This window comes from Ruegeria sp. CL5 (assembly GCF_056536485.1).
In genome coordinates, this window is the sequence record NZ_JBQFPS010000011.1 from 114,852 (window position 1) to 171,572 (window position 56,721).

A 56,721-nucleotide genomic window follows, 5' to 3' on the forward strand; every position below is an offset into this window, starting at 1 on the left:
ATTTACAGATTTGGTATTCGGTCAGACAACAACACCTTTTTCGGGCGCACTAAGTGATATGACCGCGACAACAGCGGCACCGTTCACCCAGTAGAACAGGGCGTCAATGCCGGAAAATCCAAGCAGGCTGGGCGCCATCAGAAAGGTAATACCGACAAGAAGATCTACAGCGAGGTGGAACTTGTAGGACAGCACCCTCCAGATTCCGAGATGATGATCTGTCAGAACGGTCAATACGAAGGCGGCCACGCCTGTAACCACGGACAGCCAGAGCGCCAAGGGGTTGGACTGACCAAGCCCTAGAACAAAGGGCAACACCATCAGCGCAATCGCAACCGGGTAGTCGAGATACGCATGGACAGAGCGGGTGACAAAACGCAGGGACATTTCAACTTCCTTTCCTTAATCAGTGATGGCTAAAGGATAGGAGCAGCGATCCGAACGGAGTATACTTGGTCGTTTGATAAACTTTGCAGATCGTTCGAAATTCAAGAACGATCAGTGCAGTGCCCGATAGGCGGCGGGAGATACGCCAACCTGCTTCTTGAACACGCGCGAAAACGCGGCCTCAGAGGCATATCCCACCTCGGCAGCCGCATCCGCAACATTCCAGCGGTTTTCGGTCAACCCATGACAGGCGATCTGCATCCGCCAATCTGTCAGATACTGTATCGGGGTTGTTCCCATCTTCTGGGCAAAAAGCTGGGCAAACGCGGTGCGCGACATCGCTGCCTCGCGCGCGAGTGAGGCAACACTCCACTCCTGTGCGGGGGACTGATGAAACGCCGCGAGCGCCCGCGAGATGCGCGGGTCGGCAAATCCAGCCAGCGCGGCATCATCCGGGCTTTGGTGTTCCAGATAGGCCCGAATTGCTTGCGCAAACAGCACTTCAGACAGTTTCAACGCAATTAAATCGCCGCCAATGCGTGCGCCGGACACTTCTGATCCGATCATGCGCAGGGTCGCCTCAATCCAGGTGCCAGCGTCCTCCCCGTAATTCTCGATCAAAATATAAGGCGGCAGCCGATCGATCAGCATATGCCCATTCCCATTCCGACCGGCGGGTCCCGTAAACGAGAAATGACCGCAGATCAGCTGCGTATCGCGTTCTTCTTCCGCCCCGCCATAGACCAGCACCCCGTCGCCTGTGTAGCCGGACTGATCCAACACCTGCTCAAGTGGCAGAGCGTCATAGGGTTTGACCTCGTTGCACAGCAGCGCGTGTGACGCGCCATGTGGGATCAAGATCAGGTCGCCCTGCCGCAACCGCAGCGTCTCGCCAGTTGCAGACAGGTAAACCTTAAGCTCACCGCGCTGAACAAAGTGAAAGCGGGCCACGTTCTCGTAGCTCGGCACCTGTATCCCGAACGGAGGGGTAAAGGATGTGCGAAAGTAAAACGTGCCACGAAGAGACAGGCGGGTGAGAATATCGCTGAGAAGATCCAACATAGATCAAGAATACGGTCTTACACGCAGGCGTCCATATCTCGGGACGATCTGCACAAAAATTTGCACGGCTTGCAATCAGAACCCCCGCCCGAGCGGGGGTTCAAAGCGGTATTAACTTACGCGCGGACCAGCTTTTCGTAGTCTTCGGCGATTTCGCGGGTCAGATCGCCTACTTCAAACGTATAGTCACCGATTTGCCCGACCGGCGTGACTTCGGCTGCTGTACCTGTCAGCCAGCACTGTTCGAAATCTGCCATTTCTTCGGGTCTGATGCGGCGTTCGTGGACAGTGACGCCCTTGTCTTTCAGCATCTGGATCACCGTCTGACGGGTGATGCCGTTCAGGAAGCAATCGGCCAGCGGGGTGTGCACTTCTCCGTCTTTCACGAAGAAGACGTTGGCACCCGTCGCTTCTGCCACGTTGCCGTTGTAATCCATGAACAAAGCGTCCGAGCAGCCTTTGGCCTCGGCCTTATGCTTTGAAATGGTGCAGATCATGTAAAGACCCGCTGCCTTGGCATGTACCGGAATGGTTTCCGGGCTGGGTCGTTTCCACTCGGCGATGTCCAGCTTGGCACCTTGCATCTTGGCATCACCGTAATACGCACCCCAGGGCCAAACAGCGATGGCCATCCGAACGGGGTTCTTGGCGGAAGCGACACCCATATCCTCACCAGAGCCACGCCAGACCAGAGCTCGGATATAAGCATCCTGAAGACCGCTGGCTTTCAGCGCCTCTTCCTTTGCCGCCTCGATCTCATCAACCGAGTAAGGCATTGGCATATCCAGAGCCTCGGCCGAGGCGATCAGGCGTTCCGAATGTTCGCGGCTTTTGAAGATCTTGCCGTTATAGGCGCGCTCACCCTCAAACACGGAGGACGCATAGTGCATCGCGTGGGACAGAATGTGCACATTCGCTTCGCGCCAGGGCACAAGTTCGCCATCCATCCAGATGACACCGTCGCGATCGTCATATCCCGCCATGCGAAACCTCCTGAGCCGGGCTAGATTTCCGAATGTTGCGCCGTTTAGGTCCGCATCGGACATAATGTTGCGCAAAAACTGCGATTCGATACCTGTGCGCACTTGGAATGTCAATAAGGCTGACATAAAGTCAGATCATATTGCGAATGAGGTCCAACATGTCCGACATCCGTCCCGCCCCGGTATTTGGCGGAGAAAGCCTGTTGTTTCTGACAGATGAGCAACTGAGGCAGGGTATCGAGGCCATGTTCTTTGCTTATCGCGGTTTTACCGCAGATCCTGACCGCATCCTGACTGAACTGGCCTATGGTCGGGCGCATCATCGGGCCATCCACTTCATCAACCGCGCGCCGGGGACAACGGTCAACAATCTGCTGGCCATATTGGGTGTTACCAAACAATCGCTGAACCGCGTTCTGCGTAGCCTCATCGAAGATGGTCTGGTCGAAAGCCGGGTCGGAACAGTGGACAAACGTGAACGCCACCTATTTCTGACGGATAAGGGGAAGGCGTTAGAGGCCAAACTCTCCGACGCCCAGCGCGCCCGGATGCGCGCGGCCTACAAGGATGCGGGCCCCGAAGCAGTGGCCGGGTTTCGCAAAGTGCTTGAAGCGATGATGGATGCTGATATGCGTCGTGCATATACAAAACTGCGGGATACGACTTCATGAGCGAAATGGACGCCCATCTTCTTATCGTCGATGATGACGAGCGCATTCGTGACCTGCTCAAGAAATTCCTGATGCGCAGCGGGTTCTTGGTGACTTCTGCGCGCGACGCGGCCCATGCGCGGCGGGTGATGTCAGGGTTGGATTTTGATATGATTGTGCTGGATGTCATGATGCCCGGTGAGGATGGCGTCAGCCTGACACGGGCCTTGCGCGAAACGCATTCCACCCCGATCCTGTTGCTGACGGCAAAGGGCGAAACCGAGCATCGGATTGCTGGTTTGGAAGCCGGAGCCGATGACTACTTGGCCAAGCCGTTCGAACCCAAAGAGTTGCTGCTTAGGATCAATGCCATTCTGCGCCGGATGCCGGAAACGCCCGCGCAGGACGCGGTGGCCAAGATTCTGCATCTTGGACCAATTCGCTACGATATCGAGCGGGGTGAGATGTGGCAGGGCGAAAATCCGGTGCGCCTGACTGCAACGGAAAGCCAGTTGATGAAGATATTCTCGGCCCAGCCCGGCGAACCGATTAGCCGTGCCAAGCTGGTCGAGGACCTGGGGCGCGACAAGGGACAGGCGCAGGAACGTGCGGTGGACGTGCAGATCACCCGCTTGCGTCGGAAGCTGGAGCAGGATCCGAAACAGCCTCGGTATCTGCAAACTGTGCGCGGTGCGGGCTATATGCTGGCGCCGGACTGATGAGCCGCTGCACGGCGTTTTTAGGCCTTGGGCGAGGATATTTTTAGCCAGATGAAGATGGAAGCCTGATGAAAACCGCTTTGCTGACCCACGCAGATTGCCTGAACCATGTGACACCGGAGGGGCATCCAGAGCGGGTGGCGCGGTTGGAACATATCCTTCATGCGCTTGAGGATTTGGATTTGCAGCGTGTGACAGCGCCGTTGGCAGCGGATGATGATTTGCTACGAGTTCATCCGCAGAACCATATCAGTGATATTCTTGACCAAATGCCCTCGGATGGGTTCAAGCAGATTGATGGGGATACATTCATGTCTCCAGGATCTGTTGATGCGGCTTATCGCGCGGCAGGTGCGGTGGTGCGAGCCGTCGATCTGGTACTGGGCGGTGAAGCACCGAATGCGTTCTGTGCGATACGACCGCCAGGCCACCATGCCGAGACGGAAACGGCCATGGGGTTCTGTCTGTTTGGCAATGCCGCGTTGGCTGCAAAGCATGCACTGGATCATCACGGGTTGAACCGCGTGGCAGTGGTGGATTTTGATGTTCATCATGGCAATGGCACGCAGGATTTGCTGTGGGACGAAAAGCGCGCGCTGGTGATCACCAGTCAGCAGATGCCGTTATGGCCCGGCTCTGGCCGTACTGACGAAACCGGCGCTTATGAGACGGTTTTGAATATTCCTTTGGCACCGGGCACAGGCGGAGCGGAGATGCGAGCCGCTTATGAGGCGCAAGCTTTTCCACGACTGCGCGCATTCAAGCCGGAACTAATTATTGTCTCCGCCGGGTTTGATGCCCATCAGGATGATCCGTTGGCAAATCTTAACTGGTCCACGGGTGATTTCGCCTGGATCACGGCGGAGCTGTGCAAGATTGCTGATGAAGTGTGTGATGGGCGTATCGTCTCGACTCTGGAAGGCGGGTATGATCTGAACGCATTGGCCGAGGCGACACGCGCCCATGTGGAAGAATTGATGAAGGCAGCACAATGACCGATACCCCAGTCGAACAGATGACCTTTGAACAGGCGATGAAAGAGCTTGAGGCCGTGGTGGGCCAGCTGGAACGCGGGGATGTGGCGCTGGATCAGTCGATCGCTTTGTATGAGCGGGGTGCGGCGTTGAAGAAACGCTGTGAGGATGAGCTGAAACGCGCCGAGGAAAAGGTGGCCGCGATCACTTTGGACGCAGATGGCCAGCCAACCGGGACGACGCCTGTCGAAGGTCAGTAAATGTTTCGTGAAAAGCTGGCACAGGATGCCGCGCTGATTCAAGACCATTTCGATCTGGTTCTGGGGACGTTGGACGATCTGGATGTGACACAGGCGATGGCCTATGCCACCGCGGGCGGCAAGCGTCTGCGAGGGTTTCTGGTACTGGAAAGCGCGCGGTTACTTGGCGTCGATGCGGCTCGGGCGATCTGGCCGGCGACAGGGATCGAAGCGCTGCATGCATACTCTCTGGTACATGACGACCTGCCCTGCATGGATGATGATGACCTGCGGCGAGGACGCCCCACAGTCCATGTGAAATGGGATGAAGGGACAGCCGTTCTGGCTGGGGATGCGCTGCAGACACTTGCGTTTGAGCTTTGCGTGCGGCCAGAGGTCGGAAATGCTGAAATGCGCGCCGAACTGGCTCTAACACTGGCAAAAGCGAGCGGCGCGCAGGGTATGGTTCTGGGTCAGGCGCTGGATATTGCGGCGGAGACGGCAGCAGAGCCACTGACACTGGATGAGATTACGCAACTGCAATTGGGCAAGACTGGCGCGTTGATCGAATGGTCCGCCTGTGCAGGCGCGCGGTTGGCGCAGGCCGATCCTGCCCCCTTGCGCCAATATGCCCAGGCGCTTGGGCTTGCCTTTCAGATCGCGGATGACATCATGGATGTTGAAGGAGATGCCGAAAAGGCAGGAAAGCGCTTGCAGAAGGATGCAGAGGCGGGCAAGGCGACCTTTGTCTCGCTTCTTGGTCTGGATGCGGCCAAATCCCGTGCCGCTGAGCTTGCGGATCAGGCTTGTGCTGCGTTGGATGAATATGGCCCCGCGGCAGAAACCTTGAAGCAGGCTGCCCGCTTCGTTATTGCCCGGGACAGCTAAGCCAGGAACGCCAAATGTCTGACCGCCCGAATACGCCCTTGTTGGACCTTGTGAGCCGCCCAGCGGATCTGAAGCAGTATTCAGATGCGCAACTGCATCAGGTCGCACATGAATTGCGGACCGAAACGATCTCTGCAGTATCGGTTACCGGAGGGCATCTGGGCGCGGGTCTGGGCGTGGTTGAGCTGACCACTGCGCTTCACGCAGTGTTCGATACACCCCGCGACAAGATCATCTGGGACGTCGGTCACCAGTGTTATCCACACAAGATTCTGACCGAGCGCCGCGATCGGATTCGTACCTTGCGTATGAAAGATGGCCTGAGCGGATTCACCAAACGCAGCGAAAGCCCTTATGACCCGTTTGGCGCGGCCCATTCCAGCACTTCGATCAGCGCCGCGCTGGGATTTGCCGTGGCCCGTGATCTGGGCGGTGTGACGCCCGAAGGTCTAGGCGATGCGATTGCCGTGATCGGCGATGGCTCGATGTCTGCGGGCATGGCATTTGAGGCGATGAACAATGCAGGGCATCTGAAGAAACGCCTGATCGTGATCCTGAACGACAACGAGATGAGCATTGCGCCACCCGTGGGTGCTCTGTCCAACTACCTATCGCGCATTTATGCGGAAGAGCCGTTTCACGGTCTGAAAGCGGCCGCCAAAGGCGCGGTGTCGTTGCTACCGGAACCCTTCCGTGAAGGGGCCAAGCGCGCCAAGGACATGTTGAAGGGCATGGCCATGGGCGGGACGCTATTTGAGGAATTAGGCTTTTCTTATCTCGGCCCCATCGACGGCCATGATCTGGACCAGTTGTTGCCGGTCTTGCGTGCGGTCAAGGCCAAAGCGACAGGACCGATCCTGATCCACGTATTGACCAAAAAGGGCAAGGGTTATGCCCCTGCCGAACAGGCGCGCGACAAGGGTCATGCAACCGCGAAGTTCGACGTAGTGACGGGTGAGCAGAAAAAGGCACCATCCAACGCGCCATCTTACACCTCGGTCTTTGGCAAGACACTGGTCGAGGAAGCGGCGCGGGATGACAAGATCGTCGCGGTCACCGCTGCAATGCCGGATGGGACTGGGCTGAACCTGTTTGCTGAGCGCTACCCTTCGCGGTGTTTTGATGTGGCGATTGCCGAACAGCATGGTGTGACATTCTCGGCTGCGCTGGCCGCCGGCGGGATGAAGCCGTTCTGTGCAATGTATTCCACTTTCCTGCAGCGTGGCTACGATCAGGTGGTACATGACGTAGCCATCCAACGCTTGCCGGTGCGCTTTGCAGTCGACCGTGCTGGTTTGGTCGGAGCCGACGGCGCGACCCATGCGGGATCGTTTGATATTGCTTACTTGGCCAACCTTCCGGGCATGGTTGTCATGGCCGCCGCGGATGAGGCTGAGTTGATGCACATGGTTGCCACTGCCGTCGCTTATGATGATGGTCCGATCGCCTTCCGCTATCCTCGCGGCGAAGGGGTGGGCGTTGACCTGCCTGAACGTGGCGAGGTGTTGGAGATCGGTAAAGGCCGCATGATCCAGAAAGGTGCCCGCGTCGCGCTGTTGTCCTTCGGGACGCGACTGGCCGAGGTGCAGAAGGCAGCCGAGGCGCTGTCAGCGCGCGGGATCACCCCCACCATCGCCGATGCGCGCTTTGCCAAGCCTCTGGATCGGGATTTGATCCTTGATCTGGCCGCGAACCACGAGGCGCTGATCACGATCGAGGAAGGCGCAGTTGGCGGTTTCGGCAGTCATGTTGCGCAGCTTTTGGCCGATGAGGGCGTGTTCGACGAAGGGTTGAAGTATCGCTCGATGGTGTTGCCGGATATTTTCATCGATCAGGCAAACCCAGCGGATATGTACGCGGTCGCTGGTATGGATGCAGAGCAGATCGAGGCTAAAGTACTGTCGATTCTGGGCGTCACGACGATTGGTGAAAAACGCGCCTGAATCGGCGAATTCGTTTGGCGCAAACGCGTGGTCGTGATTTAAGTTTCATAGACACATCTGAAATTGTGCATTTTTTGCACATGTTTTTTGCCTCTGCGGGGAAATAACAGCTTTGAAAATGACATAGGTCAATATCCTGATGTTCGGGTTACACTAGAACCCGACTCGGGGTGAGGCTGCTCCTTGCCCTTTATGCATAAGGTCGCAAGCGAATGAACAAGCTAGCCAGCCGCCGTGCGTTTCTTAAGGGAAAAGTGCTGCGCAATGATCAAAACTCCATTCGCCCGCCTGGGGCAGATGCAGCCGAGTTTCTTGAGCTGTGCACGCAATGCGACGAATGCCGCGAGGCATGTCCCGAAGACATAATCAAGTTCGACACACAAGGCTTCCCCGTCGTCCAACTGGATGCAAGCCCCTGCACATTTTGCGGCGATTGCGCCAATGCCTGCCCAACCGGAGCATTGAACCCTGAACACGTGGCTGATTGGCCCTGGCGCGCTGCGTTGTCGGCATCGTGCTTGTCGATGAACGGTGTCAGCTGTCGGGTCTGTCAGGATGTCTGCGACCACAACGCGATTCGTTTCAAACTGCAGCTTGGCGGTCGCGCTGAACCCCAACTCGACACTGATATTTGCACCGGCTGCGGCGCCTGCGCCAGCGCCTGCCCCGCCGGTTCCGTCAGCTTTGAACGCCACACCCCGCCCACGCAGGAGGTCGCCTTATGAACATCTGTGGATGCCTCGTCCATGTAACCCCTGAAACCACGCAGAGTGCACAAGCCACGATTGCAGGTACAAACGGGGCAGAGGTTCACGCGGCATCCGAGGATGGCCGCATTGTTGTTGTTGTCGAGGATACGCCGGAAAAACTGGCGTCCGAGACGATCATGGATCTGCATCAGATCCCGGGTGTGATCTCTCTGACCCTGACTTATCACCATTTCGAAGACCTCGCGGAGACCCGTCCGCACCTTAACGCTTCTCGCCAGATCTAAAGCCGGAGACCCATGTCATGACCATCTCTGAATCCCGCCGGACCTTTTTGAAATCAACCGCCGCCGCTGCGACAGCCTCGGCAGCGGGTCTGCCGCTTGCAACCGGACAAGCCAACGCTCAGGCCGGAAACCCTGATATTCGCTGGGACAAAGCCGCCTGCCGGTTCTGTGGCACCGGATGCTCAGTCTTGGTCGGCACCAAAGACGGGCGCGTGGTTGCCACGCAGGGCGACCCGGACGCGCCGGTGAACCGCGGCCTGAACTGCATCAAGGGCTATTTCCTGTCCAAGATCATGTACGGCAAAGACCGACTGACCACGCCGATGCTGCGTAAAACCAACGGCGAATACGACAAGAACGGTGAATTCGAGCCCGTCAGCTGGGACGAAGCCTTCGACGTCATGGCCGCCAAGTGGAAAGAGGCCCTTGCCAAGAAAGGGCCAACCAGCGTTGGCATGTTCGGCTCGGGCCAGTGGACCGTTTGGGAAGGTTATGCCGCTGCCAAAATGATGAAAGCCGGTTTCCGGTCCAACAACATCGATCCCAACGCGCGCCACTGCATGGCCTCTGCGGTTGTCGGCTTTATGCGGACATTTGGCATTGACGAGCCGATGGGCTGTTATGACGATTTTGAACATGCCGATACGTTCGTGCTCTGGGGCTCGAACATGGCCGAGATGCACCCGATCCTGTGGTCACGCCTGACCGATACGCGCCTGACCAAGCCGGGATCCGAAGTGCATGTGCTGTCGACTTATGAACACCGCTCGTTCGAGCTGGCCGATAACGGCATGGTCTTCGCGCCACAAACCGATCTGGCGATCCTGAACTACATCGCCAATTACATCATCCAGAACGGCGCTGTGAACGAAGACTTCGTCAAGAACCATGTGAAAATCACCAAGACCGCCACCGATATCGGCTATGGCCTGCGTGACAACAACCCGCTGCAGCAAGAGGCTGAAAACCCGAACTCGGGAAAATTGGAACCGATCAGCTTCGAAGAATATGCCGAGGCGGTTTCGGAATACACGCTGGAATACACATCGGAACTTTCCGGGGTTCCTGCCTCTCAGCTCGAGCGCCTAGCCCAGCAATATGCAGATCCAAACCGCAAGGTGATGAGCCTGTGGACCATGGGCTTCAACCAGCACACCCGCGGATCGTGGGTGAACTCACTGATGTACAACGTGCACCTACTGGTGGGTAAGATTTCCGAGCCCGGCAACTCACCCTTCTCGCTGACCGGTCAGCCCTCGGCCTGTGGTACGGCACGTGAGGTTGGGACCTTCGCGCACCGTCTGCCCGCCGATATGGTTGTGGCAAACGACAAGCACCGCGAGATCTGCGAGACTGCGTGGAAAATCCCTGCGGGCACCATCCCGCCCAAACCCGGGTTCCACGCCGTACTGCAGCACCGCAAACTGAAGGACGGTGATCTGAACGCCTATTGGGTGCAGTGCACTAACAACATGCAGGCCGCGCCCAATATCAACGAAGAAGGCTATCCCGGTTATCGCAACCCAGAAAACTTCATTGCCGTATCAGACCCTTATCCGACCGTAACGGCTCTGTCCGCTGACCTGATCTTGCCCACCGCCATGTGGGTCGAGAAGGAAGGTGCCTATGGCAACGCCGAGCGTCGCACGCAATTCTGGCGGCAACAGGTCAAGGCTCCGGGTGAGGCGAAATCGGACCTCTGGCAGCTGATGGAGTTCTCCAAGCGCTTCACCGTCGAAGAGGTTTGGGGCGAGGAACTGCTGGCCACCATGCCCGAACATCGCGGCAAGACCATGTATGAGGTGCTGTTCGCAAATGGCACGATCGACCAGTTCCCGCTGTCTGAAACCGCCGAAGGGTTCGACAACGACGAGTCCGAGCACTTTGGTTACTACGTCCAGAAGGGCTTGTTCGAGGAATATGCCAATTTCGGTCGCGGACATGCGCACGATCTGGCACCGTTCGAAACTTACCATCAGGCCCGCGGCCTTCGCTGGCCGGTTGTGGACGGCAAAGAGACGCTTTATCGCTTCCGTGAAGGCTATGATCCTTACGTGCCCGAAGGTGCGGATGTGAAGTTCTATGGCCATAAGGATGGCAAGGCCAAGATCATCTTTGCCCCATACGAACCCGCCCCTGAGGAACCGGATGAGGAATTCAACCTGTGGCTCTGCACGGGCCGTGTGCTGGAACATTGGCATTCGGGTTCTATGACCCGCCGCGTGCCAGAACTGCACCGCGCCTATCCCGCCGCTGTGGTCTACATGCACCCCGACGACGCGCGCGAGCGTGGTCTGCGGCGCGGGCAGGAGATCGTTCTGTCTACCCGCCGCGGCGAGGTTAACAGCCGGGTCGAAACCCGAGGCCGGAACAAAGTGCCGCGTGGTCTGGTGTTCATGCCGTGGTTCGACGAAGGCCAGCTGACAAACAAGCTGACCCTGGACGCGACCTGCCCGCTGTCGAAAGAGACCGACTTCAAAAAATGCGCCTGTAAGGTCGAGCGCGCGTAAAAGGCTGGCAAGGCAAAGGTCGTCCCCATGTCTCGTGTTGGCACACCCCTTTCGCCGCAGCGGCGCCGGTTCCTGCAGGACTCGGCGCGCGCAGCGGGCGGCTGCGTGGCAGCCGGGTCCCTGTTGGCCTGGCTGGCGCGGGACGCAAAGGCGTTGCCAGCCGAGGCCTTGCGTCCCCCCGGTGCCTTGCCGGAAAAAGACTTTCTGTCGGCCTGTATTCGCTGTGGATTGTGCGTGCGGGAATGTCCCTATGACACGCTGAAACTGGCTGAATTGGGTGTCGACGCGGTGGCCACCGGCACGCCGTATTTCACCGCCCGCGATGTTCCCTGCGAGATGTGCGACGACATCCCCTGCGTCGCGGCCTGCCCGACCGGTGCACTGGACCCTGGATTGGACAACATAGACGACGCCAAGATGGGTGTGGCCGTTCTGGTCGATCAGGAAAACTGCCTGAACTTCCTCGGCCTGCGTTGCGATGTCTGCTATCGGGTGTGTCCCGTGATTGACGACGCCATCACTCTGGAAACCGAACACAACGCCCGCTCAGGCAGTCATGCGATCTTCATTCCAACCGTTCATGCCGATCATTGCACCGGATGTGGCGTGTGCGAGAAAAGCTGCGTTCTGCCCGAAGCTGCGATCAAAGTTCTTCCCGCCCGATTGGCCCGTGGCAGCAGCGCTGATCATTACCTTAAGGGCTGGGAAGAGAAAGAAGCCAAAGGCGCCCCCGTCGTCGAAGGCATCATCGATTTGCCTGACCGCCTGCCGGGGCCGGGCACCGATAACCTTGTCGCACCGGGCGGATTTGAGCCCTCATTCAAGCTGCCGGAGGTCACCCAATGACCGCCCGCACACATATGCCACTGGGGCAGGAAGCCATCGCCGCCAAAGGCTGGCTGGGTGCCCATAAATACCTGCTGCTGCGCCGGGCAAGTCAGCTGTTCTTTCTGGTGTTGTTCCTGCTGGGCCCGTGGTTCGGGATCTGGATCGTGCAGGGCACTCTGGCCGGGTCGCTGACGCTTGGCGTGCTGCCCCTGACCGATCCGTTTGTTTTTCTTCAAAGCCTGATCGCCGGGCACTGGCCCGAGCTGACTGCCGCCATCGGTGCCGCCATCGTTCTGGTTGCTTACGCATTGATCGGAGGTCGCGTCTATTGCTCGTGGGTCTGCCCGATCAACCCCGTAACCGACGGCGCGCATTGGCTGCACCGCAAGCTGGGCCTGCAAAAAGGCTGGCAACCCAAACGTGGCACTCGGCTGTGGATTATGGCCACTGTGCTTATCGTCTCAGGCCTGACCGGAGCCATCGCGTGGGAGCTGGTCAACCCGATCACCATGCTGCATCGCGGGTTGGTCTTTGGCATGGGCTTCGTCTGGGCGATGGTCGCCGCGATCTTCCTGTTCGACTTGTTTGTCTCGCGCCACGGATGGTGCGGCCATGTCTGCCCGGTGGGCGCGTTCTATGGATTGATCGGCACCAAAGCAATGCTGCGGGTCAGCGCCGCCAACCGCTCCGCCTGCGATGACTGCATGGACTGCTACGCGGTCTGCCCGGAAAACCACGTGATCTCTCCGGCGCTGAAAGGCAAAGATACCCCGCTGATCCTGTCGCCCGACTGCACCAATTGCGGGCGCTGCATCGATATCTGTGCCGAAGACGTTTTCAAATTCACCCATCGGTTCGACGCCCTGACCGTCGCGCCACCGGAACCAACCGCCGCGCCTCAGCCGCGCGCCTCAAGACCTTTTTGAAGGAGTGAGAAGATGAAAAAGCCGATCCTAGTGGGCCTTGCCCTGATCCCGCCGCTGCTCCTCGGTGGCCTGGCCCTTGCACAATCTGCCGGGGTCAACAGCCTGCGCGGTGCCGAGGTAGATGAACCTGCCGTTCTGGATCAGGTGCATCGCACGGTCGAAGGCCGCATGCAGCGCAACTATCGCCAGCAGCCGCCGCTGATCCCGCACTCGATCGAACAGTACCAGATCGACCTGCGCACCAACCAGTGCCTGTCGTGCCACGACTGGACCAAAGCCGGTGAGCGCAATGCGCCAACGCTGTCGATGACCCACTATCTGGACCGCGAAGGCCGTGAGTTAGATCAGATCGCAGGCACTCGGTATTTCTGCAACCAGTGCCACGTGCCGCAGGCCGATGCGCTGCCGCTGGTCGACAACACTTTTGAACCTTCCTCCGGAAACTAAACTCAGGTCGAAAAGGAGAGCGCGAAATGTCCGACTCCCAAGAAAAACAAGGGCTCATCCGGCGCCTCTGGACCTGGTTCTGGAGCCCGATCGCCGTCCTCAGCGTTGGTTTCACCCTGCTTGCCGGATTTCTGGCAGGCATCCTGTTCTGGGGTGGGTTCCACTGGACGCTGGAACTGACGAATACAGAAGAGTTCTGCACCTCGTGTCACACGATGGAGGTCAATCTCGGCGAATACCGCGAGACCATCCACTATAACAACCATTCGGGCGTGCGGGCGATCTGTTCGGACTGCCACGTCCCGGACGAATGGAACCACAAGATCAAGGCCAAGATCATGGCCGTGAAGGATGTCTACCACGAACTGGCAGGCACGATCAGCACGCCCGAGAAGTATGAGGATCATCGTCTCGCTATGGCGACGGCCGTTTGGAAGAAGATGAAAGCATCCGACAGCCGGGAATGCCGTAACTGTCACAACTTCGACTATATGGATTTCACGATTCAGGAAACCCGGGCCGCCAATGAACACCAGCGCGCGATCGATAACGGCATGACCTGTATCGACTGCCATCAGGGTATCGCGCACAGCCTCCCACCCAACTATCTGGAAACGTATGAAAAGATTGCGAAAGAGATAGACGGAGAGGTTCTGCAGGAACACGCAGCCGCTTCAGGAGACGACATCCGCGCGTTCCTGAACAAAAGCTCGGATTAAGGTGGGACAGAGATGTTAGAAATACTTGGAACCATCGGCGGCAACGTATTGGGCCTACCCGGCATTCTGGGTCTGGCACTGGGCATGATGACCCGCCAATATTGGTTGGGGGCCCTATTGGGCGGTCTGGTAGGCCTGATCGCACCACTGCTTTTTGCCGGGTGGCAATTTTCCCATGTCGGAGCCATGGCGCTAATCATCGCGATCATCGTTGGCGTCTGTGCCGGTACCCTTGGCACCGCCATTCGCCGCAAGGGCGCGACAGTCTGAACAGGTCAACCCGGCAGCAATGTCGGGTTACCGACCCCAGTTTTCCGCCGGATCACTTTCGGCATAATCCCGCAGCAATGCTATATCCGATATCACAGCGTGGTTGCGGTTGATCTTTACCCCCACCGCCTTAAGCCTTGAAAACGCCCGGCTCAGGCTTTCGGGTTTCATACCCAGACGACCCGCGATCAGCATCTTGTCATATGGCAGCGATACTTCGCACTCACCCGCATCAGTGTCACAGAGGTTCAGCAAAAACTCGGCCACGCGCTGTGCACCGGTCTGCGCCTTGAGCTGTTCCAGCTGCGCCACCAGCGAGTGCAGATGGGTGAAGGTCGCGGCCAGGATCGAGATCCCGATCTCGGGGTCTTCCTTCATCAGCGAAATCAGGATTGGGCTAGGAATGTGCATGACATCACAGGCCGAAACGGCCTCGGCCGAGACCGGATAGGGCACGTTGCGCAGCGCCACGGCTTCACCAAAACTGTCGCCACGGGTAAAGACGCTGACTACCGCTTCGGCACCGGTTGGGGTCATGCGGAACAGCTTGACCCAACCCTCCAATACGACGTGTATGGCCTGCGCCGTTTCCTCCTGCAGGAATATCGTCTCACCACGGTCATACTGACGCCAGATCGCGTGGCTCAGCAGCGTTTCCACATGCTGTTCCGGTAAACTGCGCAGCAGCAGCGACTGACGTGCGATCGCTTTTTGTGCTTCGTGAGACAAGAGAATACCCCTGTTACTTCCTGCCGGCGCGCGCGCTCGGTTGGTCCATCCCTGTCCCACGCTATGCCAGAGCCGGCAGTTGTGCACCATAGTTTTATGTTGTGTAAACTTGACTATTGTCATGTTGCGGGTTGGTTCGCTGCCCTATTCTCGGCCCAAAGCCAGTATTCCGGGGAGCAAGTAACATGGACTACGAGCGTTATTTCAGTCAAAGCCTCAATGACCTTCGGGAAGAAGGGAATTATCGTGTTTTCATAGACTTGCAACGTCGTTGTGGTTCTTTTCCGAACGCACGCCAGACGGATGGCTCGGTCCAGCGGAATGTGCGGATCTGGTGCTCGAACGACTATCTCGGCATGGGTCAGCACCCCTCGGTGATCGGCGCGATGCATGACGCATTGGATCGCTGCGGCGCGGGGGCAGGCGGCACGCGGAACATATCAGGCACCACGCATGATCACGTGCTGCTTGAGGCCGAACTGGCGGATTTGCACGGAAAGGAATCCGCGCTTCTGTTTACTTCCGGGTATGTTTCGAATTGGGCAGCTCTTGGCACCCTCGCCGCAAAAATCCCCGACCTGATCGTGTTCTCTGATGCCCTGAACCACGCCTCGATGATCGAAGGCATCCGCCACTCGCGAGCGCAGAAGGTGATCTGGAAACACAACGATCTGGAAGACCTTGAGGCCAAGCTGGCCGCCGCTGATCCAGATGCACCCAAGATGATCGCCTTCGAGTCAGTCTATTCGATGGACGGCGACATCGCCCCCATCAAAGAGATCTGCGATCTGGCCGACAAATACGGCGCGATGACCTATCTGGATGAGGTTCACGCCGTCGGTCTTTATGGCCCGCGCGGCGGTGGCATTGCTGAACGCGAAGGTCTGATGGATCGTCTGACGGTGATCGAAGGCACGCTTGGCAAGGCGTTCGGTGTGGTGGGCGGATATATCGCTGCCTCAGCCGCGCTGTGCGATTTCGTACGCAGTTTTGCAAGCGGGTTCATCTTTACTACCGCGCTGCCGCCTTCGATTGCAGCCGGAGCTGCGGCCTCGATCCGGCATCTGAAACAATCAAATACTGAACGCGACCTGCAGAAAGCCCGTGTGGCGCAGGTTCGGGCCCGTTTGGATGCGGAAGGTATCCCTCATATCCCCAACCCCAGCCACATCATCCCGGTGATGGTGGGCGATCCGGTGAAGTGCAAATTCATCTCGGACACGCTGCTGGAAGAGTTCGGCATCTATATCCAGCCGATCAACTATCCCACGGTTCCAAAAGGGACAGAGCGTCTGCGGATCACGCCCTCGCCCGTACACACGGATGAAGATATCGACCATCTTGTCGGCGCGCTGTCTGCCCTCTGGCAACGCTGTCAGATCGCCCGGATGCCGATGGCGGCCCAGTAACAACGAAGCGCCCCCTAGCGTGACACTTCGCCGTCTCTTCGGAGGCGGCGTTTTTTGGTTAGATCAGGTAGAGGGCGAAGATGATGATGGCAAATCCTGTAGTCACCATGGTGAACCCCCGCAGCCAGGCCGGGCTGTTTGCGAGATCAAGATATCGAGCCAGTATGACGCGGCATTTCGCCAGTGCGAGGATCAGCATGCCGCCGGCCAGGACGGCAGGCGGGATGGGCAGCACAGTCAGCAAAGCAGATGCAACGCTGAGCGCCAGAAGGCTGAGCCATGCGCGTGTGAGCGCATTCGGGAGTCGCCGGCGGGCGTATTTAGGAAAAGATGAAGCTGCGGGCATCCGTATTATCCCAGCAGGTAGATCACGGGGAAAAGCAGGATCCAGACCAGATCGACCATGTGCCAGAGCTGCGCACCTGCCTCGATGTTGCGGGGATCATCGCGCCAAGCGACTAGCAGCAAGATGCCGACGCCTGCCAACACATGAGCGGCGTGGAAGCCGGTTAGCAGGTAGTAGAACAGGAAGAACGGGTGCGTCTCGTAGGTGATCCCTTGTGCGGCTTTGCCTGCGTATTCCACGCCTTTGATGATCAGAAACACGACGCCCAGCGCGGCGGCGGCGATCAGTGCCAGACGGGCGTCGAGCCGACGCGCGATCTGCCGCCAGCGCAGGGCCTGTGCGGCCAGATAGCCCGAGGTGACCAACACCGCTGTATTGAGCGCCGCTCCGGTACGATAAAGATGCGATTGTGCTTCGGCGAACCCGGCCGGATCGGTCAGCCGAACGCCCATGAAGGCAATCAGGCCAGCGCCGAATACCAGCAGTTCCGAGATGATCAGAACCCACATCAACAACTCGCCCGGAAGCTCGTCGATCAAAGAGGTATCACTCATGCGCCGACCAGTTGGCGGTAGATTTGCGGCAGGGCCATAGTCAGGCGGTGCGGATCGGGGATGACTGCAAATCCGCCTTGGCCGAACATGCGCGGGAACCAGCTTTTACCGGTTTTGTCGATGGTAACACCAAAGACCGATTGCCCGGCGCGGCGTGCCTCGCGGATGGCTTGGCGTGTGTCTTCGATACCGTGACGGCCTTCGTAATGGTCCAGATCGTTGGGTTTGCCATCGGTGATCACCAGTAGCAACCTGCGTTTGCGCGATTGACTGGCCAGATCAGCCGAGCAATGGCGGATCGCCGCACCCAGCCTTGTATAGTGGCCCGGACGCAGGGACGCGATGCGCTGTGCTACCAATCTACCCATCGGCTCATCGAACCGTTTGCAGCGCTGCACGTAGACGCGTTGGCGTTTCAGCGAGCTGAAAGCGTGAATGGCAAAATCGTCACCGCAGGCGTTCAGACCCCAGGCCAGCGCGGCCAGTGCCTCGCGTTCGATGTCGATCACGGCACGGCCTGTCACGGCGCTTTCGGTGGAGCGGCTGACATCCAGTAGGATCGAAACGGCCAAATCGCGGGCTTCGGGACGGGATTGCATCCAGACGCGTTCATTGCCTTCACCGCTGGCGTGGCGATCGGTTTCGGCACGCACGGCGGCCTCGATATCCAGTTGATCGCCGTCCAGATGGCCGCGGGTCATGACGCGGCCCGGGCGCAGCGCCTCGAACTGGCGTTTTACGGCACGAATGCGGCGGGCGGTGGCCGGGTCTTTGCCGAATTCAGCCGAGTCTTCGCGGATATCGGCATCCGACAGCAAGACGTTGACGTGATCCGGCAGGTACTGCCCCGTGCGCACGTCCCATTCAGGATAGAGGATGCGGCCTGAAAGACGCTCGCGATTCACGTCCTCGGGCGCGAGGTCCAGATGCAGTTTCAACTTGGTCGGCGGGGCTTTGGAAATCTGGCCCAGGCCGATCTCTTCCTGATCGTCGGCGGCTTTTTTGGCGTTATCGGGATCGTCGTCGTCGATGCGCCGGTTGATGTTCAGGAACTCGGCCCAGCTGAGGATCGCCTCGAACTTGTGCAGGATGAAACTGTCACTGCGGTTGGCCTGATCCGATTTACGGCGGCGGGCGCGGTGGGTTTTCTCCCCTGATTCCTCAGGTGGACCTTCAGTATCGGGGTTTTCGACCTCGTTGTGTTCGGAAAATCCGACGGCGCGCAGTTCGGGCCACAGCGGAACAGGGCGGAAATGCTGATATCCACGTGAGGCGGTCAGATCATCATCCAAGGTTAGAAGCTGCTCGGCCCGCTCTGACAGGGGTGCGGGATCGCCCAACATGTAACGGACCAATTCCTCGACCGCTGCCTCCACAGGAGGCAGGCCGGGGATGTCGCGGTGATGCAGCACACCCTTGCAAAGCTCGGCGTAAAGTGGGCGCAGGCCGGGGGCGTCGTCCAACGTTGCCTCGACCATGTTCTGCGCGGCGATCAACGCGCGCAGGTCAGCGCGCAGAGGGTCATCTTCATCAATCCGGGTTCCGGCATGGGCGGCAGCAGCGGCCAGCCAGACAAAAAGCGCGCCATTGGCTTCGCGCGCGGGGAAAACGGCCAGCCGGTCCGGCAGGCGCAGAACTTCGCCATCGAACGAGGCGCGCGGCATTAGCTCGGCCTCGGTTGCCAGCTTGCGGCGCCAGCTTAGACGGTGACGTGAAACCTCGGGTGAGACCGGGCGCAATTCAACGCCCGGACTACCCCCAAGCCCTCGGAAGAGGACGGCCAGCCGCCCTGCGACCTCAGAGAGGTCGACCGCGGCTCCATCATGCACCTCAGGTGCATCAAGGCGGCTGGCAAGGGTGTGCCACAGTTTCCCGATCGTTTCTTCGGGTTCCCATGGCTCAAAATCGATCCTGACCATCGGCCGGCCTCACCCAAAGACAGCCGTGACAAGATCGAGGAGCCCGCGTTTGATGTCCTCGTCATCAGTCAGAGGTTCAATCATAGCGGCAAGGATGGCGCGGTCGGTTGACATGCCCTGTGCGATTAGCGTCGCGGCATAGACAACCAGACGGGTGGAGACGCCTTCCTCAAGGTCCTGACCCTTGAGCCCGCGCAGCTTGTTCGCCAGCCGGATCAGGGGCTTGCAGCGTTCCAGCGCCAGCCCGCTTTCCTGCGCGACGACTTCGGCTTCCATCTCAGGCGATGGAAAGTCGAATTCCAGCGAGATGAACCGCTGCCTGGTCGAGGGTTTCAGGGTTTTCAGGATATTCTGGTATCCGGGGTTGTACGAGGCCACCAGCATGAAGCCGGGCGCGGCCTCAAGCTCTTCGCCGGTGCGGTCGATCGGCAGGATGCGCCGGTCATCGGTCAGCGGGTGCAGCACAACGGTGACGTCCTTGCGGGCTTCGACCACCTCATCAAGGTAGCAGATCGCGCCTTCGCGCACCGCACGAGTCAGAGGGCCATCAACCCAGACGGTTTCGCCGCCCTTCAACAGGTAGCGACCGATCAGGTCGGCGGCGGCGAGGTCATCGTGGCAGGCCACGGTGTAAAGCGGGCGGCCAAGCTTGGCAGCCATATGGGCCACAAAGCGGGTCTTGCCGCAACCTGTTGGGCCTTTCAGCAAGACCGGCAGGTCGTTGTTGTAGGCGGCGGTGAACACATCGCATTCATCGCTTTGGGCGAGGTAGAAGGGGGCGTTCGCCGCCCCCTCATTCAGTTTCATGGAGCCATCCATATCCATTACTCCGCAGGGGTTTCAGAGGCACCCGGTTCAATCACCTCTTTCCGGGGCACCCAGATCGAGTAGATGAACAGCAGCGCACCAAGGACCACGACCACACCAGAGCCAAGACGCATCCAGTAGAAGATCGCAATCTGGTCCTGCACCTCCATGAAGTAGTCACCGACCACACGTTGCATGTGAGTCTGCACGGTACCACCGAAGGTCAGGACGAAGGTCATGAAGACCATGCCGCTGGTCATAAGCCAGAACGAGCCCATGTTCAGAACCTGATTGTAGGGATCACGGTTCTTCAAGATCGGCATCGCATAGCTGAAGATCGCCAGGTTGAGGCAGACATAAGCACCGTAGAAAGCCAGGTGACCGTGGGCTGCGGTGATCTGCGTGCCATGGGTATAGTAGTTCACCCCGTGCAGCGTGTGCAGGAAGCCCCAGACACCGGCACCGAAGAAGGCAAGCGTTGCACAGCCCAGTGACCACAGCAGAGCAGCCTTGTTAGGGTGGTCACGACGGCCCTTCCAGACCATGACGAAGGCAAAGGCCATCATCGCGAAGAACGGGATCACCTCGAGGCTTGAGAAGATCGAACCGATCCACTGCCAATAGCCGGGTGTACCGATCCAATAGTAGTGGTGACCTGTCCCAAGGATGCCCGAGAACAGCGCGGCGGCGACGATGACATAGAGCCATTTCTCGACCACCTCACGGTCAACGCCCGTAAGCTTCAGCATCAGGTAGGCCAGGATCGAGGCCATGATCAGCTCCCATACGCCTTCGACCCATAGGTGGACGACATACCACCAGTATTGCTTGTCCAAGGACAGGTTGCCCGGGTTGTAGAAAGCAAACAGGAACAGCAGCGCCAGACCCCACAGACCCAACAACAGGATGTTGGTGATGGCAGTCTTCTTGCCCTTCAGAACGGTCATCGACACATTGTAAAGGAAGATCAACGCGGCCACGACAATACCCATCTTGACCCATTTGGGTTGCTCAAGGAACTCGCGCCCCTCTTTGCCCAGCAGCCAGTTGCCTTCGAACAGGTTGAAGACATAGGTCACAACCACGCCTAGCGTGCCGACCACAAGAATGATCAGCTGAAGATAAGCCAGCTTGGGTGAATGGATTTCACGTTCCGCCTCTTCCGGGATCAGGAAGTAGGCCGCTCCAAAGAAGCCAAGGATCAGCCAGACGATCAAAGAGTTGGTGTGAAGCATCCGCACGATGTTGAACGGCAGAAGCTCACTCAGGAAGTTCGGGAATACATAGATGAAACCGGCCAGAAGGCCGCCGATCACCTGTATCGCGAACAAGGCCATAGCTACCGCAAAGTAGGCATAGGCTATTTTTTGGGATTCGTATTTCATTGCTCCGTTCCCTTTCTCAGCCTGCCTCGTTGGGCGGCCAGCCCTGAGCGTCGATATTGTCGGTCCAGATCAGGAAGTTCGCCAGATCACGGATCTCTTCGTCGCTGAGGTTGAAATTGGGCATCTGTCGACGACCGGGAATGCCGGTCGGTTGTGCTTCCATCCAGCCCTTAAGTGCTTCAAAGGCTGATTCCGGGTCGTCCAGCACACCCCAACGGGTCATCACATTCGCGACTTCCGGCGCATAGTAGGCACCTTCACCCATGATAGTATGACAGTTGATGCAGGCGTGTTTTTCCCAGACATGCTTGCCCCGGACCACACTTTCATCAAGCTTTGCCGAATTCTCGGAGTTGACGATATACAAGTGCGAATGGGCCGACAGGGCCAGAAAGATGAGGATGAAGAACAGTGACCCGCCATAGAATATGTTGCGAGCCATGCTCTTTGTCATGACTTCTCGCATTGCGCTCTCCTTTGCGCAGATTAGCTAGTATGGAGACAATGCCGCGTGGGTAGTGGAGCTGCCTTAACGAAAGTCAAGACTGCAGAGGATGAGCGTTCCCCATTCCAAATCTTTGGTCATCAGAGGCCAACAACGATCTATCTTGACCAAACAACGGCAGAATCCCCTCATTAAACCGAAATTTTTAATCGAATAATAACCTTGAAAACTGCATTTAGGGTGGTCAGTCTCTTGCAGAATTCTTTGTCGGTCGGGGTTTTCCCTTCGGCCTGCGGTCCACTCAAGCCAGGCGGATAATATCAATGCCAATTAATATCTACGGTGCCTTTCGTACTGACACGACGATGACAGACAACACAGCGACCTTTGCGACGCTTGGGGCCACGTTTCAGATATCCCAATATAGCCAAATCACGATTGACGATGGTGCGGATGGGTCGGTTATTGAAGGCGACAATATCGTCAATGAATCCCCGAACGACGCGACCCAGACCTATTTGGGAGAGGTGTTTATCTGGGACTACACGATCGAAGTAAATGATGGCGTCAACACCTATCAGATCGGTGTTATGGACTGGGATGAAAACGGCGATGGGGATTTCGATTTTCCAACGGCTGAACAAGGTTATTTCATTGGCTTTATCGGTGATATTCCCCCGCTCAACACCACCCTGACTGTTGGCTCGGTTGTCGACAACGGCGCGAATATTGACGTAGATACCGTTGTTCCCTGCTTCTGCGCTGGCACGCTGATAGATACTCCGACCGGACCTCGCGCGATCGAAACACTATCCACTGGTGACAAAGTCGTCACCTTGGATCACGGTCCCCAAGTTATTCGTTGGATTGGATCGCGAACGCTTGATGCGTCTCAACTGGCTCGCAAACCCAGATTACGCCCTATCCGGATCGCCGCCGGTAGTCTGGGCAGCGGCCTGCCACGTCGCGATCTTTTAGTCTCACCCCAGCACCGCATGCTGATCCGTTCGAACATCGCGATTCGCATGTTCGACAGCGAGGAAGTCCTGGTCCCAGCCCACAAGCTTGTTGGCATCCCGGGAATTACTGTCGAGGAGGACGCTCAGAATGTCGTCTACCATCACATGCTCTTCGACCGGCATGAGATCGTGTTGGCCGAAGGTGCGCCATCCGAAAGCCTATTCACCGGGCAACAGGCGCTAAAGGCTATACATCCGGAAGCACTGGCTGAAATTGTTGCGCTTTTCCCTGAACTGGCCTCGCAGCAGCATCAACCTGTGGCTGCGCGCCAGATTCCCAGGCAGGGAAGAAAAATCCACTCATTGCTGCGACGTCACAAAAAAAACGACAGGGCCTTGATCCGACCGTCTTGATACGGATTCGTCGGCGCGCCTACAGTTAGGAAGCAATACGTGGCCCCGTCAAAGCAGGCCACATCGTGATCAAGTAAAGAACGATAGCGCTGATCCACAGACCGTCAGAAACCAACATCATGACCAGATACCCCTGGTCGGTCACTGAACCAACCCAGCGCAAAATAGCGGACGAAGCCATAAGACCGTAGGCGACTGCCATAGGTGGCGGGGCAACAAGTGCGCGGCCGCTATGGCCCAAAGCAGCCCGACTCATCACGGCTAGGGTCATGCCTCCGACACAACCGATTCCCAGAACGTGCAACGCGCCGATTTCGCTGCCGATACCCAGAACCGCCACCCCCCACAAAACCAGCCCCAGTGCCAGCATTCCCAGACCCAGATGCAGGGCAACCAACATCGGTTGACGTATGGCCCAGCGCGCGCGCCACCGTGACATGCGCAGGATTTGGGTTATGCCAAGCGCTACGGCCATGCCACCCGCTATCTTACCCAATCCGAAGAGAAAAACGCTGAGCGGTAGTAGCAGCGCCAATCCCATGCTGGCTTTGTCTAATGCAGCTACCGATACCGGCCACGCGGCTTCCGGCTCGCCCGCGCGCTTCATCGCATTCCGGGTGAAAGCTGGCGTTATACGTCCACCAAGTATCGCGATCATGCTGCACAGCGTCAGCAATCCTACACGCAATCCTATGTCCAGTGTACCGCCGGTAATGCCCATCCAATCAAGATGGGTCAACAGATTGGCAATCCAGAAATAGCTGAGCAACAACAGAAAGATCATGTTCTGCGGCTTGGGGCGTCGGATCAGTTGGCTTGCTATCTTTGCCGCCAGAATCGGTACAAAGGCCAGATCGAAGACAGCGACCAGACCCGGCGGCAGAGCCCCGGAGAACCACATCGCGATCCGTCCGGCCAACCAGATACCCGCGGCAATAACAATAAACTGTACCCTTGCTTCCGGCGTACCCGTCCAGTTTGGCACCGCTGTCAGTAGAAATCCTCCAAGGGCAGCCGTGGCATATCCAAATATCATCTCATGCGCATGCCACATGGGTGGGCTCATGGCATAGGTCGGATTTTCGTAACCGACCAACCCGGTCTGAGTGGTGAGCCACACACCCCAAGCACCACCCGCGAATAGACCGAATAGCCCCGCTGACAGAAAAAAGACGCGAAATCCTTCACCCAGTACCCGCGCGATCATTGCCGGCATGCCTGCTCTCCTCGGCCTTAGTGGCTGTTGGATCCGGTCTAACAAATCCGACTCGTTTGGGACTTAACCGAAATCAAGCATCCGGAAAAACATGACCCTAAAACATAGGTTTTTAACATGATTTTAAAGGCTAATCAGGACCTTCATTTTCCAGTTTGCGACCCTTCCGTTGACTTTCGTCAAGGAGTGATCGGCGCCAATGTTTCAGGCTGCAACCTGCCTCACCACGCAAATGGAGAGTGATCATGTCACTTGGAATCAGCTACGATAAGACCGGCCGCGCCTTTGGGGTCGGTTTGGCAATGCTGCTGGGCTCTGTCGCCGCGCCAGCATTTGCCGAAGAGCCAACGTTGAGCGACGAAGCATTTGAGTCGTCCAAGCAGCTCTATTTTGAACAATGCGCAGGTTGTCACGGCGTTCTGCGCAAAGGTGCGACCGGTAAGAACCTGGAACCACACTGGAAAAAAACTGCAGCAGACGGCACCGTCACAGAAGGTGGTACGCTTCAGCTGGGTCAGGAGCGCCTTGAAAAGATCATCGCCTGGGGAACCGAAGGCGGGATGAACAACTTCTCGGACATTATGACCGAGCAGGAAATCAAGGATATGGCGACATACATCATGATGGAGGCCCCCAAGCCGCCGGAAATGTCACTGGAGCAGATGAAAGAGACCCGCAAGGTCTATGTGGAAGAGGCCGACTATCCGACCGAGCCGCTGCATGGCCGCAACTGGGAAAACTTCTTCGTCGTCATCGAACGTGACGTGGGCAAAGTGGCTGTTATCGACGGCGACACCAAAGAAGTGCTGACTCACATCCCGACCGGTTATGCCGTACACGTTCTGAAAGCGTCTGAGCACCACTCGATCACCGAGCCGGAGCATCCAGGCCGCTTCTGGTACACGATGGGCCGCGACGGCAAGATGACCAAGATCGACCTCTGGCAGAAGCCAGAGAACATGTTGGTTTCCGAGGTCAAAATCGCCTATGACGCACGTGACGTTGCCGTATCCGGCGACGGTAAATACGTCATCGGTGGTGGTTACTGGCCGCCGCACTTCGCGATCGTTGACGCGCAGACCATGGAACCGGTCAAGGTCGTTTCGACACGCGGCACCAACGTAGACGGCGAGTATGTGGAAGAAGCCCGCGTAGCCGCGATCTACACCACGCCGAACGAACCCACCTGGATCGTTGCCGTGAAAGAGCTCGGCCAGTTGTGGCAGGTCGATTATACCGACCTGGACAACCTGCGGATCGACAAGATCAACTCGGCCAAGTTCCTGCATGACGGTTTCTTCGACCCGACAGGTCGGTACTTCCAGATCGCCGCGAACGCGTCGAACAAGATGGTCGTCGTCGACACCGAGACCCACAAGCTGGAAGCGATGATCGACACTGCAGCCCTGCCGCACCCGGGACCGGGCGCCAACTGGGTCGACCCGAACTGTGGTCCGGTGGCTGGTACAACCCACCTTGGTGTTGGTACCGTAACGGTCTGGGGTAACGACCCCGAAGGTCATCCGGATCAGGCCTGGAAAACCTGCTACGAAGTGGAAACAGACGGCCCCGGCCTGTTTGTCCGTACCCACCCGAACTCGGACTACATCTGGGCCGACCAGACCAAACACCCCGAGCCGGAAATTCAGCAGTCTGTTCAGGTCATCTCGAAAGAGACCGGTGAGATCGTGAAAACCATCCAGATCACCGAAGACGAAGGCAGCGCTGCTGTTCACTTCGAATTCAACGCGGATGGGACCGAGGTCTGGGTTTCCAAATGGAACCTGTCGGATTCGAAAGAACCCAATGGTCAGATCGTAATCTTCGACGCCAAGACGCTTGAAGAAATTGGTCGCATCGAAGGGCTTTATGCTCCGACCGGTAAGTTCAACGTCTACAACCGTTCGAACCACGTCACCTGACGGTTTGAGAACCAACACCGGAAAGGGCGGGCCCCTCGCCCGCCCTTTCCTCGTTTGACCCATCAGCCAAACTCACCGGCCTGCCATCAAAGGCCAGATAAGAAAGCCAAAACGGAGCCCGGATATGACCTCCGAACCGGATAAGAAAAAACCGATCTGGCGCCGGTATTTCCTGTGGGGAATGCCCGTGGCCGGTATTGCCGCAGCCTTTGTCGGCGGCATCATCTTCTGGGGCGGGTTCAACACCGCCATGGAAGCCACCAACACCAAGGATTTCTGTATCTCGTGCCACGAGATGCGCGATTTCGTCTATGAGGAATATACGGGCACGATCCATGACGTGAACCGTTCAGGCGTAGGCGCTGTCTGTTCCGACTGCCACGTGCCCAAGGACTGGACGCACAAGATCATCCGCAAGATCAAGGCGTCGAAAGAGCTTTACGGCAAGATGGTCGGCACCATCAACACACGCGAAAAGTTCGAAGCCAAGCGTGTACATCTGGCGATGAACGAATGGGAGCGGATGAAATCCACCGACTCGCGTGAGTGTCGCAACTGCCATGACTTCGAGTCGATGATGCCCGAGTTCCAAAAACCCCGTGCGCGTCAGCAGCACCTGAATGCGATGACCGTCGGGCAAACCTGTATCGACTGTCACAAAGGGATTGCACACTCGGACGCCCGGGATCGGGCTGACGAGGAGTATCTGGAAAAGCTTGAGGCCCCGAACCCGTCCTTTATCCGCGAGATACCGCCGGAATACCTGGCCAGCCTGGAACGAATCGAAGCCAAAGAAGCTGCTGAAGCTGAGGCCGAAAAAGCTGCCAAACAGGCACAGCATGAGGCCATGCAGGCACAGATTGCGGCGGCGGTGGATGCGGCGGTGGCCGAGGAGCGCGCCAAAGCCGGCGGCGAAGAGGCCGCAGCGCCTTCGGGTGGTGGAGGTGGCAGCGATGTCGGGACGGATATCGATTGGAACGCTGTGGCCGCCGCAGATCTCAAGCTGTTCTACCCCGGTCAAGCTTCGTTTGAATGGGTGCAGAATGGCAAATTCCACGGTGGAGCACGGCCGCTGACTAAAGGAGGTGATCAGTGCACGACCTGTCACGCCAAAGAGCTGGATACCATCGGCAACAAAATCGTCGCAGGTGGTGAGCTTGAGCCGACGCCGATCCCCGGCAAACGGGGCGTGATCGATGCGACCGTACAGGCCGCGCATGATGATCAGAACCTCTATGTCCGACTGCAGTGGCCGGATGCCGGGCACAATCCCGCACCTTTCGTTGATGGTGGCAAAATGGATCCTGACAACCAGATCAAGGTTGCCATGATGATCACCGGCACAGGGATCGAACTGGGCGAACAGGTGGGGTGTTGGGCGTCGTGCCACGCCGACAACAGCTATATGCCCTTTGATCCGGGTGCCGAGGCGATTGCCGCAAATGGCGATGTCTCGGGTCGGTTGAACACGCAGGACACGGTGACCAAGTACATCAGCGAAAGCCGGACCGAGGTCGAGATCAAGGGCCGTCGTGGCAAGGCGCTGGGTGGCTGGGACAAACTGCAATCCGCTGAGCAGATCGAGCAGTATCTGGCCGACGGCACCTATCTGGACCTGATGCGCGTCTATGCAGACGGCAGCGCCACCAACGGTTATCTGCTGGAACAGCGCGTGGTTAATGACGGCGAAATCGCCGCCTCGGCCAGCCTCGACGCGGGCATGTGGACCGTGGTCTTCACCCGCCCACTGAACTCGGGCGCGCCTGGTGACGTGCCACTGGAGGTCGGTCAGACCTACACAGTCGGCTTTGCTATCCACGATGACTTTGCCGCCGCGCGGTTCCACCACGTAACGCTGGATACCAGCCTGGCACTGGATGACGACAGCGCCTTCATCAACGTGGTCAAACAATAAGGAACAGGGGCCGGGCAAACCGGCCCCTTCCGCTTAGAAGAGGAGACTTGGACGATGAAACCCCAACACCTTCTTCCCGCTTTGCTGTTTATGGCCGCACCTGCCTGGGCGGATGAGACCGCCGAGCTGTGTGCTGAAGCCGAAGAGCGTTATGCCGAGCTGTTTGGTCAGCCCTCATCCTCCGTTGAGGATGCGGAAGTGGTGCTGATGTACAAATACACCTTCTGCCCCGTCGAGCTGACCGTGAAAGCTGGCACCACGGTGCGCTGGGTCAATGTGGACAAACGCACCAGCCACTCGGTCCTGCTGAAAGATGGCAGCGAACCCGAAAGCGACAGGCTGTTTCCTGAGGAAACGGTTGAACTGACCTTCCTCTCCCCCGGCCCGCAGGAATATTTGTGCGGACCCCATTGGGAGACGCAGAACATGATCGGCATGATCACCGTCGAACCCTGAGCCGAGGCACCTTACAGGCATGAGAGAGAGGAGCGCGGGATCAATTCCTGCGCTCCTTAACTTTAGTCAAGGAGGTTCCTTTTCGATTGCGCCAGTCTGGCCGCATGACACGCCCGGCTCACCCAGCAACGTCCCCTGATCGCGCAGGAATTCCGGGCTCCGAAGACATTCAGACCAAGCGAGTTTGCACATGAGCGGTAAGGTTTTTCTGATTGGCGCAGGCCCCGGTGACCCTGAACTGATGACCCTGCGCGCACTGCGGATGCTGCAAGAGGCGGATGTGGTTGTTTATGACCGTCTGGTCTCGGCCGATATCCTCAACTTGCATGCCGAGAGCGCACGGCTGATCCCGGTGGGAAAGGCCCCCAAATGCCATACAGTGCCGCAGGATCGCATCAACGAAATCCTGGTCGAAGAAGCAAGCGCCGGTCACACCGTTGCGCGGCTGAAAGGTGGCGACCCGATGATCTTCGGGCGTGGATCGGAAGAGGCGGCGCATCTGATGGCTAACGGCATCCCAGTCGAATATGCGCCGGGCATCACCGCCGCACAGGGGGCATCCTGCTCCACAGGCGTGCCGCTGACCCACCGCGGTCTGGCGACCTCGGTGCAATATGTCACTGGGCATCGGCAGGCCGACAAGGTGCTGGATCTGGATTGGAAACGTCTGGCCGACCCGGACTCGACGCTGGTCGTCTATATGGGCGTCGCCAATATCGGCCAGATCGCCATGGGGCTGATGACCGAGAACCTGCCCGGTTCGACCCCGGTGCTGGCAGTTGGCAAAGCCACCACACCGGATGAACACCGCATGGTGTCCCGGCTGGATCGATTGGCAGCGGATGTGCGCGACGCTGATTTGAAAGCACCGACGCTGTTCATCATCGGCAAGGTCGTATCGCTATACGCAGAACGGCCCGTGGCTGAACTTCTGGAGCAGGCGCATGGCTAAGTTTGGTTCCAGGCGATCAGGGGGCAGTCGGTCGCTGCCCGATGGTGCTGCCAAGGGCCCAGGTTGGACCGCGCGCGCTGTACTGACAACGGCTGTGCTTGTGGCCACATCTGCCTTTGCCGCCGACAATCTTGACCCCAACGCGCTAAAACGTCTTGTCCATCAGGACTGCGGCTCTTGCCATGGGCTGTCGTTGAAAGGCGGCCTCGGCCCTGATTTGAGATCCGAGACGCTGGAGCACTACGACGCGGACGTTCTGACCGGCGTAATTCTCGATGGCATCCCCGACACCGCGATGCCCCCATGGCGACCTTTGATCAGCGAAGAAGAGGCCGAATGGATCGCGCGTTATCTGCTGGCACAGGAGGCACAATGAAACAGCTCATCCTTTCCCTCGCCGCCACTTTGCTTATGTCAACCGCCCAAGCGGAACCCACCGCGACGGGCGATCTCGGCCTTGTCATTGAACGCGCCAAAGGCTCAGTTCTTCTGGTGGATCAATCCGACCGTGCCGCACTGGCCCGGATCGAAGGGTTGGGCGATCTGTCCCATGCCTCGCTGGTCTATTCACCCGATGAACGCTTTGCCTATGTTTTCGGGCGTGACGGTGGGCTGACCAAAGTGGATATCGTCACCCGCCAGATCGTGAACCGCATCGTACAAGCGGGCAATGCCATTGGCGGCGCGATTTCGGACGATGGCAAGCTGGTTGCCGTTTCGAACTATGAACCCGGCGGCGTGCGCGTGTTCGATGCGGACACGCTGGAAATGGTGGCTGACATCCCAACTGACAGCAAAACCATCGGTCTGGTCGACGCACCGGGCCGCCGGTTTGTCTTTACCATGTGGGATACGGGCGAGACCTGGATCGCCGATTTCGCCAAGGGCGACCCCGCAATCACCAAGATCACCGATATGGGCAAAAACCCCTATGACGCGCTGATCACTGCCAATGGCCGCACCTATATCACGGGTCTGTTCGGCGAGGACGGCCTGACTGCGCTGGACCTGTGGGCCGAGACGCCCGACCCCATCCGCGTGCTGCCCAATTACGGACGCGGACAGGAAGAGATGCCGGTTTACAAAATGCCTCACCTTGAAGGCTGGGCGCTGACCGGGCGCGAATTCGTGCTGCCGGCTGTCGGCCATCACGAGGTTCTCTGGATCGATTCCGACACCCTGACCGAGACCGGGCGCACGCAGACCCACGGCCAGCCGGTCTTTGCCATGGCCCGACCCGACGGTCGGCAGGTTTGGGTGAATTTCGCCCACCCGTTGAATGATACAATTCAGGTCATTGATTCAGTGAGCAAGGAAATCATCCACGAGTTCAAACCCGGCCCCGCCGTGCTGCATATGGAATTCACGCCTCGAGGGCATGAGGTTTGGATCAGCGTCCGCGATGCCAACAAAGTCATGGTCTACGACACCCAGACCTTTGAAAAGCTGCGCGAGATTGAGGCCGACAGCCCCTCGGGCATTTTCTTCACCGCGCGTGCGCACAGAACGGGGCTTTGACATGCAGCATATCACCGACCCGATCGACCGCCGACTTCTGGACGATTTCCAGCGTGATTTTCCCATCGTAGAGCGCCCGTTTCAGGTTCTGGCCAACGCGCTTGGGCTGGAAGAGGCAGAAGTGCTCGACCGTCTTGCGCGGATGCGCAAAACCGGACGCATAACGCGGGTTGGCGCGACGATTGCACCCGGCGCGGTTTCCGCCAGTACGCTTGCGGCTGTGGCGGCTCCGGAAGAACGGCTGGAAGAGGTCGCGGCGCTTATCGATGCGGAACCCGGTGTGAACCACAATTACCAGCGCGAGGATGACTGGAACCTTTGGTTCGTGGCCACCGGCCCGGACCGGGCACATGTGAACGACACCCTCGCCCGGATCTCGCAGCGCTCGGGGCTGCGGGTTCTGGATTTGCGACTGGTGCGGCCGTTCAACATTGATCTGGGCTTTCGTATGTCGGGCGAGACCCGCAATGCTCCTGGCCCGCGGAAAGTGGATCGTTCAGCCATGCGAGAGGGCGACCGACCCCTGTTGCAGGCCCTCAGTTCTGGCCTGTCGCTGGTCTCTGATCCTTACGCTGCGTTGGCTCGGACCCTGAACCGCGACACAGAAGACGTAATGGATCGCGTAGCCGCCTTGCACCGGGCCGGGATCGTCTCTCGCCTGGGCGTCATCGTACGCCACCGCGCTTTAGGCTGGTCCGCCAATGCAATGGTGGTCTGGGATATGCCGGCCGAGCAGGTCAGCAGCGCTGGCCCGGCACTGGCAGCGCATCCCGGTGTGACACTGTGCTATGAGCGCAACCCGGTCGAGGATATCTGGCCCTATCGCCTCTATTCCATGATCCATGCGCGTTCGCGCCCTGAGGCAATGGAGGTTTTGGCCGGGGCCGCCGCCCTGCCCGAACTATTTGGCGCGCAGCGCAAAGTACTGTTCTCGACCCGCTGTTTCAAACAGACCGGTGCATTGATCCAACCGAAGGAGGCCGCCGCATGAAGCTCGACGACACCGATCGCGCGATCCTGAACCGGATGCAGGATGACCTGCCGCTGACCTCGCACCCTTACACCGCAATTGCCGAGGAATTGGGGATTGCAGAGTCCGACCTATTGACCCGCCTCACACGGATGAAGGACGCGCGCGTAATCACCCGCTTTGGTCCCTTCTTTGACGCTGCTGCGATGGGCGGAGCCTTCTGTCTGTGCGCCATGGCCGTGCCCTCACAGGATTTCGAAAACGTCCTGACCAAAGTCAATGCGCATCCCGAGGTCGCGCATAATTATGAACGCACGCATCGGCTGAACATGTGGTTCGTTCTGGCGACCGAAACACCCGAAGGGATCGCAGCCACAGCCGAGGCTATCGCACGGGAAACCGGGATCGCGGTCCTGCAATTCCCCAAACTTCAGGAATTCTTCATCGGCTTCCGGGTGGCGGCATGATCGACGCAAAAGACAGAGAGATTATCGAGGCGCTGCAAGGCGGCCTGCCCCTTGTGCCCACCCCCTACGCGAAGGTGGCCGACGGCTTGGGCCTGGATGAAAAGACTCTGATGTCCCGTCTGGCCGATATGAAATCGCATGGCGTCATCCGGCGCATCGCGGCGGCCCCCAACCACTATAAACTGGGGATGACCTCGAACGGCATGACTGTGTGGGATGTCGACGATGACCGCGTCGCTGAGTTGGGCGCTCAGATTGGTGCGCTACCCTTCGTCACCCATTGCTATGAACGCCCGCGTGCCTTGCCTGACTGGCCTTACAATCTGTTCGCCATGGTGCACGGCACTGATCGCGACGAAGTCGAACAGAAACGCGCCGAGATTGCCGCCATCCTCGGAGATGCCTGCCGGGCCAAAGATATCCTTTGTTCCACGCGCATCCTGAAAAAGACCGGGCTGCGCCTGAAAAAGAAAGGCTGAGATATGTTCCGCCTGACCGAATACATGCACCAGCTCGTGCAACCGACCCCTGTGCGCAGACGCCGCCCCGGCCCGGTGAAACCGGTGGTGATCTGGAACCTGACGCGGCGTTGCAATCTGAAATGCCGCCATTGCTATACCGTCTCGGCGGATGTCGCGTTCCCCGGTGAGCTCAGCCATGAGCAAGCCATGGTAACCCTTGAGGATCTGGGCCAGTTTCGCGTCCCGGCCCTGATCCTCTCGGGTGGGGAACCGCTGGATCGGTTCGATTTCTTCGACATCGCCAAACGCGCGCGTGATCTGGTGCCGATGCTGGCACTGTCGACCAACGGCACACGGATTTACGACGAAACCGCCGACATGATTGCCGACGTGGGCTTCAACTATGTCGGCATCTCGCTAGACGGAATCGGGGCCACGAACGACTGGTTCCGAGGCGTTGAAGGCGCCTTTGCCGACGCCCTGCGCGGTGTGCGCGAATGCAAAAAACGCGGCATCAAGGTAGGTCTGCGGTTTTGCCTGACAGAGGGCACGCAACATCACCTGCCTGATCTGTTACAGCTGTGCGATGATGAAGGGGTCGACAAGTTCTACCTGTCTCACCTCGTCTATGCCGGGCGCGGCGACAAGAACCGAGGTGAGGATGCCGAGCATCTGCGTACTCGTAAGGGTCTGGATTTGCTGCTGGAACGCGCGTGGGAGGCTGCATCTGGCGGTCGCCCTCTGGATATCGTAACAGGCAATAACGACGCCGATGCGGGATATTTTCTGAACTGGGTCCGGGCACATTTCGACGATGACAAAGCCGCCCATGTGCGGGAACATCTGGCTGCATGGGGCGGAAACTCCAGCGGGCTTGGTGTGGCCAATATCGACAATCTGGGACGCGTGCATCCCGACACTTATTGGTCCGACTACACGATCGGCAATGTGAAGACTAAGTCGTTCTCAGAGCTTTGGACTGGTGACGACCCGATGCTGGCCATGCTGCGCACCCGTCCGCGCCCTCTGAAAGGGCGTTGCGGGGCCTGTCAGTTAAAGGATGTCTGCGGTGGCAATACCCGCATCCGGGCGCTGCAACTTACTGGTGATCCGTGGGCCGAAGATCCGGCCTGCTATCTGTCGAACGAAGAAATCGGCGTGGACGGCGCGGGCGAGCGCCTGCAGGTCACACCGTTCCGGGGGAAAAGCCATGATCCGGCGCATCAGTTCTTTTGACACTCTGAAAATCGGCACTTTCTGCTCGCTGCTGCTGGCGGGCACCGCATGGGCCGATGCCCCGTCTGATTACGCCGAGCATTGCGCCTCATGCCATGGCGAGAACCGCCTGGGTGGGGTCGGTCCGGCGCTAATCCCCGAAACGCTGAAACGAATGCGGGGGCCGCGCGTGGCTGCCGTGATCGCCGAGGGGCGCATCGCGACACAGATGCCTGCGTTTTCGCATGAGCTGGATGCGCTGCAGATCGAGGAGCTGGCAGGGTGGCTGAAGTCGCCGCTGGAGACCGATCCCGAATGGGGTGAGGCCGATATTATGGCCAGCCTTACTCTGGACGAGGATTATGCGCCAGTGGACGCGCCTGTTTGGAACAGCGATCCTATGAACATCACTCTGGCCGTTGAGACCGGCGATCACCATGTCAGCGTTCTGGATGGGGATACTTTCGAGGTTCTGGACCGGTTCGAGACACCTTTTGCCGTGCATGGCGGGCCGAAGTTCAGCCCGGACGGGCGCTATGTCTTCATCATGTCCCGCGATGGCTGGGTGCAGAAATATGACATCTGGGCGCTGAAACAGGTGGGCCGCGTGCGTGCGGGCTTGAACAGCCGCAACATCGCCATGTCAGGAGACGGCAAGTGGGTGGCCGTGGCGAACTATTTGCCGAACTCTCTGACACTGCTATCCACCGAACACCTGTCTGTAGCGAAAGTCATTGATGTAAAAAGCAAAAAAGGAAAACCCAGCCGCGTCTCGGCGGTCTATCAGGCACCGCCGCGCGAAAGCTTCGTTCTCGCGCTGAAAGACGTGCCCGAGATTTGGGAAGTATTCTACGGGGCGAACCCACCGCAATCCGGTTTGGGGCATGATTTCCGCATTGAGGGTCAGTTCAAGAACCCCGATCCCTTCCCGGTGCGCAAGATTACCACGCCCGATTATCTGGACGATTTCTTCTTTGACCAGAGCTATGAATACGTCATGGGCGCCTCGCGCGATGGCAAGGGCGGGCAGGTGATCGATCTGGTGATTGGCCACAAAGTGGCTGATCTGGACCTGCCTGGGATGCCTCACCTAGGTTCGGGGATTACCTGGAAACATGGCGATTCCACCGTGATGGCGACGCCGCATCTGACCGATGGCACTGTGTCGGTGATCGACATGGAGACATGGGAAACCGTCAAGCGGATCAAGACCGAAGGGCCGGGGTTTTTCATGCGCAGCCATGAGAATTCGCCCTATGTCTGGGCCGACGTGTTCTTCGGGCCGAACAAGGACGCCATGCATGTGATCGACAAGCAAAGTCTTGAAATCGTAAAGACTTTACGCCCTGCGCCGGGTAAGACGGTAGCCCATGTGGAGTTCACGAAGGATGGCAGCCACGCGCTGGTTTCGATCTGGGAGGATGACGGCGCGGTGATCGTCTATGACGCGCAGACGCTGGAAGAGGTCCGTCGCCTGCCGATGCGCAAACCGTCTGGGAAGTACAATGTCTGGAACAAAATCACCTTCTCGGAAGGCACCAGCCACTGAGGGTAAATGGCCGGTCTGGAAGCTGGCCATGCTGCTTTACCCGGCCACGGCTCTGACCGTGGCCATCAACCTGTTTCTGGCCGGTCTGATCCTGCACAGCGCTGGATTTGGTGCCATTGGGCCGGTACCCGCGATCCTGTGGTCGATCCCATTGGGCATACCTGCCGCGTGGTTGGCGGGGCGTTGGGTGCGCGGGTTGATGGATGAGGCAGATGGTTGATTTCAAATGTTAAAATCGAAAATTTCCAGAACCTGACCTAAGTCAAGTATCGCGCCGAGAGAATCCCCTAGAACACGCAGCATAGCTTCCCGAGTCGGAGTCTCCATGCCTGCCCTCGTCCCTTTGCACAATCTCCCTGCCCGTGCGGTTCGCGCGGCAGCTGGGTTGGCGGGCATGCTCCTTCTTTTGTTGCAGACCTTTGGACCGGCGCTGGCGAGTCCCGGTAAAAGTGTCTGGGTGGAGATCTGCTCGGAAGGCGGCGCGGTCTGGGTTGAGGTTGACCTTGAGGAGGACACCGAAGACCCGACCGCGTACTGCCCCAAATGCGCCGATTGCGCGCTGTGCGCGGTCACCAGCGCGGCACCCGTGCCCGAGCTGGCGCAGGTGCCGCAAATCGGAATCTTCCGTGTTGTACAGGTTCAGAACAGCAAATCTTCCGTGTTGTACAACTCGGATCGGCTGTGGCCCGAAACCCGGGGACCCCCGTGCCCAACCCAAGAAACAACTGAACGCGCCCCGCGCGCGTCCATGGCGTCTACCCTAAGTATCGGAGGTGCGCCGTGGTCGTAAGTCGCGCAATCCATTTCCTGCTGGCCCTTGCCCTGTCCTGCCTGATGGCGATCAGCGCCCAAGCCGACAGCCTTGCCAGCTTCCTGCCCGAGCTTGAACCCGCCGATCTGGCCCCCGGTGCCGATGCCTTTGGGCCGGTCCGCGATGACGTTCCGGTTGCGCCCGTTCTTAAGGGCGGCGAGACCGTTGCCTGGGCCTTCCTGACTTCTGACTTCGTGGGCACCACCGGATATTCCGGCAAACCGATCCATGTGGTTGCCGCCATCGATGACGACGCGGTGTTGACCGGTGTGCAGCTGGTCAAGCACTCGGAACCCATCGTTCTGATCGGCATCCCAAACTCGCGCATGGTTGAGCTGACCGAAGGCTATGCCGGTCTGGACCTGAAGGTTGAGGCTGAAACCGGCGGCGAGGGGCATGACCTCGACATTATCTCGGGTGCGACCGTAACGATCATGGTGATCGATGACAGCCTCGTGCGTGGTGGGATCAAGGTGGCGCGTGCGCTGGGGCTGGGCGGATTGTCTCCGCTACAGGCAGACGGGCCGAAACGCGAAGTCGATATGGCAAAGGACGCTGTATATGACTGGACAACGCTATCGGGCGACGGCTCGATCCGGCGGCTGACACTGGATGTGGGACAGGTCAACGCAGCCTTTGAAGCCACTGGCGATCAGCGCGCCATCAAACGCCCTGAACCGGGCGAGCCAGATGACACATTCATCGACATGCACGTGGCGCTGGTCTCGGTTCCATCGATCGGCAAATCACTGTTGGGCGAGGCCGAATATCAGAACCTTGTCGAATGGCTGGACGAGGGCGAACAGGCCATTCTGGTGCTGGGGCGCGGGTCCTACAGCTTCAAGGGATCAGGGTATGTCCGCGGCGGAATCTTCGACCGGATTCAGCTTATACAGGGCGACAATTCGGTGCGGTTCTTCGACAAGCAGCAAGAGCGCCTTGGCCGGGTTGCCGCCCCGGATGCGCCCAGTTTCACCGAGCTGGATATCTTCAAGATCCCCACTGAGGCCGAGTTCAACCCGGCCGAGCCGTTCCGCTTGCAATTGCTGGTGCAACGGGCCGTGGGTGCGGTCGAAAAAACCTTCCTGACCTTCGATCTGGGCTACAAACTGCCCGAGCAGTATCTGTTGCCGGTCGCAGCCCCCACCGTTGTGGATGACGCCACTGGCGAAGCCGCCGCGAAAGCCGCCTTGTGGAAACGCATCTGGAAGGATCGCACGGTCGAGATTGCCGGTCTGGGCGTCATGTTGCTGGTGCTGACCGCAACCTTCTTCTTCCAGTTCCACGCCACGATGGACGCACGGGTCTTTTACTGGTTCCGTATCGGATACCTGACCCTGACCCTGTTCTTCATCGGCTGGTACGCCAATGCGCAGCTGAGCGTTGTGAACCTGATGGCGCTGGCCGGCAGCTTGCGAACCGGTTTCAGCTGGGATGCCTTCCTGCTGGACCCACTGGTCTTTATCCAGTGGTTTGCCGTGGCCGCCGCCCTGTTGTTCTGGGGACGCGGGGCTTATTGCGGCTGGCTGTGCCCGTTTGGTGCGCTGCAGGAACTGACCAACAAGATCGCGCGCGCGCTGAAAGTGCCACAATGGACGCTGCCATGGGGACTGAACGAACGTCTGTGGCCAGCGAAATACATGATCTTCCTTGGCCTCTTCGGGCTCAGCTTTGTCTCGATCCCGCTGGCTGAGACCTATGCCGAGATCGAGCCGTTCAAGACCGCCATCATTCTGAAGTTCATGCGCGACTGGCCCTTTGTGGTCTTTGCGCTGACCCTGCTGGGGATCGGGTTGTTCATCGAACGGTTCTATTGCCGCTACCTCTGCCCGCTGGGCGGAGCGCTGGCGATCCCCGCCCGAATTCGCATGTTCGACTGGCTGCGCCGCTACAAGGAATGCGGCAGCCCGTGTCAGACCTGCGCCAACGAATGCCCCGTTCAGGCCATCCACCCAACTGGTGAGATCAACCCGAACGAGTGCGTCACCTGCCTGCATTGTCAGGTGCTCTACCAGTCCGAGGACAAATGTCCCGTCGTTATCCGCCAGCTTAAACGGCGGGCCAAGACAGGGTCGGTCAACATCAAGACCCCCCTCGGGCAACCACCGGCGAACCATCCGAACGCCAAACCGCAATCCGTTTCCTAAAAGGAGGAACGATCATGTCGGAACAAGACAACAAACTGAACATCACCCGTCGCGGGATGCTGGGGGCAACCGCAACAGGCGCCGTGCTGGCAGGGACCGGTCTGGGTTCAACCCTGATGACCGCGAAACAGGCCAGTGCTGCGGCCAATGCCAACCTGGAGCCCGGTGAGCTGGACGAATATTACGGCTTCTGGTCTTCGGGACAGACCGGCGAATTGCGCATCCTGGGCTTCCCGTCAATGCGCGAGCTGATGCGGGTGCCGGTCTTCAACCGCTGCTCGGCAACCGGTTGGGGTCAGACCAACGAGTCGCTGAAGATCATGACCGATGGTCTGCTGCCGGAAACCAAGGAATTCCTCGCCAAGCGCGGCATGAAAACCTATGACAACGGTGACCTGCACCACCCGCACATGTCTTTCACCGACGGCACCTATGACGGCCGTTATCTGTTCATGAACGACAAGGCCAACACCCGCGTTGCCCGTGTGCGTTGCGATGTGATGAAATGCGACAAGATCACCGAGATCCCGAATGCCAAGGCGATCCACGGTCTGCGTCCGCAGAAATTCCCGCGCACCGGCTATGTCTTTGCCAATGGCGAAGATGAAACTCCGCTGGTCAATGACGGCTCCGTGCTGGACGATCCGTCGCAATACGTGAACATCTTCACCGCGCTGGACGGCGATACCATGGAAGTTGCATGGCAGGTGATCGTGTCGGGTAACCTCGACAACACCGACTGCGACTATCAGGGCAAATACGCCTATTCGACCTCGTACAACTCGGAAATGGGTATGAACCTGGCCGAGATGACCGAGAACGAGCTGGACCACGTTGTTGTTTTCAACCTCGCGGAAATCGAAAAAGGCATCGAAGCCGGCGATTATCAGGAGCTGAAAGGCGTCAAGGTTCTGGACGGACGTAAGGGTCAGAACAAGAAATACACCCGCTACATCCCGATCCCGAACTCGCCTCACGGCATCAACACCGCGCCTGATGGCAAGCATGTCTGCATCAACGGTAAGCTGTCGCCCACCGTGTCGATCATGGATGTAACCAAGCTGGACGCCCTGTTCGAAAGCGATGCCGATCCGCGATCCTGCATCGTGGGTGAGCCGCAGCTGGGTCTTGGCCCGCTTCACACTGCCTATGACGGTCAGGGCAACGCGTTCACCACGCTGTTCCTCGACAGCCAGATCGTGAAGTGGAACATGGACAAGGCGATCCGCGCGTACGCGGGTGAGGATGTCGATCCGATCATCTCGAAGGTCGATGTTCATTATCAGCCGGGCCACAACTCGACATCGATGGGTGAAACCAAGGATGCCGACGGCAAGTGGCTGATTTCGATGAACAAGTTTTCAAAAGACCGCTTCCTGAACGTGGGTCCGCTGAAGCCTGAAAACGAACAGCTGATCGACATCTCGTCGGATGAGATGAAGGTGGTTCACGACGGGCCGACCTTTGCCGAACCGCATGACTCGATCATCGTTCGCAGCGACATCGTCAACCCGGTCAACGTCTGGGACCGCAACGACGTCACTTGGGAAGACGCCCGCAAACAGGCCGAAGCCGATGGCATCGATCTGGAAGAAGGTGCCGAGGAACCGATCCGGGATGGCAACAAGGTGCGGGTCTACATGACCTCGCAGGCACCGACATTCAGCCTTGAGAAGTTCACCGTCAAACAGGGCGACGAGGTGACAATCTTCGTCACCAACCTGGATGACGTGGACGACGTGACCCACGGCTTCTGCCTGGGCAACTATGGCATCGCCTTCGAGATCGGACCGATGGCAACCGCGTCGATCACCTTCACTGCCGACCGTCCGGGCGTACACTGGTTCTATTGCCAGTGGTTCTGCCACGCGCTGCACATGGAAATGCGCGGCCGGATGCTGGTCGAGCCGCAGGGAGCGTAACCCATGCGTTGGCCCCTGCTCATACCGCTCCTGCTCGGCTCGCCCCTTTGGGCGGCGGACTGGGATGTGCCCAACCGGGCGGGGGCCATCAATGAAACACTGGCGCAGGCGGCGGATGGGGACACCCTCCGCCTGAGCCCTGGTGTTTACAGCGAAACGCTGGTGCTGGATCGACCCGTCACAATCGATGGGCTGGGACAGGCCACCATTGACGGACAAGGAAACGGCAGCGTCATCACCGTGACCGGGCCGGGTGTGACCGTGCGCGGTTTGACAGTGATCGGTTCCGGCTCAAGCCATGAGGGTATCGACAGTGGCATCCAGCTGACCAAAACGGCTAAGGCGCCCGTGGTCGAGGATAACGTGCTGCTGGGCAACCTCTATGGCGTCGATATTCACGGGGCCAAGGACAGCATCGTACGTGGCAACCGGATCGAAGGGCGCCAAGACCAGCGGATGAACGACCGCGGCAATGGCGTCTATGTCTGGAATGCCCCCGGTGCAGTAGTTGATGGGAATGACATCCGGTACGGGCGCGACGGAATCTTTGTGAACTCGTCCAAGAAGAACACCTTCACCAACAACCTGTTCCGCGATCTGCGCTTTGCAGTGCACTACATGTATGCCGACAATTCGGTGGTCAGCGACAACGTCTCGATCGGCAATGATCTGGGCTATGCGGTGATGTTCACAACCAATGTGACCGTGGCCAACAACGTCTCAATCGGCGACCGCGAACACGGCGTGATGCTGAACTATGCCAACAAGAGCACCATCACCGGAAACGTGGTGAAAGGTGCCAAGGAAAAATGTACCTTCCTCTATAACTCGAACAAGAACGAATTCACCGACAACTGGTTCCAGGGATGCGGCATCGGCATCCATTTTACCGCCGGGTCTGAGCGCAACCGTATCGTTGGCAACTCATTCATCGGGAACCGGACGCAGGTGAAATACGTCTCGACCAAATGGGTCGAGTGGTCCGAAGGCGGGCGTGGCAATTACTGGTCCGATTTCGCCGCCTATGATGTGGATGGCAACGGCATTGCCGATGCCCCCTATCGCCCCAATGACAGTATGGACCATGTGCTGTGGACCCAACCCTCAGCCAAATTGTTGCTCGGCTCCCCTGCCGTGCAGTTGGTGCGCTGGTCACAATCGGCCTTTCCGGCACTGCTGCCGGGCGGCGTGATGGACAGCAGCCCATTGATGCAAGCCCCTGAACCCCCAGCTATGAAAAAGGTGCCTCATGACGGATAAGGCCCTGTCAATCGACCATGTTCTCAAGGACCGTGGAAAAACCCGCGTTCTTGACGATATCACCCTGTCCCTTGCCCCCGGTCAGCGCGTTGCGCTGCTGGGCCATAACGGCGCGGGCAAGTCGACCCTGATCAAATCTATCGTCGGCCTGACGCCGATCCATGGCGGAGCCATTCGGATCGGGGATGCCACTCCCGGTAGTGCTCAGGCACGGCGCGAGACGGCCTATCTGCCCGAGGCGGTGTCATTTCATCCCGCGCTAACCGGGCGTGAGCAGTTGACCCTGTTTGCGCAGCTTTCAGGCGCAAAAGCCGATGTGTCCGGTTTGCTGGATCGTGTCGGCCTGAGCGACGCTCTGGACCGTCGGATCGGCACCTATTCCAAAGGCATGCGGCAACGTTTGGGCCTGGCGCAGGTGCTGTTGGGCCAACCGAAAGTGGCCTTGCTGGATGAACCGACATCTGGCTTGGACCCGATTTCTCGGCAAGATCTTTATGCCATTATCGACGAACTGGCTGCCCAAGGCACCGCCGTTCTGATTGCCTCACACGCGCTGACCGAGGTCGAGGCGCGCACCGACCGGATCGCCATCATGCGCAAGGGTCAGATGGTCGCCGACGACACCCTGAACAATCTGTCGGCTCTGGCCGGTCTACCGATCCGCCTGAAGGTACGCGCCAGCGCCAATCCGGATGTGCTGGCCGCTGAACTGGGCGGCAGCCGGATCAATGGGGCATCCGTTGAATTGCTCTGCACACCCGAAGACAAGATGGAGGCCCTGCGCCGGATCGCTGGACTGGGCGATGCGGTCGCAGATGTGGAAATGACCCCGCCCAAGCTGGAAGATCTCTATCGCCACTACGCACAGGAGGATTTGCAATGACCCGCTTCCTCGCCATCACCCGCACAGAAATGCTGATCCTGCGCCGCAACCGCTGGCTGCTGGTCGCAACGCTGATCATGGTTCTGTTCGCGCTGGCGCTGACCTTTGCAGGCAGCGCCCCAACCGGCACGCTGGGGGTCGACATGTTGACCGTTTCGGTGGCCTCGATGACCACGCTGTCGGTCTATCTTGCGCCCCTGCTGGCGCTGATGATTGCCTTTGACGCCATCGCCGGCGACGTGGATCGCGGCAGCCTTTCGCTGCTGCTGTCTTACCCGGCCGGGCGCGGAGAAATCCTGTTGGGCAAGTTCTCCGCCCACCTCGCGGCGTTGGCCTTTGCCATGACCATCGGTTTCGGCACCGCAGGCGCAGTGGCCGCCTTTTTTGGCGGCGCGGGGCCAGAGAGCCTGATGGCGCTGATCCGCCTCATCCTCACATCCATCCTGCTGGGCGCTGTCTTTCTGGCGCTTGGATACCTGTTGTCCGCCCTGGCAAAGGGGGCCACGGCGGCAGCGGGTCTGTCGGCCGGGCTCTGGCTGGTTTTTGTCGTCCTCTATGATCTGGGCCTGTTGGGGGCTGTCGTCATGGACAAGGGCGGCACCTTCACCCAATCCGTCTTTCCATGGGTGATGGTGGCCAACCCGGCCGACGCGTTCCGTCTGTGGAACATCGCCGCAACTGAAGGCGTCGCGATGGCATCCGGCATGACCGGGGCCGCGCAGGCCCTGCCGGTCTGGGCTGCGCCCGCGTCGTTGCTGATCTGGCCGGTGCTGGCTTTTGCCTTTGCGCGGCTAGCGTTCCGGAGGGTTGAGCCATGAAACACCTCGCCCTGATCGCGCTGGTCGCGCTGGCGGCCTGCAAGGAAGAGATCGCTGAGGCCCCCGACCCGGTCGACCTGACCCCCGATGCGCTGAGCTATTTCTGCCAAATGAACATCGCGGAACATGGCGGGCCCAAAGGTCAGATTCATCTTGAGGGCTATCCTGCACCTTTGTTCTTTGCTCAGGTGCGCGACATGCTCGCCTATCTGAAAAGCCCCGAACGCGATGCCAAGATCACCGCTGTTTACGTCAGCGACATGGGTGTCGCCCCCAGCTGGGGGCAACCGGGCATCTCTAACTGGATCGCAGCCGATGGTGCGACCTTTGTCGTCGGCGCAGATGTCGCCGGAGGCATGGGCGCGCGCGAGGTCGTCCCATTTGCGAAACTCGACGAGGCCGAAGCGTTTATCCTGCGCTATGGCGGGTCCGCTTTGCCCCTGCCCGAGATACCCGATGCCGAAGTCCTTGGACCCGTCGATCTGGACTTGATTCTGGAGCCCCCCGCATGACCGTTTTGACCCGCCGTCGCTTCCTGACCATCTCAGCCGCCTGCGCCGCCATGCCCGCAGCCGCCAGCAGTTCGGCCCAATGGCGCGGCATCGCGCTGGGCGCACCTGCAAGCCTGCGGCTTGAAGGCCTGACGGGTGTACAGGCCGCGCCGATCTTTGCTGCGGTCGAGGCCGAATTGAACCGGCTTGAGGATATCTTCAGCCTCTACCGACCACATTCGCAGATCCTCCAGTTGAACCGCACCGGTCACTTGAATGCACCTGCGCCTGAGCTGCTGGAGGTGCTGAGCCTGTGTTCCGCGCTTCACGAAGCCTCGGGCGGGGCGTTTGATCCGACGATCCAGCCGCTGTGGCTGGCGCTGGCCAGCGGAGCGGAGAATCCAAGTGTGGAACGCGCGCACGCAACGATCGGATGGAACAACGTGCATGTCGGTTTGGATGAAATCCGCCTGCCATATCCCAGACATTCGGCGATCACGTTGAACGGGATTGCGCAAGGTGCGATCACCGACCGGATTGCTGCTTTGCTCCGGTCCTTCGATCTGCGCGATGTATTGGTGGATATGGGTGAGGTCGCCGCTCTTGGCCAGCGATACACTAGCGAACCATGGCGCGTGGGGCTGGCCGCCCCCGATGGCACGGTGGCCAAACGAATCAGGCTTCAGGATCGAGCTGTCGCAACCTCAGCGCCCGGCGGTACGATGTTACAGGGCAAACATGGCCATATCCTGAACCCGAAAGGGCACAAAGTTACGCGACACGCAGTATCAGTATCCGCACCTCAGGCTGTTGTTGCCGATGGACTATCAACCGCCCTTTGCCTGACTCCGGATAGCGGAGCAAACGCGCTGGCGTCGCGGTTTCCAGGGGCGAAAATCGAGATGCTACTCTGAGCCACAAGAGCGGCAGGCACCTCAAAAGTATCTAGCGCTCGCTTTGGGGTGCCCCGTTATGGTCGGGATATTCACTGAAGGGTTTTGTTGGAGAACCATGTTCGCCAATGTGAATTGATTTTGACGGCTGGCCAGTGAGATGGAGGGGTTTGCGCCCATCAACGAACCGCAGTGTATTGATGCTTTAGCCAAGTCCCCTGAGGAGGCACTCCAACAGCGAACTATGATTTCATCGAGTGAATATTGCAAGCGCGGTGACTATTATAGAAAGTTCCACTAACCGCCCTTAAGCGTCTAATAGGGTTAAGTTTTTTCATACACTTTTTACTCATTAAATGCGTCTAGTAGCAGATTGTTGGCGCATTTCCTCAAATATTTGCATCGATCCGAACGAAGGCGCTGACCGCTTGAGGCGGACGAAGATCAGTAGATCTGCACGATTACAACCTACAAAGCTCCGAAATCGCGCGAATTGTTAACGCAATGTTAACGATGCGTTTTCGATCCATTCAAAGACATTCCGGCATACTAACAGTATGTTATGTCGCCGATGATTATACGGCACCTGCCAAACTTTCTAGATTGGAAGACCCGATGTTAAACTTCTCTCTAAACTTCACGGTTGCCTCAATTGGGATTTTTTCTGGCTTTCTAACAATATATGCTTTTTTGTGATCGGCTCAGGAACTGATGTTCGAACCCTCAACCCCAAACAGTGCAGCCGTAAATGCATACCGGCTGAAACGTTCCAATTCGGAATATGACGTAGCGATGTGGGCAGCTTGCGCTTTAATGGCGCTGCACAAAGACGAGCCAGCCGTGTTGCGAGAATATGCATGTCTCTGGGCGAGCAGAGCGAAATTAGACGGATCAAAAAGAAGTCAGTCAGAGCAGACTTAATATGGACAGAGAGAGGTATCCAACATAAAATTCAAACTCTGAATATTTGACCACCTGCCTAACGTATCTAGCGTAGTAGGATGGAATACCCGCCAATCTACGCATTGTTTTTGATGAGTTGGTCTGGATCGCACGAACCAGAACCCCAGTGCAATCTGCCGGATGTGTCCGGGGGATGGTCAAACCTCTAGCCAGTTCCGGCGCTGAACGCTGGCGGGTCTTTGGGTAGAATACTTGGATGCTCTAAGCCAAAGCTGGGCTGTTACGAACTCGTTGCAAATGATGAACAGCACCGTATTCCGCGCCCATCATCAAGAAGCGGGCGCAAATCTGGGGTTCGGTGGCTAGGTTTTGGCCACTCAAAAGCGTGTGATGGGAAAACAGTCCGCTGAACTGTTTTCTGGACCATCGACCACATCGCGGCAAATATCCACTTCTTCGTCAATGTGACCTAGGCTGCAGTCAATACCTGCAAGGCATCTGCTTAGCTAAAGTGAGGTAGCCCTAGCAAGGCGTAATAGATTGGTTACAATCCGCAAAGACAAGTGACTGGCCGGTGCGTCTGGTGGTCGATCCCCCAATTTTTTTGTTAATCTCTCAAAATTCTAAGAGGTTGCCAAATTATTGTTCGTTCTGGCATTCGTCTCACAAGCAGTCATCATATCTTTCCTCGAACAGGAATTACGAAGGCTTTCCAGGTAAAATGTCGTGCCAATCGACACCGATATTCAGGCACAATGTGAAAACAGCATAAGACGCCAATATACAGCCACCTAATGGAAGAATGTCCGATTGAGCATCAGAATCCAGCCTTTTTCAAACCTTCGACAAAATGCTGCGTATCGTCGGGCAGGCGGTCTGGTTGAACCTTGGCCCAGCGCGAGAGTGAGAAATTGGGATGTGCCGCGCGGTGTTTGTCAGCGATCTGGCGGGCCATATCCAGTTCGCCCTTATGAGCGTAGCTGGCGGCCAGCACGCGCTGCCCCTCGGTCGGGTTGTTCATCTTGTTCACGCAGGAGATCACATCGTCGTACCGCTTGAGGTTGTAATAGGCTCCACCCAGATGCCACAGGTACTGATCAGGGAAATACGGGTTAAGGCGCATTGCCTGTTGCAGATGCTTGATAGCAGTATCGTTATCTCCCCAATGGGCCAGTGCGTCGGCGTAGTCCGAATGCATATCCGCGTCATTGGGGTTCAGCTGCAGGGCGCGCTTGTAGGATTCGATCGCGGAATCGAACTCTTTTCGATATAGCTGTACATAGCCCAGCTCTCCAAACCCGCGTGCATCGGTCGGGTCGAGTTCTACGGCGCGTTGGGCCAACGATAGTGCCTTGTCGAGCGCGCTGTTTGGGTCTTCAGTCCAGGAATAGCGCCAATCAATGTTCAACGTACGCGACAGGGCCGCCGCAGCCCGTGCATAGCCGCCGTCACGCTCAAGAGCGGATTCATAGCAATGCTGCGCCTTGCGGTTATCGTTGCGTGTGTACTTTAAGATATGATGCTGCCCCTGAAGGACAGACCCATAGGCCTGCAAGTCTGACGGGATCGCCTGTACCATGCGCTTTTTTTCATGCGACTCGATCATCACTGCGGTGGCTGCGACAATGCATTCAGTCACTTCATCCAGAATATCGAATATATCGTCGAGCTTGCGGTCAAACCTCTCGCCCCAAATGGTGCGTTCAGTGTTGGCGTCAATCAGCTCGGCCGTGATCCGGATTCTGCTGGATGATCGGCGCACGCTGCCGCGCGCGATGTAGCGCACGTTTAGGCGCCGGGCAGCTTCTTGAGGCGACATTGACTGGGTTTTGAAGAAGAAGGACGAGTTTCGGGCGATGATGAACAGGTTCCGGAACTTGGACAGGTTCATGATGATGTCATCGGTTAGCCCTTCGGCGACCCAGTTATCATCTTCCTCACCACCCTGACTGGCAAACGGCAATACCGCAACCGAGGGGATATCGGGCCGTTCGAGCACCTCCAACTGCATCTCAGGACGCAAGGTGGCGGCCATTGTGGCTCCTTCGACCTCGGTTCGAACACAGTATGTCGCGACCGGAGACATGATGTTCTTGAGCTGTTTGGGGCCAAGGAATTCATAGCCATAACGCAGCCGGTTGCGGATCTGCTCATAAACGGCCGCACTGACATAAACCCGCTCGGGCTCGGCAATCTCTTGCAGGCGGGCGGCGATGTTGACGTTGTCGCCGTGGATGCCACGTTCATCCATCAAAACCTCGCCCAAATGAACGCCCGCACGGAATTTGATGTGCTGGCCGTCTGGCCGCGTCAGATTATGCTCGGCCGCAATTCGATGCAGTTCGATGCTAAATTCAACCGCGCTGGTGGCCGTATCAAACAATGCAAGAATGCCGTCGCCGCGCACTTCAATGATTTTGCCCTGATATTTCGAGCAAGTCTCTTCGAGCTGGAACAAAAGAGATTTCAACGCGTTATACGTGTCCATCTCGTTCTCACTCATCAGGCGGGAATAGCCGACAACATCGGCAAACAGCACCGCCCCGAGCTTTTGTCTGATTGAAGTGTCCGAACTGGTCGTATTCACTGGGTGCACTCAACTGCGTGGTCTCGTCGAATCCGACAAGAGCATTTTAACAATATTCCAAGCAAAATTCGCATCATTTCAAGTAGCAGCACTGCATTCAGGTGGCCAGGACATGCCTGTTGCCCCAAAACTGACCACCGTTTCCCGGCCCAGTTCCTGTGCCAACACGTTTCGACGCTCAACCCAGTCCTGTTGCAACATACCGACGACCACCATGTCGTGAAACTGCCCGTCCGCGAACCATGCCTGCCGCATCTTGCCTTCGATCTGGCAACCCAATCGACTGATCAGATCGCGGCTGCCGTGATTGTCGGCCCGATAAAAAGAAGTTATCCGGTTAAGTCCTAATTGCTGAAAGGCAAAATCTAACATCAATGCAACAGCTCGCACCGCCACGCCCTGACGCCGCAATGACTTTTCTACAAAAACCGGAACAACCGCATCCCGATTGAAGGGTGAAATCGATTCGAGACCAACCACACCGACCGCATCTCGATCATCATTTTCAATCACAAACCAACATTTGTCCTCTCTGCTAGAAATGCCAACAGCGCCTTCCCAAGAGTGTTCGGTTTGCGTCAGATTTTGCGGAATTCGCGTGGTTCTGTCGAACAGAGCTAGGTCTTGAACATCCTGAAACCAGCGGGCCACGATCTCAAGATCAGCCTTTTCCAGAGGGCGCAGCTTGAACTGCCGGTATGAGGTATCGGGCAAAGGAAACGACCTCCTGAAACAAAATGAAAAAATTCTATGCGTGCGATACTAGCACAAATATCCCAGAAACAAGAAAGGGTTATTCACACAAGCCTGACGTCGGCTGCGACCCGCTGAACGGGGCAACCAGTCAAGTCCGAAGAATGTTTGAATAGTGCGAGCGAAGACCTAATCAGCGCTTCTCGGCCCGGATCAGGAAGATGTTGCGTAGGTAGATCGACAAACCCATCGACTGGCCCAGAATAAACACTGGATCACGGCGATAGATCGCATAGCTGAGAAGTATCAGCCCGCCGCCAATCGAAAGGTACCAGAAGGCCATCGGTATGACCGATTTCTTTGCGCGTTCTGATGTAATCCACTGAACGATGAAACGAGCGCTGAACATCAATTGACCAGCCAGACCGATGAATACCCAAAGGGCCTCGGTTGGGCTGTCGACGTGCAGGATTTCCAGAATGGTTTCTTTCACGACCGGTTTGCCTCGGTTGCTGAAACAGATTTGGCGCGGCGGGTCAGCCAGACAACGCCGAACAAATCCCAAATGCCAACCATGGCCCGCCCGAAATTGGTGTATTTTGACTCACCGGTCATGCGCTGCTGATGCGCCACATCAACCAGTGCAACATTCCATCCGTAGGCTTTGAACAGCGCTGGCAGGTATCGATGCATATGGTTGAAAAACGGAAGATCGACGAACGCCTGCGTTCTGAACGCCTTGAAACCGCAACCCGTATCGCGGGTACCGTCTTTCAGCATCCAGCCCCTCAAGGCATTCGCAAATCGCGAGGCGAGCTTTTTTGATGCGGTATCTTTCCGACCGACCCGTTGTCCCGCCACAAGACCGACCTGCGCATCATCGCCAGATACCAGCGGCGCCCAGATCTTGGGCAGTTCTTCTGGCGGGTTCTGTCCATCGCCATCCAGAGTGCAACAGATATCAGCGCGCGCGGCCTTGACGCCAGAATGGACAGCGGCACTTTGCCCACCTGCCGTTTTATGCCGTAGGATGCGCAACTGCGGGCATTCTTTCTGCATCTCCTGCAGCGCCGCAAAGGTACCATCGGTCGAACCATCATCAACCGCGATGATCTCGAACGCAGGAAGATCAGAAGCGGCGTCGCAGATCCCTTTCACCAGGTCCGACACGGCACCCTGTTCATTGTGCATCGGAATCACAACCGAAACACTGGGTCGGCTATCAGCACTGGCATCGGTTTCTGCATGCATCGGGATAAACTTTTCTTGAGTCAGTTACATGGGCTTTTGATTGATCGGCAATGAAAATTCAAGTGGGGACCGCGAGCAAGGCCATTTATCAGCGTCACCTTGCAGAACGTGACGCGAGGACCGATATTTGGCTCTAACACAGTCCTGCTCAGCATTATCCGGTTCGCTTTCCACTAACCATCCGCGTTCATTCCGAGAGGTCCTTGATCCCGCTTGCCGACCAGTAGACCAGTCCTTTGACGACTGTTGGCTCTGATACGAGGCCCACAAATTCAGGCGAAAGCTCTGCAAGCTCAGCTTGGGTGCACAGACCCCGCAGCGGGCCGTCGGTGTAGCCGAATTTTTCCAGATACCGCTGCAGTTGTAGCCTTCGCAGATAAATGAACCGCTGACCATTTGATGCATAGACTGAGGCTGCGCCAGGAGGGACACGCATATTGCGATCGCTTGCACAGATCAACAAGGTTTCATCAGGTTGCAACCGGTCGCCAAGCGGCCTCAGAATTTCAGACTCGTGCACGCCCAGACGCAGGCGCCCTTTACCCAGATCCGTCGCCGCGCGATCTTTGAACGGACCGCCCGCAAAGTAACACAAAGCCAGCGCCACGCCCATTCCAGCCCATTGCAGACGTTTGACCGAAAACAGCAGCCCGGTCGCGCCCACCATCAACATTGGCAGGATAAGCAGCGTGTACCGTGCGTATACTTTCCCTGATGCCGCCCACATCATGAGCACGAAGAATACCGCGGTACCGGTTGCTACCAGCAACCTCGGCCGTTTCTGCAAGAATGGAAGCGCAAACAATCCGACAAAACCGAAGATACGCAGCCAAGGCTCGCCAGCAATGATCAGATCATATAGCTTTCCAAGCCCCCGGTCGCTGAGAGAAGGTCGAAACCTGTCCAGCATCTCGCCTTTGATGTTGCCATCCAGCGAACCATCAAAAATAAAACGGATTTCCTGCAATATTGGCCAGGCAAAGGCCAGCGGCACTGAGATTGTCAGCATCCGCCGAAACTTTTTGTTGCGCCAAATTTCGATAGGAGGATCAGGCTGCCATTTCTTTGTTATTTTTAGCGTCAGAAAAGCCAGCGCTAGAAAAGCCAGCGGCGTCGGGCTTTTCTGAAACGCAGCCAGAACAAGTGTTGCGCCAAAGAGGGGCCAGTATTTTGGTCGCTCAATTGCCGCGATTAGTGCTGCTATACTGAGCGTCGAGAAAAACACGGCCCCCATATCCAACATGGCAGAGGTAGCGTGTTGCCAAAACTGCAGGGAACTGGCCACCAGCACAACAGGGGGCAACATGGCCCAGCGGTTTTGTGGGATCATAACGCGCGCCATAACAGCAGTCGCCAACAGAACTCCCAGTGCGAAAATCATCGAAGGCAGCCGCAGGGCCAAAATGTCGGCAACACCGAATTCCATCAACAGCGCTGACATCCAGTACTGCATCGGCGGTTTCTTCAGACTGGGCGCGTTGTTTGAGTACACCGCCAACCAGTCATCGTTCCGGGCAAATCCAGTACTGCGATCGTAGGTGTAGAACTCATCATAGTGATAAATATACCCGACCCCGAGATCATTCAGATGCCAGGCCCACACGACGGCAATCGCCAAAGCGGTGACGAAATAGGGAAGCGTGTTCTTCCAATTCAAAGCATTGACGGTCATACTGTTTTCAGCCCCATCGCGCGGTGGCGGGTCTCAGGTAATTGTTCAGTCAGGCCACACAGGGTGCCACTATCTAATCCGCGTGAACTATTGCCTGGTCATCTCAAGAGCAAGGGGTTTGTTGCTCGGACAACGCTTGAACGCGCTGGTCGAACGGGCGAAAACGGCAACACAATTCAACGTTCTGATGAGATCATATTATTATTAATTAACATATGTTTATGAGAGTTCAAGAAACGTATTTCAATCTGGGATTCGTCTATTACCTAAGGCTGGGTATGACCGCTAAGGGGCCATGATGGTTGTAGGTTCCAGCTGGTTCAGTTGGGCCGTCAATTAACATTCCGTGAAATTAGCGGCATGTTCATCAGCTTTGTTTCTTCCGAAAATCCTCAATTCTGATACAAATGCAATTATTCGAAAGTGAGATCGCAATGAATGCACTAACCAGAATATCGCGAGGGATCGGTGTCGCCTTCAAGGACGGCAGAGTAAAGGGACTTTTGGCCTTTACGGCTGGCATGATCCTTTGGGCATCGGTGTTTTATCATTATGTCGAAGGCTGGAGCTGGCTCGATTCCATCTATTTTTCTGTCGTGACGATTTCGACTGTGGGATTTGGTGACTTTTCTCCGGAAACCGCGGCGGGGAAGATCTTTACGATGATCTACATCATCGTCGGCCTGGGTATATTTGTGACCACGGCAACCACTGTGGCGGATACCATTTTATCCCAGAACGATGAAAAATCAGAAAAATAAACCTCGTAAGATTCGACCCACAAAAAGTCATGCGCCATCGCTTTATTGCCAGAACAACTAAAGCGCTAATCCGGATCCAACTGTGTCTTCAGGCCACTGTAAGATCTTTGGTAGATTATAAATATACATATCGAGTTTTTTGAGTGTAATGTTGAGATAACAAATAGTGGAGGGATGGAATGGAAAAGACCCAGGACGCAAAGATTGTCGATCTAGCGATACGATTGCTTTTTCTCGGATTATTCCTCTACAGCGCCCTGGTCATGGTGGCCCCGCTTGCAAGCGTGGTTATCTGGGCAACGATCCTGTGTGTGGCGCTTTACCCGGCATTTGATTGGCTGCAGTCCAAGCTGGGAGGTCGGAAAAAACTTGCCACGACGATCTTGGTTTTGTTGGGCCTTGTCCTAACCCTCGGGCCAGTCGCAACTGCGGTGTCTGGTGCCGCGGAACTTGGATCTGAATTCGCGGAACAAGCAGACAAGGGTGAATTAAAGATTCCACCGGCACCCGAAGGCCTGAAAGAAATACCGTTGGTCGGGGGAAAAATTGCCGACGTGTGGGGAATGTTTGAACGGAACCTGGATGGTGCGCTTGCCAAATACGGTGCGCAAATCCTTGAGATCACCAAATCGCTCTTCGGAAAAGTGCTGGGCATCGGTATCGGACTACTTGGCTTAGCTCTGTCCGTGTTGATTATGGGGGCGTTGTTCAGCCCCGGGCCAAATTTGGTCCAGGGTCTTCAGCGCTTTGCAAACCGTGTTTTCGCCCCGCGCGGTGGAGAATTCGTAACATTGGCGGGCGCAACAATTCGGAACGTGACAAAAGGCGTGATTGGCGTAGCAGCCATTCAAGCTGTCTGCGTTTGGATACTATTGGCCTTGTTTGGGATCTCTTCGGCTGCCACTCTCGCATTTATCTGCCTGATCCTCTCGATTATCCAAATCGGGCCCGGATTGGTTCTTATACCAGTTATTATCTACGCATGGAGTTCCATGTCCGGCGGTACTGCCTTGATCTTCACCCTATTGGCCGTTCCCGTCATGATAATGGACAGCTTCCTAAGACCCGTGTTCATCTCAAAAGGCCTTGAGACTCCTATGTTGGTCATCCTCATCGGTGTTCTCGGAGGTATGATGGCGTACGGTTTGATCGGCGTCTTTATGGGGCCGGTTCTCTTCGCTGTCTTCTATGAACTGTTCAAGGTTTGGATTGATACCTCACCCGAAGCCGAGAGTGCCGCTGAAGGAGCGGCGAAATGAGAAAGACGATTTGGACCACGCTGACCGTTATTCTTATCTTCTTAATCTGGTACCTGGTCGCTGACCGAAAAACGCCATTTACCGGGAATGCCCGAGTAAAAGCAATTGCGACACAGATCGTTCCACAGGTCACCGGTACAGTCACCGAAGTTCTTGTCGAAAACGGTCAGGTCGTATCAGCCGGTGATGTTCTGGTTCGAATTGACCCAAGGCCCTACGAAAATGATCGCGACAAGGCCGAGGCTGATCTTGAGGCAGCCACGCAGGAGGTGGGTGCATCCTCGGCAGAGGTGAGCGCTGCACAAGCCAAGCTGGCAAGGGCACAGAGTGATCTCGACACGATGCGCATTCAGACCGAGCGTGTTTTTGCGCTTGAAAAGAAAGGGTTGATTGCGATTTCAAAGGCCGATGATGCGCGTGGGCAACTGGCAGAATCCGAGGCAAATTTTGAAAACGCCAAAGCGGATCTGGAAAAAGCCAAACAGCGGTTGGGCGACGACGGAATTGACAACCCGAAAATCCAGCGCGCGTTGGCTGCCTTAGCGGATGCAGAGCTTAATCTCGAGTGGACAGAACTGCGTGCTCCGGCGACAGGCGTCATATCCAATTTGTTGATCGCACCTGGAACATATGCGCGATCTGGTCAGGACCTATTGACGTTTCTGGACGCAACAGACGTTTGGATCGAAGCGTATTTTACCGAAAACAACCTTGGTCGGGCTTCGGTAGGATCACCTGTCGATGTGGTACTGGACATGCATCCCGGCCAGATTATTCCGGGCGTGATCGAAAGCTTCAGCGCAGCAGTCTCACTGAGTGGTGGGGATGAGCCCGGCCAGTTGGCCAGCCCGCCCAGCACCAAAGGATTTCTTCGCGAGCCTGAACGCTTTCCAGTCCGGATCGTATTGCCTGGCTACGAAGCCGGGGATGCCGAAGACGACTTGCGCTTCCAACTTAATGGGCAGGCCGACGTTATCATGTATCTGAGCGAAAACAGTCTGTTGAACGTGGTAGGTCGGACCTATATCCGTTTGGTATCAATCCTGTCCTATGCGTACTGAGGATCGAAATTCGGTCGTACGCCTGGCACTCGGCGTCACCGGGGTATTCTCCTTGGGCTTATTTCTGGGGTGGCCACTTGCGGTGGTAGGAGCGGTCTTCACCGCACTGTTTCTTCAGGCGCCCGCTGCTTTGCCCTTGGCAGCTTTTGCAAAGCTCTTTGTCTTCTCGATCGGGCTGATGTTCATTTCATTCCTGCTGTCGTCAGTCTTTGCCCCATATCCCGTGGTGTTTTTGATTCTAGTTGCCATTGGGATCATCCTGTCTTTCATGTGGTCCGTTTCAGGTGCAGGCGTCCTGCCTGGTGTCATAGCCCTCATGGGTGCATTGATGATCCCAAACCTTGTTCTGCAGTCTCAGGATCTGGCATTGGTGCTTGTATTTTGGATACCGTTGAACCTGCTATTTGCAGGTTTCATATCAACGCTGATGTTTGTGTTGATACCCGCTGCCCCCCCCACAGCGGCACAGAAAAAGACCAATACTTCGCCTGACTTTGACCTGCATCGCCGGATCGCCAGAATGTCGCTTGTCACGGTTCCGTTCGCGATGGCGTTTTTTGTGTCCGGCGCTTCAGCCCTGTTGGTCCTATTCTTTGTCGCGCTTCTTAGCCAACAACTTGCAGCCATGCCGTCGATGGGCAAAACGGTGGCCAAAGCCATGCTAACGGCTAATCTCCTCGGGGCGGCGGTTTCAATCATCTGCTATGAAATAAACGTAATAGCTCCGGTTATTCTTACCCCAATTTTGTTGGGTTTTTTCATTTGCCTGACACTCGGAGCGCTTGGCAAATCGCAGGTCCCGCTCGCCGCTGCTGCAGGTTCGGCATTAACAACGGTTCTGATCGTTTACGGTGGTTCGATCGCTCCGTTTTCCGATGAGGCTGACGTCAAGAGCATCACAAGAGTATTGCAGGTCGCCAGCGCGGCCATTTTCGTGATCATCGCATATGTCGTGGTCGATGAGTTTTGGCCAGAACAAGAGCGCCGTGCAGCTCAATAGAATGTGTTGCAAAAGTGCTTTGATCTAAAACCAGTGGCGTCACCAACTTAAACCTTCTGCTCTGTTCATTTGGCCTGAAAACCGTTCAGGTCGGTCGGTTTGCGGTGACTTAAGCACTCATAGGTCGTCGCGAAAGCTAAACCGGTTCTTCGATGTGTGTCA

General features: G+C 57.5%; 56 protein-coding genes. 40 read left to right on the forward strand and 16 right to left on the reverse strand.

Annotated elements, in window-relative coordinates; genetic code table 11:
* Nucleotides 1-21 precede the first annotated feature (21 nt).
* From ACR0IU_RS17600 to ACR0IU_RS17610, 3 genes are all read right to left on the reverse strand, one after another.
* On the reverse strand, nt 22-387 hold the full coding sequence (locus ACR0IU_RS17600) for an SPW repeat domain-containing protein (RefSeq protein ID WP_170542287.1): 366 nt from the start codon (nt 385-387) through the stop codon (nt 22-24).
* Between the two features lie 111 nt (nt 388-498).
* Nucleotides 499-1,449 carry an AraC family transcriptional regulator gene (locus ACR0IU_RS17605; RefSeq protein ID WP_480717158.1) on the reverse strand — a complete coding sequence of 317 codons (951 nt, stop codon included), beginning with the start codon at nt 1,447-1,449 and terminating at the stop codon, nt 499-501.
* Between the two features lie 116 nt (nt 1,450-1,565).
* Nucleotides 1,566-2,432: a branched-chain amino acid aminotransferase gene (locus ACR0IU_RS17610; RefSeq protein ID WP_170471373.1), complete on the reverse strand. Its 867-nt coding sequence runs from the start codon at nt 2,430-2,432 to the stop codon at nt 1,566-1,568.
* Nucleotides 2,433-2,590: 158 nt separating this feature from the next.
* On the opposite strand from ACR0IU_RS17610, the gene ACR0IU_RS17615 reads away from it, so the two are divergent.
* From ACR0IU_RS17615 to ACR0IU_RS17680, 14 genes are all read left to right on the forward strand, one after another.
* The gene (locus ACR0IU_RS17615) at nt 2,591-3,103 is read left to right on the forward strand and encodes a MarR family winged helix-turn-helix transcriptional regulator (protein WP_010443130.1); all 513 of its coding nucleotides are present in this window, start codon (nt 2,591-2,593) and stop codon (nt 3,101-3,103) included.
* Nucleotides 3,100-3,801, forward strand: a complete 702-nt coding sequence (locus ACR0IU_RS17620) for a response regulator (protein ID WP_480717159.1) — start codon at nt 3,100-3,102, stop codon at nt 3,799-3,801. The genes ACR0IU_RS17615 and ACR0IU_RS17620 overlap by 4 nt, the downstream gene beginning before the upstream one ends.
* Nucleotides 3,802-3,869: 68 nt before the next feature.
* The gene (locus ACR0IU_RS17625) at nt 3,870-4,796 is read left to right on the forward strand and encodes a histone deacetylase family protein (RefSeq protein WP_480717160.1); all 927 of its coding nucleotides are present in this window, start codon (nt 3,870-3,872) and stop codon (nt 4,794-4,796) included.
* On the forward strand, nt 4,793-5,035 hold the full coding sequence (locus ACR0IU_RS17630; RefSeq protein ID WP_010443127.1) for an exodeoxyribonuclease VII small subunit: 243 nt from the start codon (nt 4,793-4,795) through the stop codon (nt 5,033-5,035). The genes ACR0IU_RS17625 and ACR0IU_RS17630 overlap by 4 nt, the downstream gene beginning before the upstream one ends.
* Nucleotides 5,036-5,902: a polyprenyl synthetase family protein gene (locus ACR0IU_RS17635; protein ID WP_480717161.1), complete on the forward strand. Its 867-nt coding sequence runs from the start codon at nt 5,036-5,038 to the stop codon at nt 5,900-5,902. It begins immediately after the preceding gene.
* Between the two features lie 14 nt (nt 5,903-5,916).
* Nucleotides 5,917-7,845: a 1-deoxy-D-xylulose-5-phosphate synthase gene (dxs, locus tag ACR0IU_RS17640; protein ID WP_480717162.1), complete on the forward strand. Its 1,929-nt coding sequence runs from the start codon at nt 5,917-5,919 to the stop codon at nt 7,843-7,845.
* Between the two features lie 212 nt (nt 7,846-8,057).
* Nucleotides 8,058-8,570, forward strand: a complete 513-nt coding sequence (gene napF / locus ACR0IU_RS17645) for a ferredoxin-type protein NapF (RefSeq protein ID WP_480717163.1) — start codon at nt 8,058-8,060, stop codon at nt 8,568-8,570.
* Nucleotides 8,567-8,839: a chaperone NapD gene (locus tag ACR0IU_RS17650; protein ID WP_170471362.1), complete on the forward strand. Its 273-nt coding sequence runs from the start codon at nt 8,567-8,569 to the stop codon at nt 8,837-8,839. Before napF ends, ACR0IU_RS17650 begins: the two co-directional genes overlap by 4 nt.
* Before the next feature lie 17 nt (nt 8,840-8,856).
* Entirely contained in the window at nt 8,857-11,349 is a 2,493-nt protein-coding gene (napA, locus tag ACR0IU_RS17655; RefSeq protein ID WP_480717164.1) for a nitrate reductase catalytic subunit NapA, read from the forward strand.
* Nucleotides 11,350-11,376: 27 nt separating this feature from the next.
* Nucleotides 11,377-12,195, forward strand: coding sequence for a ferredoxin-type protein NapG (gene napG / locus ACR0IU_RS17660; RefSeq protein WP_480717165.1), 819 nt, complete (start codon nt 11,377-11,379; stop codon nt 12,193-12,195).
* A complete protein-coding gene (gene napH / locus ACR0IU_RS17665; protein ID WP_480717166.1) occupies nt 12,192-13,103 on the forward strand; it encodes a quinol dehydrogenase ferredoxin subunit NapH in 912 nt (303 codons plus the stop codon). Before napG ends, napH begins: the two co-directional genes overlap by 4 nt.
* Nucleotides 13,104-13,115: 12 nt before the next feature.
* A complete protein-coding gene (locus ACR0IU_RS17670; RefSeq protein ID WP_170398181.1) occupies nt 13,116-13,550 on the forward strand; it encodes a nitrate reductase cytochrome c-type subunit in 435 nt (144 codons plus the stop codon).
* A 26-nt stretch (nt 13,551-13,576) separates the two neighbouring features.
* Complete coding sequence (locus ACR0IU_RS17675; RefSeq protein WP_170471354.1) at nt 13,577-14,269, forward strand: NapC/NirT family cytochrome c; 693 nt, start codon at nt 13,577-13,579, stop codon at nt 14,267-14,269.
* Nucleotides 14,270-14,281: 12 nt separating this feature from the next.
* Nucleotides 14,282-14,539, forward strand: coding sequence for a hypothetical protein (locus ACR0IU_RS17680; protein ID WP_010443117.1), 258 nt, complete (start codon nt 14,282-14,284; stop codon nt 14,537-14,539).
* 27 nt (nt 14,540-14,566) lie between these two features.
* On the opposite strand, the gene ACR0IU_RS17685 is transcribed toward ACR0IU_RS17680, so the two are convergent.
* Nucleotides 14,567-15,268 carry a Crp/Fnr family transcriptional regulator gene (locus tag ACR0IU_RS17685; RefSeq protein WP_170471352.1) on the reverse strand — a complete coding sequence of 234 codons (702 nt, stop codon included), beginning with the start codon at nt 15,266-15,268 and terminating at the stop codon, nt 14,567-14,569.
* 185 nt (nt 15,269-15,453) lie between these two features.
* Between ACR0IU_RS17685 and hemA the strand changes: the two genes are divergently transcribed.
* Complete coding sequence (gene hemA / locus ACR0IU_RS17690; protein ID WP_480717167.1) at nt 15,454-16,677, forward strand: 5-aminolevulinate synthase; 1,224 nt, start codon at nt 15,454-15,456, stop codon at nt 16,675-16,677.
* A gap of 58 nt (nt 16,678-16,735) precedes the next feature.
* Here the strand turns inward: hemA and ACR0IU_RS17695 are convergent, their stop codons facing one another.
* From ACR0IU_RS17695 to ACR0IU_RS17720, 6 genes are read right to left on the reverse strand one after another with little or no spacing between them, the layout of a single operon-like run.
* Nucleotides 16,736-17,023, reverse strand: a complete 288-nt coding sequence (locus ACR0IU_RS17695) for a cytochrome C oxidase subunit IV family protein (protein WP_480717168.1) — start codon at nt 17,021-17,023, stop codon at nt 16,736-16,738.
* A gap of 5 nt (nt 17,024-17,028) precedes the next feature.
* Nucleotides 17,029-17,577: a cytochrome c oxidase subunit 3 gene (locus tag ACR0IU_RS17700; RefSeq protein WP_480717169.1), complete on the reverse strand. Its 549-nt coding sequence runs from the start codon at nt 17,575-17,577 to the stop codon at nt 17,029-17,031.
* The gene (locus ACR0IU_RS17705) at nt 17,574-19,496 is read right to left on the reverse strand and encodes a nitric oxide reductase activation protein NorD (RefSeq protein WP_480717170.1); all 1,923 of its coding nucleotides are present in this window, start codon (nt 19,494-19,496) and stop codon (nt 17,574-17,576) included. Before ACR0IU_RS17705 ends, ACR0IU_RS17700 begins: the two co-directional genes overlap by 4 nt.
* A 9-nt stretch (nt 19,497-19,505) precedes the next feature.
* Nucleotides 19,506-20,315 carry an AAA family ATPase gene (locus ACR0IU_RS17710; protein ID WP_480717171.1) on the reverse strand — a complete coding sequence of 270 codons (810 nt, stop codon included), beginning with the start codon at nt 20,313-20,315 and terminating at the stop codon, nt 19,506-19,508.
* Between the two features lie 5 nt (nt 20,316-20,320).
* Nucleotides 20,321-21,688, reverse strand: coding sequence for a cbb3-type cytochrome c oxidase subunit I (locus ACR0IU_RS17715; protein ID WP_480717172.1), 1,368 nt, complete (start codon nt 21,686-21,688; stop codon nt 20,321-20,323).
* 16 nt (nt 21,689-21,704) lie between these two features.
* Complete coding sequence (locus ACR0IU_RS17720) at nt 21,705-22,154, reverse strand: c-type cytochrome (RefSeq protein WP_010443109.1); 450 nt, start codon at nt 22,152-22,154, stop codon at nt 21,705-21,707.
* 302 nt (nt 22,155-22,456) lie between these two features.
* Here ACR0IU_RS17720 and ACR0IU_RS17725 point away from each other — a divergent pair, with 302 nt between their 5' ends.
* A complete protein-coding gene (locus ACR0IU_RS17725; protein ID WP_480717173.1) occupies nt 22,457-23,506 on the forward strand; it encodes a Hint domain-containing protein in 1,050 nt (349 codons plus the stop codon).
* Between the two features lie 25 nt (nt 23,507-23,531).
* Here the strand turns inward: ACR0IU_RS17725 and ACR0IU_RS17730 are convergent, their stop codons facing one another.
* Nucleotides 23,532-24,722, reverse strand: a complete 1,191-nt coding sequence (locus tag ACR0IU_RS17730; protein WP_480717174.1) for an NnrS family protein — start codon at nt 24,720-24,722, stop codon at nt 23,532-23,534.
* Nucleotides 24,723-24,967: 245 nt separating this feature from the next.
* Between ACR0IU_RS17730 and ACR0IU_RS17735 the strand changes: the two genes are divergently transcribed.
* The 20 genes from ACR0IU_RS17735 to ACR0IU_RS17830 all read left to right on the forward strand — a co-directional run bounded on the left by ACR0IU_RS17735 (nt 24,968) and on the right by ACR0IU_RS17830 (nt 45,393).
* Nucleotides 24,968-26,644, forward strand: coding sequence for a cytochrome D1 domain-containing protein (locus tag ACR0IU_RS17735; RefSeq protein WP_010443106.1), 1,677 nt, complete (start codon nt 24,968-24,970; stop codon nt 26,642-26,644).
* Nucleotides 26,645-26,768: 124 nt separating this feature from the next.
* A complete protein-coding gene (locus tag ACR0IU_RS17740) occupies nt 26,769-28,559 on the forward strand; it encodes a NapC/NirT family cytochrome c (protein ID WP_480717175.1) in 1,791 nt (596 codons plus the stop codon).
* Nucleotides 28,560-28,613: 54 nt separating this feature from the next.
* Nucleotides 28,614-29,015, forward strand: a complete 402-nt coding sequence (locus ACR0IU_RS17745) for a cupredoxin domain-containing protein (RefSeq protein WP_480717176.1) — start codon at nt 28,614-28,616, stop codon at nt 29,013-29,015.
* A 190-nt stretch (nt 29,016-29,205) separates the two neighbouring features.
* The gene (gene cobA, locus ACR0IU_RS17750; RefSeq protein WP_480717177.1) at nt 29,206-29,967 is read left to right on the forward strand and encodes a uroporphyrinogen-III C-methyltransferase; all 762 of its coding nucleotides are present in this window, start codon (nt 29,206-29,208) and stop codon (nt 29,965-29,967) included.
* Nucleotides 29,960-30,343: a c-type cytochrome gene (locus ACR0IU_RS17755; RefSeq protein WP_480717178.1), complete on the forward strand. Its 384-nt coding sequence runs from the start codon at nt 29,960-29,962 to the stop codon at nt 30,341-30,343. Before cobA ends, ACR0IU_RS17755 begins: the two co-directional genes overlap by 8 nt.
* On the forward strand, nt 30,340-31,485 hold the full coding sequence (locus tag ACR0IU_RS17760) for a cytochrome D1 domain-containing protein (protein ID WP_480717179.1): 1,146 nt from the start codon (nt 30,340-30,342) through the stop codon (nt 31,483-31,485). The genes ACR0IU_RS17755 and ACR0IU_RS17760 overlap by 4 nt, the downstream gene beginning before the upstream one ends.
* Nucleotide 31,486: 1 nt before the next feature.
* Nucleotides 31,487-32,476 (forward strand): siroheme decarboxylase subunit beta, encoded by a 990-nt coding sequence (ahbB, locus tag ACR0IU_RS17765; protein ID WP_010443100.1) that lies wholly within the window; start codon nt 31,487-31,489, stop codon nt 32,474-32,476.
* Entirely contained in the window at nt 32,473-32,922 is a 450-nt protein-coding gene (locus ACR0IU_RS17770; protein WP_480717180.1) for an Lrp/AsnC family transcriptional regulator, read from the forward strand. The genes ahbB (ACR0IU_RS17765) and ACR0IU_RS17770 overlap by 4 nt, the downstream gene beginning before the upstream one ends.
* Nucleotides 32,919-33,401, forward strand: coding sequence for a siroheme decarboxylase subunit beta (ahbB, locus tag ACR0IU_RS17775; RefSeq protein ID WP_480717181.1), 483 nt, complete (start codon nt 32,919-32,921; stop codon nt 33,399-33,401). The genes ACR0IU_RS17770 and ahbB (ACR0IU_RS17775) overlap by 4 nt, the downstream gene beginning before the upstream one ends.
* Nucleotides 33,402-33,404: 3 nt before the next feature.
* Nucleotides 33,405-34,619, forward strand: a complete 1,215-nt coding sequence (nirJ, locus tag ACR0IU_RS17780; RefSeq protein ID WP_480717182.1) for a heme d1 biosynthesis radical SAM protein NirJ — start codon at nt 33,405-33,407, stop codon at nt 34,617-34,619.
* Nucleotides 34,594-36,147, forward strand: a complete 1,554-nt coding sequence (locus ACR0IU_RS17785; RefSeq protein WP_480717183.1) for a cytochrome D1 domain-containing protein — start codon at nt 34,594-34,596, stop codon at nt 36,145-36,147. The genes nirJ and ACR0IU_RS17785 overlap by 26 nt, the downstream gene beginning before the upstream one ends.
* A 28-nt stretch (nt 36,148-36,175) precedes the next feature.
* Complete coding sequence (locus ACR0IU_RS17790) at nt 36,176-36,367, forward strand: hypothetical protein (RefSeq protein WP_480422720.1); 192 nt, start codon at nt 36,176-36,178, stop codon at nt 36,365-36,367.
* 105 nt (nt 36,368-36,472) lie between these two features.
* A complete protein-coding gene (locus ACR0IU_RS17795) occupies nt 36,473-36,937 on the forward strand; it encodes a DUF2946 family protein (RefSeq protein WP_480717184.1) in 465 nt (154 codons plus the stop codon).
* 44 nt (nt 36,938-36,981) lie between these two features.
* Nucleotides 36,982-39,105, forward strand: a complete 2,124-nt coding sequence (locus tag ACR0IU_RS17800; protein ID WP_480717196.1) for a 4Fe-4S binding protein — start codon at nt 36,982-36,984, stop codon at nt 39,103-39,105.
* 14 nt (nt 39,106-39,119) lie between these two features.
* The gene (nosZ, locus tag ACR0IU_RS17805; RefSeq protein ID WP_170587422.1) at nt 39,120-41,027 is read left to right on the forward strand and encodes a TAT-dependent nitrous-oxide reductase; all 1,908 of its coding nucleotides are present in this window, start codon (nt 39,120-39,122) and stop codon (nt 41,025-41,027) included.
* A gap of 3 nt (nt 41,028-41,030) precedes the next feature.
* Nucleotides 41,031-42,287: a nitrous oxide reductase family maturation protein NosD gene (locus ACR0IU_RS17810; protein WP_480717185.1), complete on the forward strand. Its 1,257-nt coding sequence runs from the start codon at nt 41,031-41,033 to the stop codon at nt 42,285-42,287.
* Nucleotides 42,277-43,170, forward strand: coding sequence for an ABC transporter ATP-binding protein (locus tag ACR0IU_RS17815; RefSeq protein WP_480717186.1), 894 nt, complete (start codon nt 42,277-42,279; stop codon nt 43,168-43,170). Before ACR0IU_RS17810 ends, ACR0IU_RS17815 begins: the two co-directional genes overlap by 11 nt.
* On the forward strand, nt 43,167-43,988 hold the full coding sequence (locus tag ACR0IU_RS17820) for an ABC transporter permease (RefSeq protein ID WP_480717187.1): 822 nt from the start codon (nt 43,167-43,169) through the stop codon (nt 43,986-43,988). The genes ACR0IU_RS17815 and ACR0IU_RS17820 overlap by 4 nt, the downstream gene beginning before the upstream one ends.
* Entirely contained in the window at nt 43,985-44,500 is a 516-nt protein-coding gene (locus tag ACR0IU_RS17825; RefSeq protein WP_480717188.1) for a nitrous oxide reductase accessory protein NosL, read from the forward strand. Before ACR0IU_RS17820 ends, ACR0IU_RS17825 begins: the two co-directional genes overlap by 4 nt.
* On the forward strand, nt 44,497-45,393 hold the full coding sequence (locus tag ACR0IU_RS17830) for an FAD:protein FMN transferase (RefSeq protein WP_480717189.1): 897 nt from the start codon (nt 44,497-44,499) through the stop codon (nt 45,391-45,393). Before ACR0IU_RS17825 ends, ACR0IU_RS17830 begins: the two co-directional genes overlap by 4 nt.
* Nucleotides 45,394-47,092: 1,699 nt before the next feature.
* Here the strand turns inward: ACR0IU_RS17830 and ACR0IU_RS17835 are convergent.
* The 5 genes from ACR0IU_RS17835 to ACR0IU_RS17855 all read right to left on the reverse strand — a co-directional run bounded on the left by ACR0IU_RS17835 (nt 47,093) and on the right by ACR0IU_RS17855 (nt 52,478).
* Nucleotides 47,093-48,862: a tetratricopeptide repeat protein gene (locus ACR0IU_RS17835; protein ID WP_480717190.1), complete on the reverse strand. Its 1,770-nt coding sequence runs from the start codon at nt 48,860-48,862 to the stop codon at nt 47,093-47,095.
* Between the two features lie 78 nt (nt 48,863-48,940).
* On the reverse strand, nt 48,941-49,576 hold the full coding sequence (locus ACR0IU_RS17840; protein WP_480717191.1) for a GNAT family N-acetyltransferase: 636 nt from the start codon (nt 49,574-49,576) through the stop codon (nt 48,941-48,943).
* A gap of 172 nt (nt 49,577-49,748) precedes the next feature.
* Nucleotides 49,749-50,048: a lipid-A-disaccharide synthase N-terminal domain-containing protein gene (locus ACR0IU_RS17845; protein ID WP_010443061.1), complete on the reverse strand. Its 300-nt coding sequence runs from the start codon at nt 50,046-50,048 to the stop codon at nt 49,749-49,751.
* Nucleotides 50,045-50,806 carry a glycosyltransferase family 2 protein gene (locus ACR0IU_RS17850; RefSeq protein WP_480717192.1) on the reverse strand — a complete coding sequence of 254 codons (762 nt, stop codon included), beginning with the start codon at nt 50,804-50,806 and terminating at the stop codon, nt 50,045-50,047. Before ACR0IU_RS17850 ends, ACR0IU_RS17845 begins: the two co-directional genes overlap by 4 nt.
* Nucleotides 50,807-50,993: 187 nt before the next feature.
* The gene (locus ACR0IU_RS17855) at nt 50,994-52,478 is read right to left on the reverse strand and encodes an ArnT family glycosyltransferase (RefSeq protein ID WP_480717193.1); all 1,485 of its coding nucleotides are present in this window, start codon (nt 52,476-52,478) and stop codon (nt 50,994-50,996) included.
* Between the two features lie 434 nt (nt 52,479-52,912).
* On the opposite strand from ACR0IU_RS17855, the gene ACR0IU_RS17860 reads away from it, so the two are divergent.
* The 4 genes from ACR0IU_RS17860 to ACR0IU_RS17875 all read left to right on the forward strand — a co-directional run bounded on the left by ACR0IU_RS17860 (nt 52,913) and on the right by ACR0IU_RS17875 (nt 56,559).
* Complete coding sequence (locus ACR0IU_RS17860; RefSeq protein ID WP_170471240.1) at nt 52,913-53,239, forward strand: potassium channel family protein; 327 nt, start codon at nt 52,913-52,915, stop codon at nt 53,237-53,239.
* 179 nt (nt 53,240-53,418) lie between these two features.
* Nucleotides 53,419-54,498, forward strand: coding sequence for an AI-2E family transporter (locus ACR0IU_RS17865; protein ID WP_170780137.1), 1,080 nt, complete (start codon nt 53,419-53,421; stop codon nt 54,496-54,498).
* Nucleotides 54,495-55,559: an HlyD family secretion protein gene (locus ACR0IU_RS17870; protein WP_170780136.1), complete on the forward strand. Its 1,065-nt coding sequence runs from the start codon at nt 54,495-54,497 to the stop codon at nt 55,557-55,559. The genes ACR0IU_RS17865 and ACR0IU_RS17870 overlap by 4 nt, the downstream gene beginning before the upstream one ends.
* Nucleotides 55,549-56,559, forward strand: coding sequence for a DUF2955 domain-containing protein (locus ACR0IU_RS17875; RefSeq protein ID WP_480717194.1), 1,011 nt, complete (start codon nt 55,549-55,551; stop codon nt 56,557-56,559). Before ACR0IU_RS17870 ends, ACR0IU_RS17875 begins: the two co-directional genes overlap by 11 nt.
* The last annotated feature ends 162 nt before the right edge of the window (nt 56,560-56,721 follow it).

Bases quoted from the DNA above. Each gene is read 5' to 3' on its own strand.
- ACR0IU_RS17650 (WP_170471362.1), top strand. From the start codon at position 8,567: ATGAACATCTGTGGATGCCTCGTCCATGTAACCCCTGAAACCACGCAG.
- ACR0IU_RS17800 (WP_480717196.1), top strand. From the start codon at position 36,982: ATGGCGATCAGCGCCCAAGCCGACAGCCTTGCCAGCTTCCTGCCCGAG.
- ACR0IU_RS17735 (WP_010443106.1), top strand. From the start codon at position 24,968: ATGTCACTTGGAATCAGCTACGATAAGACCGGCCGCGCCTTTGGGGTC.
- ACR0IU_RS17770 (WP_480717180.1), top strand. From the start codon at position 32,473: ATGAAGCTCGACGACACCGATCGCGCGATCCTGAACCGGATGCAGGAT.
- ACR0IU_RS17675 (WP_170471354.1), top strand. From the start codon at position 13,577: ATGTCCGACTCCCAAGAAAAACAAGGGCTCATCCGGCGCCTCTGGACC.
- ACR0IU_RS17785 (WP_480717183.1), top strand. From the start codon at position 34,594: ATGATCCGGCGCATCAGTTCTTTTGACACTCTGAAAATCGGCACTTTC.
- ACR0IU_RS17820 (WP_480717187.1), top strand. From the start codon at position 43,167: ATGACCCGCTTCCTCGCCATCACCCGCACAGAAATGCTGATCCTGCGC.
- ACR0IU_RS17725 (WP_480717173.1), top strand. From the start codon at position 22,457: ATGCCAATTAATATCTACGGTGCCTTTCGTACTGACACGACGATGACA.
- napG (WP_480717165.1), top strand. From the start codon at position 11,377: ATGTCTCGTGTTGGCACACCCCTTTCGCCGCAGCGGCGCCGGTTCCTG.
- ACR0IU_RS17710 (WP_480717171.1), bottom strand. From the start codon at position 20,315: ATGGATGGCTCCATGAAACTGAATGAGGGGGCGGCGAACGCCCCCTTC.
- ACR0IU_RS17865 (WP_170780137.1), top strand. From the start codon at position 53,419: ATGGAAAAGACCCAGGACGCAAAGATTGTCGATCTAGCGATACGATTG.
- ACR0IU_RS17860 (WP_170471240.1), top strand. From the start codon at position 52,913: ATGAATGCACTAACCAGAATATCGCGAGGGATCGGTGTCGCCTTCAAG.
- ACR0IU_RS17795 (WP_480717184.1), top strand. From the start codon at position 36,473: ATGCCTGCCCTCGTCCCTTTGCACAATCTCCCTGCCCGTGCGGTTCGC.
- ACR0IU_RS17850 (WP_480717192.1), bottom strand. From the start codon at position 50,806: ATGCATGCAGAAACCGATGCCAGTGCTGATAGCCGACCCAGTGTTTCG.
- ACR0IU_RS17720 (WP_010443109.1), bottom strand. From the start codon at position 22,154: ATGCGAGAAGTCATGACAAAGAGCATGGCTCGCAACATATTCTATGGC.
- ahbB (WP_480717181.1), top strand. From the start codon at position 32,919: ATGATCGACGCAAAAGACAGAGAGATTATCGAGGCGCTGCAAGGCGGC.
- ACR0IU_RS17700 (WP_480717169.1), bottom strand. From the start codon at position 17,577: ATGAGTGATACCTCTTTGATCGACGAGCTTCCGGGCGAGTTGTTGATG.
- ACR0IU_RS17760 (WP_480717179.1), top strand. From the start codon at position 30,340: ATGAAACAGCTCATCCTTTCCCTCGCCGCCACTTTGCTTATGTCAACC.
- napA (WP_480717164.1), top strand. From the start codon at position 8,857: ATGACCATCTCTGAATCCCGCCGGACCTTTTTGAAATCAACCGCCGCC.
- ACR0IU_RS17625 (WP_480717160.1), top strand. From the start codon at position 3,870: ATGAAAACCGCTTTGCTGACCCACGCAGATTGCCTGAACCATGTGACA.
- ACR0IU_RS17620 (WP_480717159.1), top strand. From the start codon at position 3,100: ATGAGCGAAATGGACGCCCATCTTCTTATCGTCGATGATGACGAGCGC.
- ACR0IU_RS17715 (WP_480717172.1), bottom strand. From the start codon at position 21,688: ATGAAATACGAATCCCAAAAAATAGCCTATGCCTACTTTGCGGTAGCT.
- dxs (WP_480717162.1), top strand. From the start codon at position 5,917: ATGTCTGACCGCCCGAATACGCCCTTGTTGGACCTTGTGAGCCGCCCA.
- ACR0IU_RS17630 (WP_010443127.1), top strand. From the start codon at position 4,793: ATGACCGATACCCCAGTCGAACAGATGACCTTTGAACAGGCGATGAAA.
- ACR0IU_RS17730 (WP_480717174.1), bottom strand. From the start codon at position 24,722: ATGCCGGCAATGATCGCGCGGGTACTGGGTGAAGGATTTCGCGTCTTT.
- ACR0IU_RS17635 (WP_480717161.1), top strand. From the start codon at position 5,036: ATGTTTCGTGAAAAGCTGGCACAGGATGCCGCGCTGATTCAAGACCAT.
- ACR0IU_RS17815 (WP_480717186.1), top strand. From the start codon at position 42,277: ATGACGGATAAGGCCCTGTCAATCGACCATGTTCTCAAGGACCGTGGA.
- ACR0IU_RS17870 (WP_170780136.1), top strand. From the start codon at position 54,495: ATGAGAAAGACGATTTGGACCACGCTGACCGTTATTCTTATCTTCTTA.
- ACR0IU_RS17695 (WP_480717168.1), bottom strand. From the start codon at position 17,023: ATGCCCGCAGCTTCATCTTTTCCTAAATACGCCCGCCGGCGACTCCCG.
- ACR0IU_RS17610 (WP_170471373.1), bottom strand. From the start codon at position 2,432: ATGGCGGGATATGACGATCGCGACGGTGTCATCTGGATGGATGGCGAA.
- napF (WP_480717163.1), top strand. From the start codon at position 8,058: ATGAACAAGCTAGCCAGCCGCCGTGCGTTTCTTAAGGGAAAAGTGCTG.
- ACR0IU_RS17855 (WP_480717193.1), bottom strand. From the start codon at position 52,478: ATGACCGTCAATGCTTTGAATTGGAAGAACACGCTTCCCTATTTCGTC.
- ACR0IU_RS17745 (WP_480717176.1), top strand. From the start codon at position 28,614: ATGAAACCCCAACACCTTCTTCCCGCTTTGCTGTTTATGGCCGCACCT.
- cobA (WP_480717177.1), top strand. From the start codon at position 29,206: ATGAGCGGTAAGGTTTTTCTGATTGGCGCAGGCCCCGGTGACCCTGAA.
- ACR0IU_RS17670 (WP_170398181.1), top strand. From the start codon at position 13,116: ATGAAAAAGCCGATCCTAGTGGGCCTTGCCCTGATCCCGCCGCTGCTC.
- ACR0IU_RS17740 (WP_480717175.1), top strand. From the start codon at position 26,769: ATGACCTCCGAACCGGATAAGAAAAAACCGATCTGGCGCCGGTATTTC.
- ACR0IU_RS17825 (WP_480717188.1), top strand. From the start codon at position 43,985: ATGAAACACCTCGCCCTGATCGCGCTGGTCGCGCTGGCGGCCTGCAAG.
- ACR0IU_RS17755 (WP_480717178.1), top strand. From the start codon at position 29,960: ATGGCTAAGTTTGGTTCCAGGCGATCAGGGGGCAGTCGGTCGCTGCCC.
- nirJ (WP_480717182.1), top strand. From the start codon at position 33,405: ATGTTCCGCCTGACCGAATACATGCACCAGCTCGTGCAACCGACCCCT.
- ACR0IU_RS17605 (WP_480717158.1), bottom strand. From the start codon at position 1,449: ATGTTGGATCTTCTCAGCGATATTCTCACCCGCCTGTCTCTTCGTGGC.
- hemA (WP_480717167.1), top strand. From the start codon at position 15,454: ATGGACTACGAGCGTTATTTCAGTCAAAGCCTCAATGACCTTCGGGAA.
- ACR0IU_RS17705 (WP_480717170.1), bottom strand. From the start codon at position 19,496: ATGGTCAGGATCGATTTTGAGCCATGGGAACCCGAAGAAACGATCGGG.
- ACR0IU_RS17680 (WP_010443117.1), top strand. From the start codon at position 14,282: ATGTTAGAAATACTTGGAACCATCGGCGGCAACGTATTGGGCCTACCC.
- napH (WP_480717166.1), top strand. From the start codon at position 12,192: ATGACCGCCCGCACACATATGCCACTGGGGCAGGAAGCCATCGCCGCC.
- ahbB (WP_010443100.1), top strand. From the start codon at position 31,487: ATGCAGCATATCACCGACCCGATCGACCGCCGACTTCTGGACGATTTC.
- ACR0IU_RS17615 (WP_010443130.1), top strand. From the start codon at position 2,591: ATGTCCGACATCCGTCCCGCCCCGGTATTTGGCGGAGAAAGCCTGTTG.
- ACR0IU_RS17810 (WP_480717185.1), top strand. From the start codon at position 41,031: ATGCGTTGGCCCCTGCTCATACCGCTCCTGCTCGGCTCGCCCCTTTGG.
- ACR0IU_RS17600 (WP_170542287.1), bottom strand. From the start codon at position 387: ATGTCCCTGCGTTTTGTCACCCGCTCTGTCCATGCGTATCTCGACTAC.
- nosZ (WP_170587422.1), top strand. From the start codon at position 39,120: ATGTCGGAACAAGACAACAAACTGAACATCACCCGTCGCGGGATGCTG.
- ACR0IU_RS17830 (WP_480717189.1), top strand. From the start codon at position 44,497: ATGACCGTTTTGACCCGCCGTCGCTTCCTGACCATCTCAGCCGCCTGC.
- ACR0IU_RS17875 (WP_480717194.1), top strand. From the start codon at position 55,549: ATGCGTACTGAGGATCGAAATTCGGTCGTACGCCTGGCACTCGGCGTC.
- ACR0IU_RS17790 (WP_480422720.1), top strand. From the start codon at position 36,176: ATGCTGCTTTACCCGGCCACGGCTCTGACCGTGGCCATCAACCTGTTT.